Annotated in this window: 42 protein-coding genes, 5 tRNA genes and 2 pseudogenes (1 of these 49 cut by a window edge); 16 read left to right on the top strand and 33 right to left on the bottom strand. The window is 71.4% G+C overall.

Annotated features, from left to right (window positions below):
- Nucleotides 1-41 precede the first annotated feature (41 nt).
- From ACY8FT_RS06000 to ileS, 11 genes are all read right to left on the bottom strand, one after another.
- The gene (locus ACY8FT_RS06000; RefSeq protein WP_462417997.1) at nucleotides 42-2,552 is read right to left on the bottom strand and encodes a polyribonucleotide nucleotidyltransferase; all 2,511 of its coding nucleotides are present in this window, start codon (nucleotides 2,550-2,552) and stop codon (nucleotides 42-44) included.
- A 158-nt stretch (nucleotides 2,553-2,710) separates the two neighbouring features.
- On the bottom strand, nucleotides 2,711-2,974 hold the full coding sequence (gene rpsO / locus ACY8FT_RS06005) for a 30S ribosomal protein S15 (RefSeq protein ID WP_462418407.1): 264 nt from the start codon (nucleotides 2,972-2,974) through the stop codon (nucleotides 2,711-2,713).
- Nucleotides 2,975-3,078: 104 nt separating this feature from the next.
- Nucleotides 3,079-5,385, bottom strand: a complete 2,307-nt coding sequence (locus tag ACY8FT_RS06010) for a peptidoglycan D,D-transpeptidase FtsI family protein (protein ID WP_462417998.1) — start codon at nucleotides 5,383-5,385, stop codon at nucleotides 3,079-3,081.
- Nucleotides 5,382-5,870: a rod shape-determining protein MreD gene (mreD, locus tag ACY8FT_RS06015; RefSeq protein WP_462417999.1), complete on the bottom strand. Its 489-nt coding sequence runs from the start codon at nucleotides 5,868-5,870 to the stop codon at nucleotides 5,382-5,384. The genes ACY8FT_RS06010 and mreD overlap by 4 nt, the downstream gene beginning before the upstream one ends.
- A complete protein-coding gene (gene mreC, locus ACY8FT_RS06020; protein WP_462418000.1) occupies nucleotides 5,870-7,117 on the bottom strand; it encodes a rod shape-determining protein MreC in 1,248 nt (415 codons plus the stop codon). The genes mreD and mreC overlap by 1 nt, the downstream gene beginning before the upstream one ends.
- The gene (gene mreB, locus ACY8FT_RS06025; RefSeq protein ID WP_462418001.1) at nucleotides 7,117-8,148 is read right to left on the bottom strand and encodes a rod shape-determining protein MreB; all 1,032 of its coding nucleotides are present in this window, start codon (nucleotides 8,146-8,148) and stop codon (nucleotides 7,117-7,119) included. The genes mreC and mreB overlap by 1 nt, the downstream gene beginning before the upstream one ends.
- 76 nt (nucleotides 8,149-8,224) lie before the next feature.
- A complete protein-coding gene (gene ndk / locus ACY8FT_RS06030; protein WP_462418002.1) occupies nucleotides 8,225-8,677 on the bottom strand; it encodes a nucleoside-diphosphate kinase in 453 nt (150 codons plus the stop codon).
- Nucleotides 8,678-8,754: 77 nt separating this feature from the next.
- Entirely contained in the window at nucleotides 8,755-9,597 is an 843-nt protein-coding gene (locus tag ACY8FT_RS06035; protein ID WP_462418003.1) for an undecaprenyl-diphosphate phosphatase, read from the bottom strand.
- The gene (locus ACY8FT_RS06040; protein WP_462418004.1) at nucleotides 9,597-10,037 is read right to left on the bottom strand and encodes a DUF4233 domain-containing protein; all 441 of its coding nucleotides are present in this window, start codon (nucleotides 10,035-10,037) and stop codon (nucleotides 9,597-9,599) included. The genes ACY8FT_RS06035 and ACY8FT_RS06040 overlap by 1 nt, the downstream gene beginning before the upstream one ends.
- 22 nt (nucleotides 10,038-10,059) lie before the next feature.
- A complete protein-coding gene (locus tag ACY8FT_RS06045; protein ID WP_462418005.1) occupies nucleotides 10,060-11,442 on the bottom strand; it encodes a bifunctional folylpolyglutamate synthase/dihydrofolate synthase in 1,383 nt (460 codons plus the stop codon).
- Nucleotides 11,439-14,855 (bottom strand): isoleucine--tRNA ligase, encoded by a 3,417-nt coding sequence (gene ileS / locus ACY8FT_RS06050; RefSeq protein WP_462418006.1) that lies wholly within the window; start codon nucleotides 14,853-14,855, stop codon nucleotides 11,439-11,441. The genes ACY8FT_RS06045 and ileS overlap by 4 nt, the downstream gene beginning before the upstream one ends.
- Nucleotides 14,856-15,179: 324 nt before the next feature.
- On the opposite strand from ileS, the gene valS reads away from it, so the two are divergent.
- Nucleotides 15,180-17,846, top strand: coding sequence for a valine--tRNA ligase (gene valS / locus ACY8FT_RS06055; protein ID WP_462418007.1), 2,667 nt, complete (start codon nucleotides 15,180-15,182; stop codon nucleotides 17,844-17,846).
- 75 nt (nucleotides 17,847-17,921) lie between these two features.
- Here valS and ACY8FT_RS06060 read toward each other — a convergent pair whose 3' ends face one another.
- From ACY8FT_RS06060 to ACY8FT_RS06085, 6 genes are all read right to left on the bottom strand, one after another.
- Nucleotides 17,922-18,509: a hypothetical protein gene (locus ACY8FT_RS06060; protein WP_462418008.1), complete on the bottom strand. Its 588-nt coding sequence runs from the start codon at nucleotides 18,507-18,509 to the stop codon at nucleotides 17,922-17,924.
- A gap of 35 nt (nucleotides 18,510-18,544) precedes the next feature.
- Nucleotides 18,545-19,816, bottom strand: coding sequence for an ATP-dependent Clp protease ATP-binding subunit ClpX (gene clpX / locus ACY8FT_RS06065; protein WP_462418009.1), 1,272 nt, complete (start codon nucleotides 19,814-19,816; stop codon nucleotides 18,545-18,547).
- A 159-nt stretch (nucleotides 19,817-19,975) separates the two neighbouring features.
- Nucleotides 19,976-20,647 carry an ATP-dependent Clp protease proteolytic subunit gene (locus ACY8FT_RS06070; protein WP_462418408.1) on the bottom strand — a complete coding sequence of 224 codons (672 nt, stop codon included), beginning with the start codon at nucleotides 20,645-20,647 and terminating at the stop codon, nucleotides 19,976-19,978.
- A gap of 35 nt (nucleotides 20,648-20,682) precedes the next feature.
- Nucleotides 20,683-21,360, bottom strand: coding sequence for an ATP-dependent Clp protease proteolytic subunit (locus ACY8FT_RS06075; RefSeq protein ID WP_462418010.1), 678 nt, complete (start codon nucleotides 21,358-21,360; stop codon nucleotides 20,683-20,685).
- A gap of 165 nt (nucleotides 21,361-21,525) precedes the next feature.
- The gene (gene tig, locus ACY8FT_RS06080) at nucleotides 21,526-23,115 is read right to left on the bottom strand and encodes a trigger factor (protein ID WP_462418011.1); all 1,590 of its coding nucleotides are present in this window, start codon (nucleotides 23,113-23,115) and stop codon (nucleotides 21,526-21,528) included.
- Nucleotides 23,116-23,215: 100 nt separating this feature from the next.
- Nucleotides 23,216-23,289: transfer RNA gene (locus tag ACY8FT_RS06085), tRNA-Pro, on the bottom strand.
- Between the two features lie 77 nt (nucleotides 23,290-23,366).
- Here ACY8FT_RS06085 and ACY8FT_RS06090 point away from each other — a divergent pair.
- Together ACY8FT_RS06090 and ACY8FT_RS06095 are read left to right on the top strand one after the other, a co-directional pair.
- A tRNA-Gly gene (locus ACY8FT_RS06090) sits at nucleotides 23,367-23,440 on the top strand.
- Between the two features lie 174 nt (nucleotides 23,441-23,614).
- Nucleotides 23,615-23,827, top strand: a complete 213-nt coding sequence (locus ACY8FT_RS06095; protein ID WP_462418012.1) for an antitoxin — start codon at nucleotides 23,615-23,617, stop codon at nucleotides 23,825-23,827.
- 71 nt (nucleotides 23,828-23,898) lie between these two features.
- Here ACY8FT_RS06095 and ACY8FT_RS06100 read toward each other — a convergent pair whose 3' ends face one another.
- Together ACY8FT_RS06100 and ACY8FT_RS06105 are read right to left on the bottom strand one after the other, a co-directional pair.
- Nucleotides 23,899-24,360: a ribose-5-phosphate isomerase gene (locus ACY8FT_RS06100; RefSeq protein ID WP_462418013.1), complete on the bottom strand. Its 462-nt coding sequence runs from the start codon at nucleotides 24,358-24,360 to the stop codon at nucleotides 23,899-23,901.
- A 44-nt stretch (nucleotides 24,361-24,404) separates the two neighbouring features.
- Nucleotides 24,405-25,061 (bottom strand): mycothiol-dependent nitroreductase Rv2466c family protein, encoded by a 657-nt coding sequence (locus tag ACY8FT_RS06105; protein ID WP_462418014.1) that lies wholly within the window; start codon nucleotides 25,059-25,061, stop codon nucleotides 24,405-24,407.
- Between the two features lie 130 nt (nucleotides 25,062-25,191).
- Here ACY8FT_RS06105 and pepN point away from each other — a divergent pair, with 130 nt between their 5' ends.
- From pepN to ACY8FT_RS06125, 4 genes are read left to right on the top strand one after another with little or no spacing between them, the layout of a single operon-like run.
- Entirely contained in the window at nucleotides 25,192-27,765 is a 2,574-nt protein-coding gene (pepN, locus tag ACY8FT_RS06110; protein WP_462418015.1) for an aminopeptidase N, read from the top strand.
- Entirely contained in the window at nucleotides 27,762-28,643 is an 882-nt protein-coding gene (locus ACY8FT_RS06115) for a mechanosensitive ion channel family protein (protein ID WP_462418016.1), read from the top strand. Before pepN ends, ACY8FT_RS06115 begins: the two co-directional genes overlap by 4 nt.
- On the top strand, nucleotides 28,627-29,139 hold the full coding sequence (locus tag ACY8FT_RS06120; protein WP_462418017.1) for a globin: 513 nt from the start codon (nucleotides 28,627-28,629) through the stop codon (nucleotides 29,137-29,139). Before ACY8FT_RS06115 ends, ACY8FT_RS06120 begins: the two co-directional genes overlap by 17 nt.
- A gap of 37 nt (nucleotides 29,140-29,176) precedes the next feature.
- Nucleotides 29,177-30,880, top strand: a complete 1,704-nt coding sequence (locus tag ACY8FT_RS06125) for a glycoside hydrolase family 13 protein (protein WP_462418018.1) — start codon at nucleotides 29,177-29,179, stop codon at nucleotides 30,878-30,880.
- A gap of 57 nt (nucleotides 30,881-30,937) precedes the next feature.
- On the opposite strand, the gene ACY8FT_RS06130 is transcribed toward ACY8FT_RS06125, so the two are convergent.
- The 4 genes from ACY8FT_RS06130 to ACY8FT_RS06145 are packed head-to-tail and all read right to left on the bottom strand — an operon-like array spanning nucleotide 30,938 to nucleotide 34,467.
- Nucleotides 30,938-31,963 (bottom strand): ATP-dependent 6-phosphofructokinase, encoded by a 1,026-nt coding sequence (locus tag ACY8FT_RS06130; RefSeq protein WP_462418019.1) that lies wholly within the window; start codon nucleotides 31,961-31,963, stop codon nucleotides 30,938-30,940.
- Between the two features lie 23 nt (nucleotides 31,964-31,986).
- The gene (locus ACY8FT_RS06135) at nucleotides 31,987-33,237 is read right to left on the bottom strand and encodes a NupC/NupG family nucleoside CNT transporter (protein WP_462418020.1); all 1,251 of its coding nucleotides are present in this window, start codon (nucleotides 33,235-33,237) and stop codon (nucleotides 31,987-31,989) included.
- A gap of 31 nt (nucleotides 33,238-33,268) precedes the next feature.
- Nucleotides 33,269-33,916: a hypothetical protein gene (locus ACY8FT_RS06140; protein WP_462418021.1), complete on the bottom strand. Its 648-nt coding sequence runs from the start codon at nucleotides 33,914-33,916 to the stop codon at nucleotides 33,269-33,271.
- Nucleotides 33,913-34,467, bottom strand: a complete 555-nt coding sequence (locus tag ACY8FT_RS06145) for an acyl-CoA thioesterase (protein ID WP_462418022.1) — start codon at nucleotides 34,465-34,467, stop codon at nucleotides 33,913-33,915. Before ACY8FT_RS06145 ends, ACY8FT_RS06140 begins: the two co-directional genes overlap by 4 nt.
- 205 nt (nucleotides 34,468-34,672) lie before the next feature.
- Here ACY8FT_RS06145 and ACY8FT_RS06150 point away from each other — a divergent pair, with 205 nt between their 5' ends.
- On the top strand, nucleotides 34,673-35,644 hold the full coding sequence (locus tag ACY8FT_RS06150; RefSeq protein WP_462418023.1) for an acyl-CoA thioesterase: 972 nt from the start codon (nucleotides 34,673-34,675) through the stop codon (nucleotides 35,642-35,644).
- Between the two features lie 234 nt (nucleotides 35,645-35,878).
- Nucleotides 35,879-37,068, top strand: a pseudogene (locus ACY8FT_RS06155) (IS3 family transposase); the annotation flags it as partial.
- Between the two features lie 53 nt (nucleotides 37,069-37,121).
- Here ACY8FT_RS06155 and ACY8FT_RS06160 read toward each other — a convergent pair.
- The 8 genes and pseudogenes from ACY8FT_RS06160 to ACY8FT_RS06195 form a co-directional block, all read right to left on the bottom strand.
- Nucleotides 37,122-38,198, bottom strand: a pseudogene (locus ACY8FT_RS06160) (ISL3 family transposase); the annotation flags it as partial.
- A gap of 824 nt (nucleotides 38,199-39,022) precedes the next feature.
- Nucleotides 39,023-40,093, bottom strand: coding sequence for a pseudouridine synthase (locus ACY8FT_RS06165; protein ID WP_462418024.1), 1,071 nt, complete (start codon nucleotides 40,091-40,093; stop codon nucleotides 39,023-39,025).
- Nucleotides 40,094-40,156: 63 nt separating this feature from the next.
- The gene (ettA, locus tag ACY8FT_RS06170) at nucleotides 40,157-41,839 is read right to left on the bottom strand and encodes an energy-dependent translational throttle protein EttA (RefSeq protein WP_462418025.1); all 1,683 of its coding nucleotides are present in this window, start codon (nucleotides 41,837-41,839) and stop codon (nucleotides 40,157-40,159) included.
- Between the two features lie 111 nt (nucleotides 41,840-41,950).
- A complete protein-coding gene (locus ACY8FT_RS06175) occupies nucleotides 41,951-42,499 on the bottom strand; it encodes a single-stranded DNA-binding protein (protein WP_462418026.1) in 549 nt (182 codons plus the stop codon).
- Nucleotides 42,500-42,606: 107 nt separating this feature from the next.
- Nucleotides 42,607-44,289: a GTPase gene (locus ACY8FT_RS06180; protein WP_462418027.1), complete on the bottom strand. Its 1,683-nt coding sequence runs from the start codon at nucleotides 44,287-44,289 to the stop codon at nucleotides 42,607-42,609.
- The gene (locus ACY8FT_RS06185) at nucleotides 44,286-45,998 is read right to left on the bottom strand and encodes a P-loop NTPase family protein (protein WP_462418028.1); all 1,713 of its coding nucleotides are present in this window, start codon (nucleotides 45,996-45,998) and stop codon (nucleotides 44,286-44,288) included. Before ACY8FT_RS06185 ends, ACY8FT_RS06180 begins: the two co-directional genes overlap by 4 nt.
- Before the next feature lie 46 nt (nucleotides 45,999-46,044).
- Nucleotides 46,045-46,117: transfer RNA gene (locus tag ACY8FT_RS06190), tRNA-Arg, on the bottom strand.
- A gap of 51 nt (nucleotides 46,118-46,168) precedes the next feature.
- Nucleotides 46,169-47,341, bottom strand: a complete 1,173-nt coding sequence (locus ACY8FT_RS06195) for a PrsW family intramembrane metalloprotease (RefSeq protein ID WP_462418029.1) — start codon at nucleotides 47,339-47,341, stop codon at nucleotides 46,169-46,171.
- A 169-nt stretch (nucleotides 47,342-47,510) separates the two neighbouring features.
- Here ACY8FT_RS06195 and orn point away from each other — a divergent pair, with 169 nt between their 5' ends.
- From orn to ACY8FT_RS06215, 4 genes are all read left to right on the top strand, one after another.
- Nucleotides 47,511-48,098 carry an oligoribonuclease gene (gene orn, locus ACY8FT_RS06200; protein WP_462418409.1) on the top strand — a complete coding sequence of 196 codons (588 nt, stop codon included), beginning with the start codon at nucleotides 47,511-47,513 and terminating at the stop codon, nucleotides 48,096-48,098.
- Between the two features lie 79 nt (nucleotides 48,099-48,177).
- Nucleotides 48,178-48,253 (top strand) — tRNA-His (locus ACY8FT_RS06205).
- Nucleotides 48,254-48,416: 163 nt separating this feature from the next.
- Complete coding sequence (locus ACY8FT_RS06210) at nucleotides 48,417-49,250, top strand: DsbA family protein (protein WP_462418030.1); 834 nt, start codon at nucleotides 48,417-48,419, stop codon at nucleotides 49,248-49,250.
- A gap of 7 nt (nucleotides 49,251-49,257) precedes the next feature.
- Entirely contained in the window at nucleotides 49,258-50,103 is an 846-nt protein-coding gene (locus tag ACY8FT_RS06215; protein WP_462418031.1) for a cytochrome c biogenesis CcdA family protein, read from the top strand.
- A 75-nt stretch (nucleotides 50,104-50,178) separates the two neighbouring features.
- On the opposite strand, the gene ACY8FT_RS06220 is transcribed toward ACY8FT_RS06215, so the two are convergent.
- On the bottom strand, nucleotides 50,179-51,495 hold the full coding sequence (locus ACY8FT_RS06220; protein ID WP_462418032.1) for a YihY/virulence factor BrkB family protein: 1,317 nt from the start codon (nucleotides 51,493-51,495) through the stop codon (nucleotides 50,179-50,181).
- 144 nt (nucleotides 51,496-51,639) lie between these two features.
- On the opposite strand from ACY8FT_RS06220, the gene ACY8FT_RS06225 reads away from it, so the two are divergent.
- Together ACY8FT_RS06225 and ACY8FT_RS06230 are read left to right on the top strand one after the other, a co-directional pair.
- Nucleotides 51,640-51,715 (top strand) — tRNA-Lys (locus tag ACY8FT_RS06225).
- A gap of 276 nt (nucleotides 51,716-51,991) precedes the next feature.
- Entirely contained in the window at nucleotides 51,992-52,240 is a 249-nt protein-coding gene (locus ACY8FT_RS06230; protein ID WP_462418033.1) for a WhiB family transcriptional regulator, read from the top strand.
- A gap of 97 nt (nucleotides 52,241-52,337) precedes the next feature.
- Here ACY8FT_RS06230 and ACY8FT_RS06235 read toward each other — a convergent pair whose 3' ends face one another.
- A complete protein-coding gene (locus ACY8FT_RS06235) occupies nucleotides 52,338-57,227 on the bottom strand; it encodes an NAD-glutamate dehydrogenase (protein WP_462418034.1) in 4,890 nt (1,629 codons plus the stop codon).
- A gap of 132 nt (nucleotides 57,228-57,359) precedes the next feature.
- On the opposite strand from ACY8FT_RS06235, the gene ACY8FT_RS06240 reads away from it, so the two are divergent.
- Nucleotides 57,360-57,671 carry the 5' portion of a hypothetical protein gene (locus ACY8FT_RS06240; protein ID WP_462418035.1) on the top strand. 237 nt of this gene lie beyond the right edge of the window, so only the first 312 of its 549 coding nucleotides appear in the window; it begins with the start codon at nucleotides 57,360-57,362; its stop codon lies off the right edge, out of view.

Genomic DNA, 57,671 nt, shown 5'->3' on the forward strand with positions numbered 1-57,671 from the left:
CTTCGTGCACCGTGCCGACCCCGCGGGGTCGGCACGGTGGATCAGTCCTCGGAGCCCTCGGAGGAGCCGCGCTCGCCCCGGGTGCGGCCACCACGGCCGCCACGGCGACGACGCGGGCGGCGACGCTCGCCGTCCTCGGAGTCCTCACCGGCGGACTCGACCGCCTCGGAGGCCTCCTTGCGGTCGGCGTCGGTCACCGAGCCGTCGACGTCCACCGGCTCCGGGCGCGCGGCCTCGGAGTCCACGGAGGTCGCGTCCGCGTCGCCCATGTCGGCCGAGCGACCGCCACCGATGCGACCGGACTGCGGGGCGGCCTCCTGGCCACCCTCCTCCTCGGCCACCACGGCGCCCAGCGAGAGCTTGCCGCGCTGGTCGATCTCCTTGAGCTCCACCTGCACCTTGTCGCCGACGTTCAGCACGTCCTCGACGGCGTCGATGCGCTTGCCACCGACGAGCTTGCGGATCTCGGAGATGTGCAGCAGACCGTCCTTGCCCGGCAGCAGGGAGATGAACGCACCGAAGGTGGTGGTCTTCACGACCGTGCCCAGGAAGCGCTCGCCGACCTCCGGCATCTGCGGGTTGGCGATCGCGTTGATCGCCGAGCGGGCCGCCTCGGCCGAGGGGCCGTCGGTGGCGCCGATGTAGACGGTGCCGTCGTCCTCGATGGAGATGTCGGCGCCGGTGTCCTCCTGGATCTGGTTGATCATCTTGCCCTTCGGGCCGATGACCTCACCGATCTTGTCCACCGGGACCTTCACCGCGATGACGCGCGGGGCGTTCGGGCTCATCTCGTCCGGGGCGTCGATCGCCTGCGACATGACGTCCAGGATGTGCAGCCGGGCCTCGCGGGCCTGCGTCAGCGCCTTGGCCAGCTCCTCGGCGGGAATGCCGTCGAGCTTGGTGTCCAGCTGGATCGCGGTGACGAACTCCTTGGTGCCGGCGACCTTGAAGTCCATGTCACCGAAGGCGTCCTCGGCACCGAGGATGTCGGTGAGTGCCTGGTAACGCGTGCCACCGTCGACCTCGGCCGAGACCAGACCCATCGCGATGCCGGCGACCGGGGCCTTCAGCGGCACACCGGCGTTCAGCAGCGACATCGTCGAGGCGCAGACCGAGCCCATCGAGGTGGAGCCGTTGGAGCCCAGCGCCTCGGAGACCTGGCGGATCGCGTAGGGGAACTCCTCACGGCTGGGCAGCACCGGCACGAGCGCGCGCTCAGCGAGCATGCCGTGGCCGATCTCGCGCCGCTTGGGCGAGCCCACGCGACCGGTCTCACCGGTGGAGAACGGCGGGAAGTTGTAGTGGTGCAGGTAGCGCTTGCGCGTCACCGGGCTCAGGCCGTCGAGCTGCTGCTCCATGCGGAGCATGTTCAGCGTGGTGACACCCATGATCTGGGTCTCGCCGCGCTCGAAGATCGCCGAGCCGTGCACGCGCGGCAGCGCCTGCACCTCCGCGGACAGCGCACGGATGTCCTTCGGACCACGCCCGTCGATGCGGACGCCGTCGCGCAGGATGCGCTGGCGGATGAGCTTCTTCTGCAGCGCCTTGAAGGCACCGGAGATCTCCTTGGCACGACCGGCGAAGGGCTTGCCCTCCTCCTCGTCGGCACCGGCGAGCTCGGCCTTCAAGGAGGCCTTGATCTCGTCCAGGCGCGCCTCGCGCTCCTGCTTGCCGGCGATGGTGAGGGCCTCGGCCGCGTCCTTCTCGGCGGCCTTCTCGACGGCCTCGTAGGCGTCGTCCTGGTAGTCGAGGAACAGCGGGAACTCCTGCACCTCCTTGCCGGCGGACTCGTGCAGGCGGGACTGCGCCTCGCACAGCGCGCGGATGAAGACCTTGGAAGCCTCGAGGCCCTGGGCCACGACCTCCTCGGTGGGGGCGGTGCGGCCCTCGTCGTTCACCAGGGCCCAGGTGGCCTCGGTGGACTCGGCCTCGACCATCATGATCGCGACGTCGTCGTCCTCGGTGATCCGACCGGCGACCACCATGTCGAAGGTGGAGCGCGGGATGTCCGAGAAGTTCGGGAACGCGACCCACTGGCCGTCGATGAGCGAGATGCGCACGCCACCGATGGGGCCGGAGAAGGGCAGCCCGGAGATCTGGGTGGAGGCGCTGGCCGCGTTGATCGCCAGCACGTCGTACTGGTGGTCCGGGTGGTGCGCCAGCACGGTCACGACGACCTGCACCTCGTTGCGCAGACCCTTCGTGAAGGTCGGACGCAGCGGGCGGTCGATGAGCCGGCAGGTCAGGATGGCGTCGGTGCCCGGGCGGGCCTCGCGACGGAAGAACGAGCCGGGGATGCGGCCCGCGGCGTACATGCGCTCCTCGACGTCCACCGTCAGCGGGAAGAAGTCGAAGTGGTCCTTGGGCTCGCGCCCGGCCGTGGTGGCCGACAGGACCATGGTGGCGTCGTCGATGTCGTCGTCGACGAGGTAGGCGGCCACAGAGCCTGCGGCCTGCTGCGCCAGACGTCCGGTCTCGAACCGGATGGTGCGGGTGCCGTAAGCGCCGTTGTCGATGACGGCCTCGGCGAACGTGATCTCAGGACCCTCCACGGGGCCCTCCCTTCTGTTGGGTCAGCACACGGGCATCGTCGTTGTGCCGTGTGTCTGTCGGTCCGTACTGCGATCGTGCCGGGTCGACCGGACCGTGTCGACCCCTTCTCACACCAAGAGCGGCCCCTGGTGAGGGGCCGCTCCGGGCGAAGAGCTTCTCAGCGGCGCAGGCCGAGCTTCTTGATGAGTGCTCGGTAGCGCTCGATGTCGGTGGACTCGAGGTAGCGCAGGAGGCGCTTGCGGCGACCCACCAGCAGCAGCAGGCCACGACGGGTGTGGTGGTCGTGCTTGTGCTGACGGGAGTGCTCGGTCAGGTCCTTGATGCGCTGGGTCAGCAGCGCGACCTGCACCTCGGGCGACCCGGTGTCACCCTCGGCCGTGGCGTACTCCTCGATGATGGCCTTCTTCTTGGCGGCATCCAAAGTGGTCAAGCGTGACTCCTCAAAGGTCGTTGCGCGGCGCGCCCGGGCCTGTTCTCCGGGGCATTCGGCGTCCGCGGCCGATCTAACGGCGAAGGTGCACTCTATCAGCCCCGGTCATCCCGCGGGTTGCGGCCGGCGGCGCTCTCCCCGGGGCCACCGGCTCCCGACGGGTCCGCGGCCGGCGACGGCTCGCCCGGGGGCGCACCACCCGAGCCGCCCTCGTCACCCTGCTGGAACTCGGTGTCCACCGGGCCCACCAGCGACTCCTCGGTGACGTCGTTCACCTTGATCGTCTTGGCGCCCGCCTTCTTGGCCCGCTTCGCGGCGGCCTTGATGTCGGCGTCGGCGTCCTCCGACGAGATCGGGTCATTGGCGCCCTGGGCCTCGAGCATGCCCTCGGACTCCATCTTGTCCCAGATGGAGCGGGCGACCGGCACGGCGTACTCGCTACCGGTGCCGGCGTCGCCCATGACCACGAGCACGACGTAGCGGGAGTCCTTGCCCGCGTCGTAGCTGACGAACCAGGAGGTCGGCATCTCGTTGGGCACCTCGGCCGTGCCGGTCTTGCCGGCCAGCGGGTACCGCTGGTGGTCCCAGTCCTTGAAGGCCCAGGCAGCCGTCCCGTCGGTCACCACGCCCTCGAGGCCCTCGCGCAGGATCTTCAGCGAGTCCTTCGGGAAGCCGACCCGCTGGCGGACCTTGGTCCGGTAGTCCTTCGCGGCCTTCCCGTCGACGTCCAGCGCCTTGTCGGCCACCCGCGGCTCGAGGACGTTGCCGCCGTTCGCGATCGCGGCGTAGGCCACGGCCATCTGCAGCGGCGTGGTGGAGACGTCACCCTGGCCGATCGAGAAGTTGACCGCGTCACCACCGCGGTACTGATAACCACGCAGGCAGAACTCCTGCGCGCTCTCCTTGAGCTCCTTGCGCTTCTGCTCGTCCGGCTCCTCCTTCTTGCTGTAACCGGACTCCGCACGCTCGCAGTAGCCGTCCTTGAGGGACTCCCAGTTCGCCAGCTTCCACTCCCGGTCCGGGATGCGGCCGGCCGTCTCGTGCGGCAGGTCGATGCCCGTGCGGGAGCCCAGACCGAAACCGCGCGCCAGGTCCACGTAGGGGTCCACGACGTCCTTGTCGTTCAGGCCGCCGAGGGCTCGCCAGGTGCGGAAGGACCAGCGGTAGAAGGCCGTGTCGCAGGAGACCTCGATGATCTCCTGCAGCGACAGGTCACCGTGCGCCTTGGACTCGAAGTTGCGGAAGTACCGGTCACCGACCTTCACCCGCGCCGGGCAGGAGTACTGCTCGTCCGGGTCCAGCCCCTGGCTGAAGGCGGAGGTCAGCGAGATGGCCTTGAAGGTGGAGGCCGGCGGGTAGACCGACGAGACCAGCTTGTTGGTCAGCGGCACGCCCTCGTCCTTGGAGACGAGGGTCTCCAGCTGCCGAGCGTCCACGCCGCCCTTCCAGACCTCCGGGTTGTACCCGGGCTGGCTCGCCGAGGCGACCACTCCCCCGGTCTCCGTGTCCATCACCAGGGCAGCTCCCTGCCTGGCGCTGCCCTTGTCACCGGGCTCCTTCGCCCCGTTGTCCTCGGCCGCGATGTCGCTGGCCTGCGCCAGGGCATCCTCGGCGACCTTCTGCACGGAGGGGTTCAGGTGGGTCTTGATGTCGAGCCCCGCCTTCGGCTCGGTGTGCTCGAGCTCCTTGATGAATTCACCCGACGGGGAGACCGCGACCTTGGTCGTGCCGGAGCTGCCGCGCAGCTCCTTGTCGTAGGTGGACTCCAGCCCGTCACGGCCGACCATGCCGTCGGACTGCAGGTCGTCCCGCTTCTTCATGTCCTCGGCGCTCACCCGGGTGAGGTAGCCGAGGGTCTGCGACGCCAATGCCCCCTCGGGCTTGGGCCAGCCGCGCTCACCGGTGCTGTCGACGCTGACCCCGGGGTAGTCCTCCGGGCGCTCGAGCAGCGGCAGCAGCTTGGCAGGGTCGACCCCCTCGGCCAGCACGATCGGCTGGTAGGCGCCACCGCTGTTGCAGCGCGGCGGCCGCGGCGCGCCGTCGGCACCGCAGGTCTTGGTCCGACCCCACAGGGTCTCGGGGTCCTGCCCGAGCTCCTTGGCGACGGCCTCCACGATCGAGCGGCCCTTGTCGTCCTCCTCCCGCATCACCTGCGGGTCGATGACGACGGTCGCGTGAGCGATGTTCCGCACGAAGGGCTTGCCGTCGGCCGCGAGGATCCGCCCACGCGTCGCCTGGTGGGTGATCTCCCGCGTGTTCGTGGTCTGTGAGGCGCTCGAGTAGCGGTCGTGGTCCAGCACCTGCATCTGCGCGAGGCGTCCGCCCAGCACCAGTGCGGCGACGAGGACGATCACCCCCATCAGCACGGTGCGGCGGCGTGCGGTGGCCAGGATCTGCTTCACGTGGCGTTCCTCGTCAGGGCAGCGTTCTCCAGGTGCATCAGGGTGGGCACGACCACCACGCCGAGCAGCGTGGTGAGCAGCCAGGCCCACGGGTCGACGGTGTCACCGGTCGGGTTCTGCGTGGCCAGCGCCATCACCCAGCGCACGGCCTGCACCGCGAGGGCGGCCACGGCGACGGTCAGCGAGGTCAGCAGCCAGGAGCGGCGCACGGTGGCGGCCAGCGCCCCGGCGGCCCAGGCCACCAGCCCGTAGGTCAGTGCGGTGGCACCGGCCATGCCGGCGCCGGGCGGCACCAGGTCGACCAGCCAGCCCGCGACCAGACCCCAGACCAGGCCGGAGCGGGCGCCCCGCAGCAGTGCGACCGCGAGGACGACGAGCAGCAGCAGGTCCGGCGCGGGGAAACCCGCCCGGGGCAGCAGACCGGTGGTGACCACGGCCAGCAGGACCATGGCCACCAGCCGGATGAGGCCCATCAAGAAACGCATCACTGGCCTCCCTGGTCGGTGGTGGGCTCGGGGGCCGGGGCGTCCCCGGAGCCCCCTGAGCCGCCGGAGTCGGGCTGGGCCGCGTCGGAGGGCGCGTCCGAAGCGACCGATCCGCCGTCGGAGGGCTCCACCAGCACGGACTCGTCGTCGTCGGGGTTCCCGTCCAGCGGGGCGGACTCCTCCCCCCCGGAGCCGCTCGGGCTCGAGCTCGAGTCGTCTCCGGAACCGCTGGGGCTCGGGTTGGACGAGGAGTCGCCCGAGGAGTCACCGGAGGAACCGCTCTCGGGCACCTTCGTGCTCTTGCGGGACTCGTCGCGTTCGGCGACAGTCAGCACACCCACCACCTCGAGCGTGGACACCCGCACGGCGGGCTGCACGACGGCGGTCTCCTGCAGCTGCCCCTTGTCTGGGTCGATGGAGGCGATCTTGCCCACCCGGATGCCGGACACGAACGGGCTGTTCGGCCCGCCGAGCGTGGTGAGCTGGTCGCCCTTCTTGAAGCTCCCGGCCTCGAAGGCCTGCAGCGTCAGCTCGTTGCCGTCGCGCTTCGGCGTCCCGGGCGGGGCGGAGGAGGACAGCATGCCCATCGCGCCGGAGGAGGTCCGCACCCCGGCGGACAGCTCCGGGTCGCCCAGCACGATGACCTCGCTGGTCCAGTCGGTGACGGACACGACGCGGCCGACGAGTCCCTTCTCGGACACGACGGTCAGGTCCTTCTCGATGCCGTCGCGGGAGCCCACGTCGATGGTGATGCGACGGTCCGGGGAGCTGGCGGTGGCGGCGGTGAAGCCGATCACCCGGGCGGGGGTCAGCTCGCGCCCGGCCGTCACGTCGGAGTCGAACAGGCCCGCGCCGGCGGCATCGAGCTCGTCCTGCTCCCGCTCCACGCGCAGCTCGTCGGCCAGCCGGTCGCGCTCGGCCTCGGCCTGCTGGAGCTCGTCGCTCGGCGAGACGACCATCGCGCGCTGCAGCGGGGCGAAGGCCACCTCCGCCGCGTCGCGCACGGGGTTGAGGACGGACTGGTTCACGGAGTCGACGCCGAGCGCGGCGACCGTCAGCGCGAGGGCGGCGATCGGACCCACCCAGGCGCGGCGTTCGGCCGAGCGGTCGCGCTGCTGCATGCCCAGCCGGCGGCCGGTCAGGCCCTCCCGGCGGACGACGCCGACGGGCACGCGCCGCTGCGAGTCGCCGCGACGGCGCCCCCGGACGGGACGGTCCCCTGCGTGGGATCGGATGCGGTCGGCCATCAGTACCGCTGCTCCCCGACCACGATGCGGCGCAGGCGCCGGAGGTCGTCGATGCAGCGTCCGGCACCGCGGATCACCGCGAGCTCCGGCTCCTTGGCGACGCCGACCGGCACCGACAGGTCCCGCGAGAGCCGGTGGGCGAGACCACGCAGCCGGGCCACGCCACCGGTGAGCACGACGCCGTCGGAGACGACGTCCCCGGTGAGGTCCGGCGGGCACTGGTCGATGAGGCTGCGCGCGAAGGCGGACACCGCGGCCAGCGGCTCGTCCATGGCCTCGCGCAGGGCCTGGCTGGTCACCCGGACGGTCTCGGGCAGGCCGGTGCGCAGGTTGCGTCCGTGCACCTCGGCCGCCATCTCCCGCTCCAGCGGGGCGGCCGAACCCACCTGCGCGACGAGGTCCTCGGCGGTGCGCTCGCCCAGCAGCAGGTGGTGCTCGGTGCGCAGCCAGTCGCGGACGGCCTCGGCGAGGTCGTCCCCACCGACGCGGGCCGAGCCGGAGCGGACGATGCCGCCCAGGGCGGTGATCGCACCGTCGGCGGTCCCGCCGCCGATGTCCAGCACCATCGAGGCCCGCTCGTCGTTCACCGGGAGCCCGGCCCCGATGGCCGCGACCATGGCCTCCTCGACGATGAAGACCTCGCGGGCGCCGGAGCGCAGCACGGTCTCCTCCACCGCGCGGCGCTCGACGGCCGTGATCTGGGAGGGCGTCGCGACGACCACGCGGGGGCGGTTCAACCAGCCGGAGTGCACGCGGTCCATGAAGGTGCGGACCATGGACTCGGCCACGTCGGCGTCGACGATCACGCCGTCGCGCACCGGCCGCATGATGTGCACGTGGGCCGGCGTGCGTCCGATGAGCCCACGAGCGCGCTCACCGGCGGCCAGCACCTTGCCGGTGCCACCCTCGACCGCCAGGAGCGAGGGCTCGTCCAGGGCGATCCCCTGTCCCTTGCGCCAGATCTTGGTCCGAGAGGAGCCGAGATCGATCGCCAGGTCACCGCCGCGCAGACGCTGCCACCGTGAAGTCATGAGCGGCATCGTATGTCCCCCGGCTGGACGGATGCTGGAGTCCCACGCGGATGCGGCCGGGTGCGGAGACGTGGCGTCAGGCACCCTGCGGGAACCAGATGGCGATCTCCCGCTCCGCGGACTCCGACGAGTCCGAGCCGTGGACGATGTTCTGCTGGACCTTCAGCCCCCAGTCGCGGCCGAGGTCGCCGCGGATCGAGCCGGGCGCGGCCTCGGTGGGGTTCGTCGCACCGGCGATGGTGCGGAAGCCGGTGATGCAGCCGTGGCCCTCGACGACGGCCGCCACCAGGGGGCCGGAGGACATGAACTCCAGGAGCGGCTCGTAGAAGGGCTTGCCCTCGTGCTCGGCGTAGTGGGCCGCGAGCTGCTCCCGGGTGGCCTCCGCCACGCGCAGCGCGGCCAGGCGGTAGCCCTTGGCCTCGATGCGGGCCAGCACCTGCCCGGTGAGGCCACGGCGGTAGCCGTCGGGCTTCACCAGCACCAGGGAACGTTCGATGGTCTCGGTCTCGTGCGCTGCAGTCGTGGTCACGCACCCACCCTAACCACCGCACAGCGGCCGGGCCCCGCCGACGGGGCCCGGCCGCTGTGCGGTGGTCAGGGCTCGGATCAGGCCGTGGGCGGCAGCACCCCGAAGCCGAGCAGACCGAAGATCACCAGCGCCAGCAGGATGCGGTAGACCACGAAGACCGTGAAGTCGTGGTGCGAGATGTAGCGCAGCAGCCAGGCGATGACGGCGTAGCCCACCGCGAAGCTGATGAGCGTGGCCACGACGATCGGGCCCCAGGCCGGCTCCACCGGGTCGTCGGCGATCTTCAGCACCTGCATGCCACCGGAGGCCAGCACGGCCGGGATGGCCAGCAGGAACGAGTAGCGGGCCGCGGCCACGCGCGAGTAGCCCATGAACAGACCACCGGCGATGGTGCCGCCGGAGCGCGAGACGCCGGGGATCAGGGCGAGGGACTGCCAGAGCCCGTACTTCAGGCCGTCACCCCAGGTGAGGTGCTCCAGCTCCTTGACCTCCGTCGCGGGGCGTCGGCTGGCGATGCGGTCGGCCAACCCGATCACCAGGGCGAAGAAGAGCAGCATCGAGGCGGTCAGCCACAGGTTGCGCAGCGGCCCCTCGATGAAGTCCTGGAGGAGCAGGCCGAGGACGCCGATCGGGATGGAGCCGACGATGACGAGCCAGCCCATGCGCACGTCGGGGTCGCTGTGCGGCAGCTGGCCGACCAGCGCCTTGCACCACTTGCCGATGATGGTGGCGATGTCCTTGCGGAAGTAGATGAGCACCGCGGCCTCGGTGCCGAGCTGCGTGATCGCCGTGAACGCGGCGCCCGGGTCGTCCCCTCCGAAGAGGCGGCCGACGATGGACAGGTGCGCGCTGGAGGAGATGGGCAGGAACTCCGTGAGCCCCTGCACCAGTCCCAGCACGATGGCCTCGAGCCATCCCATCAGCGATCACCTCCGTGGTCCGTGGCGACCGGGGCGTTCCCGGCCGCGTCGTCCGACTGTCCTGCGGCGAACTGACGGGTCAGCTCGTCCATCTTGTGCCCCCAGTAGAGGGCGCCCAGCCAGATGCCCAGGAAGATCGCGCCCACCACGAACATGGCCGGCAGCACGAAGCCGCTCGCGACGACGATCAGCTGGAGCAGCCACCCCAGGGTGACGCCCCAGGTGCGCTTGAGCACCACCATCGTCACCAGGCAGGCGACCGCGAGCGCGGACCCGCCCACCAGGTAGGTGGTGGCCCGGTCGTCACCGTGCGCGTGCGCCAGCCCGCGCGCCGCGAGCGCACCGAAGAAGACCGCGAACGACTCGAAGAAGAGCGTCACGCCGGCGAACCGACGGGACATCTTGCCCAGGGGGCCGACGACGGGAATGGGTGAACTCACGAGCGGCATCCTCCCACGCGGATCAGCCGACCTCGGTGGTGCCCAGCAGCATCCGCACGTCGGCGGCCGTCTGGACGGACCCGGTGGCGATGACACCGCCGCTGACCCCGCCCTCGTCGGCGAGCGACCCGGCGAGGTCGACCGCGTCGGGCAGGTCCTCGACGACGGTGACCATGTCGTCACCGAGCAGCTCGCGCGCCAGCCGCCCCAGTGCCTCCGGGGCCATGGAGCGGTGGCTGGAGTTGCGGGAGACGACCAGGTGGTCGACGGCACCGGAGAGCGCCGTCAGCATGCCCTCGGCGTCCTTCTCCTCGAAGATCGCCACCAGGCCCACCAGGCGGGCGAAGCTGAACGACTCCCCCAGCGCCCGCGCCAGCGTCTCCATGCCGTGCGGGTTGTGCGCGGAGTCGACGACGACGGTGGGCGAGCGCCGCACCACCTCGAGCCGCCCGGGGGTCGTGACGCCCGCGACGGCGGCGCGCAGCAGCTCGGCGTCGAGCGGCTGCTCGCCCCCGCCGAGGAAGGACTCCACCGCCGCGACGGCGAGTGCGAGGTTCTGTGCCTGGTGCTGTCCGAAGAGGGGCAGGAGCAGCTCGGGATACTCCGCCGCCAGGCCCTGCACGGTGACCAGCTGGCCACCGACGGCGACGTCGTGCTCGGGGACCCCGAAGTCCACGCCGGCGGTGACCGCCGTGGCACCGGCCTCGGCGACGGCGTCGGCGATGACCACGCGGGCCTCCTCCTGCTGCTCGGCCACCACGACCCGCGCACCCGGCTTGATGATGCCGGCCTTCTCGGTGGCGATCGCCTCGACGTCACTGCCCAGGAAACGCTCGTGGTCGACGCCGATCGGGGTGATCACGGCCACGTCGCCGTCGGCCACGTTCGTCGCGTCCCACCGGCCTCCCAGGCCGACCTCGACGACGGCGACGTCGACCGGCGCGTCGGCGAAGGCCGCGAACGCGAGCACCACAAGGCACTCGAAGTAGCTCAGCGGCGGACCGCCGGCGGAATCGCTCTCGGCGTCCACGATCGCCAGGAAGGGCGCGACGTCGTCCCACACCTCGAGGAAGTGGCGCGGGTCGATGCGCGCGCCGTCGATGGTGATGCGCTCCAGCGGGTCGTGCAGGTGCGGGGAGGTGAAGCGGCCGGTGCGCAGCCCGGTCTCCCGCAGGATCCGCTCGACGATGCGGGTGGTGGAGGTCTTGCCGTTGGTCCCCGTCAGGTGGATCACCGGGTAGGTGCGCTGCGGGTCACCCAGCAGCTCCATCACCCGGGCGACGCGGTCCAGGGTCGGCACGACGTGGCTCTCCGGCATGCGTGCCATGAGCGCCTCGGTGACCTCCCGGACGCGGCGCCGGACCTCCAGCTCCTCGGCGGCGTCGCGCCGCTGGTCCCCGGTCATCGGCGGGCCTCCCGGCGACGCAGCTGAACGGTCACGGTCCGCCCCTCGCCGAGGTCCACCTCGGCCCGGTGCGCCGACGGGTCGTCCGGCAGGGGCGTCTCCGGCCCCCCGGCCCCGAACTGCACGGCCAGCGTCTCGTCCATGATGAGCTGCTGGTGGGTCACCGCGGCGCCCCAGACCTCGGGGCCGCCGACCAGGGCCAGCGAGATGCGGTCGCTCACGGACAGGCCGGCGACGCGCCGCTCGCCCTGGACAGCGCGGATGACGTCGCGGGCCGTGCCCTCCGCCGCCAGCTCGTCGGTGACCGTGGTGTCCAGCACCACGAAGCCACCGCCGGGCAGGACGCCGGTCGCGGTGCCCTCATCGTCGCCGCTGGTGACGGTCTCGAGCGTGTACTCGCCCTCCACCAGCTCGATGCCGCCGGAGATGACGGTGCCCTCCGCGTCGACCGACCAGTCGCCGGACTTGGAGCCCTTGATGACGGTCTGCACGTCCTTGCCCAGGCGCGGGCCGGCCGCGCGGGCGTTGACCACCAGCCGCTGCTCGACGCCGTACTGCTGCGCCTCCTGCGAGTCCAGCGCCACCAGGCGCACCTCGCGCACGTTGAGCTCGTCGGCCAGCAGGGCGCCCTGGTCGGCCAGCGAGCGCGGGTCCTCGACCACCACGGTGAGGCTCTGCAGCGGCAGGCGGGTGCGCAGCTGGTTGGTCTTGCGCAGACCGGAACCCACCGAGGCCACGGCCCGGGCCGTCTCCATCGCGGCGGCGAGCCCGGCGTCGGTGGGGAACTCCGCCGCGTCGGGCCAGTCGGTCAGGTGCACCGACTCCCCGCCGGTCAGGCCGCGCCAGATCTCCTCGGTGGCGAAGGGCAGCAGCGGGGCGGCCACGCGGCAGACGGACTCCAGCACCGTGTACAGGGTGTCGAAGGCCGCGGTGTCCGTGCCCTCCCAGAAGCGGTCGCGGGAGCGGCGGATGTACCAGTTGGTCAGCGAGTCCAGGAAGTCGCGCACGAGCTCGCAGGCGCGGGCCACGTCGTTGGCGTCCAGGGCCTCGGTGGTCTCGCGGACCAGGGTGCCGGTGGCGTCCAGCACGTAGCGGTCCAGCGGGTGCTCCGAGGCGGTGGACCACCGGGCACGGTGGCCGCCCTCGCCGGCGGCGTTCGCGTACATGGCGAAGAACGACCAGGCGTTCCACAGCGGGATCATCACCTGGCGGACGCCGTCGCGGATGCCCTGCTCGGTGACCACCAGGTTGCCGCCGCGCAGGATCGAGCTGCTCATGAGGAACCAGCGCATCGCGTCGGCACCGTCGCGGTCGAAGACCTCGTTGACGTCCGGGTAGTTGCGCAGCGACTTGCTCATCTTCTGGCCGTCGCTGCCCAGCACGATGCCGTGGCAGATGACGTTGCCGAAGGCCGGGCGGTCGAACAGCGCGGTGGCCAGCACGTGCATCGTGTAGAACCAGCCACGCGTCTGGCCGATGTACTCCACGATGAAGTCGGCAGGGAAGTGGTGCTCGAACCAGTCCGCGTTCTCGAAGGGCACGTGGTTCTGGGCGTAGGACATCGAGCCCGAGTCGAACCAGACGTCCAGCACGTCCTCCACGCGGCGCATGGTCGAGCCCGTGTGCTCCCCGGGGGCGGCGCCGGCGTTGCGGGGGTCGTCCGGGTTGGGCCGGGTCAGGTGGTCCACCCACGGGCGGTGCAGGTCCACCTCGCCGTCGGCGTTGCGCGGCAGCTCCCCGAAGTCGGCCTCGATCTGCTCGAGCGAGCCGTAGACGTCCATCCGCGGGTGCTCGGGGTCGTCGCTGACCCACACCGGCACCGGGCTGCCCCAGTAGCGGTTGCGGGTGATCGACCAGTCGCGGGCGCCCTCGAGCCACTTGCCGAACTGCCCGTGCTTCACGTTGCCCGGCACCCAGGTGATCTGCTCGTTGTTCTCGAGCATCCGGCCCTTGAAGTCCGTGACCTTCACGAACCAGGACTCCACCCCCTTGTAGATGAGCGGGGTGCGGCAGCGCCAGCAGTGCGGGTAGGAGTGGTCGTAGGTCTCGTGGCGCAGGAGCAGCGTGCCCTCACTGACGCTCCCGGCCTCCTCGACGGCCCCGTCCACGGCACCGCCGGCCCGCCCCAGGTTGCGCGTGGCGGCCTTGAGGTGCGCCACGATCGGGGCATTGGCGTCGAACACCTGCTGACCGGCGTACTCGTTGACCGGCGCGGTGAAGGCACCGTCGGGCCCCACCGGCATCACCGGCTCGATGCCCTCCCGGTCGGTCACGACCTTGTCGTCCTCACCGAAGGCACCGGCGCTGTGCACCAGGCCCGTACCGTCGGTGGTGGTGACGAAGTCGGCCTCGACCACCCGGTGGGCGTTCTCCTGGCCGGCGAAGTAGGAGAAGGGCGGGGTGTACGAACGGCCCAGCAGGTCCGCACCCTTCAGGCGCTCGACGACGCGCGATGCCGGGTCCTCCCCCAGCTCCCGGGCGTACGCCTCGAGCCGCGCCTCGGCGACGACATAGCGCTGCGAGAGCCCGCTCGGGTCGGCGGCCGGGTCGGACTCCACCACGACGTAGTCGATGTCCGGGCCCACCATGACCGCGAGGTTGCTGGGCAGGGTCCACGGCGTGGTCGTCCAGACCAGGGCCAGCTCACCGGTCTCCAGGCGCAGGCCGACGGTGACGGCCGGGTCCTGCCGCATCTGGTAGACGTCGTCGTCCATGCGCAGCTCGTGGCTGCTCAGCGGCGTCTGGTCGCGCCAGCAGTAGGGCAGCACGCGGAAGTCCTGGTAGGCCAGGCCCTTGTCGTAGAGCTCCTTGAACGCCCAGATGACGCTCTCCATGAACTCGACGTTGAGGGTCTTGTAGTCGTTCTCGAAGTCGACCCACCGGCCCATCCGGTGCACGTACTCCTGCCACTCGTCGGTGTACTTCAGCACCGAGGCCCGGCAGGCGTCGTTGAACGCGTCGATCCCGGTCTCCAGGATCTCGTCCTTGGTGGTGATGCCGAGCTGGCGCATGGCCTCGAGCTCGGCCGGCAGTCCGTGGGTGTCCCAGCCGAAGCGGCGCTCCACGCGCCGCCCCCGCATCGTGCGGTAGCGCGGGACGAGGTCCTTGACGTACCCGGTGAGCAGGTGGCCGTAGTGCGGCAGCCCGTTGGCGAAGGGCGGGCCGTCGTAGAAGACGTACTCGTTCTCGCCGTTCTCACCGGCAGGGCGGTTCTCCACGGACTTGCGGAAGGTGTCCCCCGCCTCCCAGTGGCGCAGCACGCCCTGCTCGATCTCGGGGAAGCTCGGGGAGGAGACCCCGGTACCGGCGTCACCGGCGGTGCCGGTGCGCACGATGGGGTACACGCCCGGCGTGCCCTGGGTGGTGGGCTCGGGCTGCTGGCCGTCGGGGGTGGCGTCGGGTGCGGTGCTCATCGCGGCTCCTGGAGTCGGGCAGCGCCTGCTGCGCGGTCTGCTCGAGGACGACGCCGGACCTGACGACCCGTGCCGCGGTACCACCTCGGTTGCCCGGTCCACCGCTGCGAGGCGGCGGGTCGGACCCCTTCGTGACGGCTGTGTCGGGCCTACCCGTCCGGTTCTAGTGAGCCCTCCCCGCCTGCTCCCCCACCCGGGTGCGTTCCCGCGGGAGGGCGACGGTTCGTGCCGTTCTTCCGGAAGGCTCCCCGGTGATGGCCGGATCGCTGCCTGTGGCGGACATGCTACCGCCCGGCGCCGACGGAGGGTGCGAAGATGTCCCGCATGACTGTCTCCGCCTCCGGACACCGCCCCGCCCAGCAGCTTCCCGACAAGCCGAGCGTCGACGGACTCGAGGACCGCTGGACCGCGGTATGGCAGGACGAGGACACCTACGCCTTCGACCGTGCCCGCGCCGCGGAGCTGCCCCGCGAGCAGCTGTTCACCATCGACACCCCGCCCCCCACCGCGTCGGGCTCGCTGCACGTGGGACACGTCTTCGGGTACACGCAGGCCGACTGCATGGCCCGCTACAAGCGGATGACCGGCCACGAGGTCTTCTACCCGATCGGCTGGGACGACAACGGCCTGCCGACCGAGCGCCGGGTGCAGAACTACTACGGCGTGCGCGGCGACCTCTCGCAGCCCTACGTCGAGGCCTACGAGCCGCCGCAGCGCGGCGGGGACGGCAAGTCCGTGAAGGCCGCCGACCAGCAGCCGATCAGCCGTCCGAACTTCATCGAGCTGTGTCACGAGCTGACCGTCGAGGACGAGAAGGCCTTCGAGGAGCTCTTCCGCCGCCTCGGCCTCTCGCTGGACTGGAACTTCCAGTACCGCACGATCGACGACAACGCCCGCGCCACCAGCCAGCAGGCGTTCCTGCACAACCTGGAGCGCGGCGAGGCCTACTCCGCCGAGGCACCTGGCCTGTGGGACGTGACCTTCCAGACCGCCGTGGCCCAGGCCGAGCTCGAGGCCCGCGACTACCCGGGTGCCTTCCACCGCATCGCCTTCCACGGCGAGGCCGGCGACGTCGAGATCGAGACCACGCGCCCGGAGCTGCTGCCGGCCTGCGTCGCCCTCATCGCCCACCCCGACGACGAGCGCTACCAGGACCTGTTCGGCGCCACCGTGAAGACGCCGCTGTTCGGGGTCGAGGTGCCCGTCATCTCCCACCCGGCCGCCGAGATGGACAAGGGCGCCGGCATCGCCATGTGCTGCACCTTCGGTGACCTCACCGACGTCACCTGGTGGCGCGAGCTGCAGCTGCCGATGCGCTCGGTCATCACCCGCAACGGCCGACTGGTGGGTGAGACGCCCGAGTGGATCGCCGGCGGCCCCGGCGCGGGGCTCTACGCCGAGCAGCTGGCCACCAAGACCGTGCACACCGCCCGCGAGAACACCGTGACCGCCCTGCGCGAGTCCGGCGAGCTCATCGGCGAACCGCAGAAGACCCAGCGCAAGGCCAACTTCTTCGAGAAGGGCGACAAGCCGCTGGAGATCGTCACCTCGCGCCAGTGGTACATCCGCAACGGCGGCCGCGACGCGGACCTGAACGCCGCCCTGGTGGCGCGCGGGCAGGAGGTCGACTTCCACCCGGCCTACATGGAGCGCCGCCACGCGAACTGGATCGAGGGCCTGAACGGCGACTGGCTGGTGAGCCGCCAGCGCTTCTTCGGCGTCCCCTTCCCGATCTGGTACCCGCTGGACGCCGACGGCGAGCCGGACCACGAGCACCCGATCACCCCGGCCGAGGCCGACCTGCCGGTGGACCCGCAGACCGACACCGCGCCCGGTTTCGAGGAGTCGCAGCGCGACCAGCCGGGCGGCTTCACCGCCGACCCCGACGTGCTGGACACCTGGGCGACGAGCTCGCTGACCCCGCAGATCATCGGCGGGTGGCGCGAGGACCCGGAGCTGTTCGACATGGTCTTCCCGATGGACGTGCGCCCGCAGGGCCACGACATCATCCGCACCTGGCTGTTCTCCACGATCGTGCGCGCCCACCACGAGCACGGCACCGTGCCGTGGCGCAACGCCACCCTGAACGGCTGGATCCTGGACCCGGACCGCAAGAAGATGTCCAAGTCCAAGGGCAACGTCGTCACGCCGGTGGACCTGCTCGAGCAGCACGGGTCCGATGCCGTGCGCTACTGGGCTGCCTCGGCCCGTCAGGGCGTGGACACCGCCTTCGACACCCAGCAGATGAAGGTGGGGCGTCGCCTGGCCATCAAGCTGCTCAACGCGTCGAAGTTCGCCCTCGGATTCGGTGAGGTGTCCGGCGCGTCCTCCCGCGACGAGCTGCTGTCCCTGGTCACCGAGCCGGTGGACCGCTCGCTGCTGCTGGAGCTCGCCGAGGTCGTGGAGCAGGCCACCCAGGGCTTCGAGGCGTGGGACTACACGAAGGGCTTGGAGGTCGCCGAGACCTTCTTTTGGTCCTTCTGCGACGACTACCTGGAGCTCGTGAAGTCGCGTGCCTACGGCGGCCACGACGACACCGGCGAGGTGTCCGCGGCCACCACCTCGGCCCGCGCCGCCCTGCGCGTCGCCCTGGAGGTGCAGCTGCGCCTGCTGGCCCCGTTCATCCCGTTCGCCACCGAGGAGGTCTGGAGCTGGTGGCAGGTCGGCAGCGTGCACCGCGCCGCGTGGCCGACCCCTGCCGAACTCGCCCTCCCCGGCGGCGCCGAGGACGGCCTGGCCGCCGTGAAGCCCGCCGCGGCCGAGGTGCTCGCGGGCATCCGCAAGGCCAAGTCCGAGGCCAAGCTGGGCATGCGTGCCCAGGTGACCGCGATGACCCTGGCCGGTCCCGCCGACCAGCGTGCGGCCGCCCGCCGCGCGTGGGACGACGTGGTCGCCTCCGGCCACGTGGTCTGCGAGGTGCCCGAGGTGGACGCCGAGGCGATCGAGGTCCGCGACACCGAGCTGGTCAAGGTGGAGAAGCCCAAGGCCTGAGCGCACTCTCCCCAGAACGCCGCGGGCGGGGGGTCCGTCCGGACCCCCCCGCCCGCGGCGTTCTCTCGTCCCCGGTCAGCCGCGAGGGGCCACCACCGCCCACGGCACGGACCACCCGGCCACCCGCTGCTCCCCGGCGGCCAGTGCGTCCACGTCCGCCTCGACCACGGTCCCGCCGGCCGGGTCGTAGAGCGCCAGCCGGCCCGTGGGGTCCTCGGCCAGCAGGCACACGTGCCGCGGCAGCCAGCGCGAGCCGACGTAGAGCAGCGCCGGTTCGTGCTGCCCCACGCCCTGCAGGGCCTCCCCCAGCCCGCCTGCCCCGGCACGACGCACCAGGCCCATGCCGTAGCGCGGGTCGCCGTCCCGCTCGGCGCGCACGATGCGCCGCAGCTCAGCCAGCGCACCCCACGGCGGGGTGCCCAGCGACATGGGCCACGGCATGCGCAGCACGCCGGCCTCCCAGGGGTTGTTCGTCCGGCCGAAGCGCGCGAACTCCGCCCCCTGGAAGTCCTCGACCTCCACCGGGTCGTCGGCCGCCGGCAGCGGCATCCGCTCCAGCAGGCGCTGTGCCGCCACCAGGCTGGCGGCACCACAGGTCACCTCGCTGGCCTGCTGCGGCAGGCGCGTGCCCACCTGCAAGGTGCTCCCGGGGCGGTCGGTCATCTCGGCTCCTCGCTCGGGCAGGGGCTCGGGCCCGGTCAGGCGCTCTTGCGCTTGGGCCGCTTCGTCGGCTTCTCGTCACGCCGCACGATGGTGGGGTTCACGTTGTCCGCAACCACCTCGGCGGTCACCACGACGCGCTCGATGCCGTCGTCGCTCGGCACGTCGAACATCACCGGCTGCAGCACCTCCTCCATGATGGCGCGCAGTCCACGGGCACCGGTCTGCCGCAGCATCGCCTGGTCGGCCACCGCGCGCACCGCGTCGTCGGTGAACTCGAGCTCCACCCCGTCGAGCGAGAACAGGTGCTGGTACTGCTTCACCAGCGCGTTGCGGGGTCCGGTGAGGATGTCCACCAGTGCGTCGGCGTCCAGCGGGCTGACGGTGGTCACGACCGGGACGCGGCCGATGAACTCCGGGATCAGACCGAACTTCACGAGGTCCTCGGGACGCACCCGCTGCAGCATCTCCCCCTCGCTGCGCCGCACCGCCAGCTCCGCCCCGAAGCCCAGGCCGCCGCGGCCCTCCCGCTCCCCGACGATCGCGTCCAGACCGGCGAAGGCACCGCCGACGATGAACAGGACGTTGCGGGTGTCGATCTGCACGAACTCCTGGTGCGGGTGCTTGCGCCCGCCCTGCGGGGGCACCGACGCGACCGTGCCCTCCAGGATCTTCAGCAGCGCCTGCTGCACGCCCTCCCCCGAGACGTCCCGCGTGATGGACGGGTTCTCGCTCTTGCGGGTGATCTTGTCGATCTCGTCGATGTAGATGATGCCGGTCTCGGCCTTCGCGATGTCCCCGTCGGCCGCCTGGATGAGCTTCACGAGGATGTTCTCGACGTCCTCGCCGACGTACCCCGCCTCGGTGAGCGCCGTCGCGTCGGCGATCGCGAAGGGTACCTGCAGCATCCGCGCCAGGGTCTGGGCGAGGTAGGTCTTGCCGGTGCCCGTCGGGCCGATCATGAGGATGTTGCTCTTGGCGACCTCGGGGGTCTCCTCGTCGTCGGCGGCGGGCTGGGCGTCGATGCGCTTGTAGTGGTTGTAGACCGCCACCGCCAGCGCGCGCTTGGCCTCGTCCTGCCCCACCACGTAGGACTCGAGGAAGGCGTGGATCTCCCGCGGGGTGGGCACCTTCTCCAGCCGCTCCACGGAGGCCGCGGGGAACTCCTCGTCGATGATCTCGTTGCAGAGCTCGATGCACTCGTCGCAGATGTAGACGTTCGGACCGGCGATGAGCTTCCGCACCTGCTTCTGGCCCTTGCCGCAGAAGGAGCAGGTCAGGAAGTCGCTGCTGCCCGCCGTGCGCGCCATGTGCCTCTCCCGTTCGTGCGCCGGAACACCGCATCCGTGCGGTGACGGGTTCAACGCTACCCCTGCCCACCGACAACCCCTCCGCAGGGGCCGACCGACGCGAGAGGGGGCCGTCACCGGTGCGGTGACGGCCCCCTCGGGCGCGTGCGGCGGGGAACCTCAGCCCTCCAGCGCCGCCTTCCGGCTGGGCAGGACGGCGTCCACCAGGCCGTACTCCTTGGCCTCGTCGGCCGAGAGGATCTTGTCGCGCTCGATGTCGTTGCGGACCTTCTCCGCGGTCTGGCCGGAGTGCTTGGCCCAGGTCTCCTCGAGCCAGGTGCGCATGCGCAGCACCTCGTTGGCGGTGATCTCCAGGTCGGAGGCCATGCCGCCGGTCCCCTCCATCGCGGGCTGGTGGATGAGGATGCGCGAGTTCGGCAGGGCGAAGCGCTTGCCCTGCGCGCCGGCGGCCAGCAGCACGGCACCGGCCGAAGCGGCCTGGCCGAGCACGAAGGTCTGCACGTCCGGGCGGATGAACTGCATCGTGTCGTAGATGGCCGTCATCGCGGTGAACGAGCCGCCCGGGGAGTTGATGTACATCAGCACGTCGCGGTCCGGGTCCTGCGACTCCAGCACCAGCAGCTGCGCGATGATGTCGTCCGCCGAGGCGTCGTCGATCTGCACGCCGCAGAAGATGATGCGGTCCTCGAACAGCTTGGTGTACGGGTCCTGCCGCTTGCTGCCGTAGGCGGTGCGCTCCTCGAACTGCGGCAGCACGTAGCGGGACGAGGGACCGGGCACGTTCAGTCGGCCCTGGGCGCTGGGGTGGTTCATGTTTCCTCCGTGCATCATCGGCTGGTGGACGCGGGCGGCCTCGTCGGACCAGCTCACTGCTGCTCCCCCTCGGTCTCACCGGCGTGGGCCCGGTCCTCGTCGGCCACGTCGCCCTTCTTCACGTCCTGGGTGTCGGTGGAGGTCTGGAAGACGTGGTCCACGAACCCGTACTCCTTGGCCTCCTGCGCGGTGAACCAGCGGTCGCGGTCGGAGTCCTTGGTGATCTGCTCCGAGCTCTGGCCGGTGTGCTCGGCGATGAGCTCGGCCATCTGGCGCTTGATGTGGAGCAGCTGCTCGGCCTGGATCTTGATGTCCGAGGCCGTACCGCCGACGCCGCCGGAGGGCTGGTGCATCATGACGCGGCTGTGCGGGGTGGCGTAGCGCTTGCCCGGGGTGCCTGCCGAGAGCAGGAACTGGCCCATGGACGCGGCCAGGCCCATGGCCACGGTCGCGACGTCGTTGGGGATCCAGTTCATGGTGTCGAAGATCGCCATGCCGGCGGTCACCGAGCCACCCGGGGAGTTGATGTACAGCCAGATGTCGGCGTTCGGGTCCTCGGCGGACAGCAGCAGCAGCTGCGCGCAGATGGCGTTCGCGTTGTCGTCGCGCACGTCGGAGCCGAGGAAGACGATGCGCTCCTTCAGCAGCCTGTTGTAGATCTGGTCGTCCAGGCCCGCCAGCCGCGCGCCCTCACTGGCCACGGCGGGGGTCGATGCGGTGTGCTCGCTCACGCGGTCTCTCCTTCGTCGGACGGTTCCTTCGGTCGACGCTAACGTCGGCGGGTGCCGGTTTCGTCCCGGTGATCGGCCTGTTCGCCCTCAGCGCACCCGCGCCGGGACGACGACGGGGCCAGCACGCCGCAGCGCACCGGCCCCGTCAGGGGATCTCCCACCCGATCACTCGGACGCGGGGGTCTCCTCGGCCTTCTCCTCACCCTCGGCATCGGCCTTCTCGTCAGCCTTGGCCGTGGTGGTCTTCTTCGCCGCCGGCTTGCGCGTCGTCGTCGACTTCTTGGCCGGAGCCTTCTTCGCCGGGGCCTTCTTGGCAGCCGGCTTCTCCTCACCCTCGGCGTCAGCCTTCTCATCGGCCTTGGCCGTGGTGGTCTTCTTCGCCGCCGGCTTGCGCGTCGTCGTCGACTTCTTCGCCGGGGCCTTCTTGGCAGCCGGCTTCTCCTCGGCCTTCTCGCCAGCCTTCTCGGAGGCCTCGGTGTCACCCTCGGCGTCGTCCTCCAGAGCACCCAGGTCGACCTCGTTGCCGTCGGTGTCCACGATGCTGGCGGTCTCCAGCACGTTGGCCAGGGCCTTGCGGCGGCGGACCTCCTCGACGACCTGCCCGATCTGGCCCTGCTGGTCCAGCATGCCGATGAACTGGTTCGGGTCCATGCCGGAGGACTGGGCGGACATCATCAGGTACTCGAGCAGCTCGTTCTGCTCGATCTCGACGTCGTCACGCTGCACCAGGGCATCCATGAGGAACTGTGCGCGCATGGCATCCTCGGTGGACTTGGCGATCTCGGCACGGTGCTCGGCGTCGTCCAGCCGGCCCTCCTGCTCCAGGTGGGCGTTGACCTCGGCCTCGAGGAGGTTCTCCGGGACCGGCACCTCCACCTTCTCCAACAGGCTGTCCAGGATCTTGTCGCGGGCCTCGATGCCCTGCTGGAAGGTGGCGTTGCGCTCGGCCTGCTTGCGCAGGTCGTCCTTGAGCTCCTCGACGGTGTCGAAGGAGGAGGCCAGCTGGGCGAACTCGTCGTCGACCTCGGGCAGCTCACGCTCCTTGACCGACTGCACGGTCACGGTCACCTCGGAGTCCTCGCCCTCGCGGTCGCCACCGGCGAGCGGGGCGGTGAAGGTCTTGGACTCACCGGCGGACATGCCGACCAGGGCCTCGTCCAGCCCCTCGATCATGGTGCCCTGACCGACCTGGTAGCTGATGCCCTCGACGGAGTCGATCTCCTCGCCGTCGATCTCGGCGGTCAGGTCCATGGACACGTGGTCGTCGGTGGCCACCGCACGGTCGACGCCCTTCAGGGTGCCGAAGCGCTCGCGCAGGTCGTCCAGACGGGTCTGCACGTCCTCGTCGGACACCTCGACCTTGGCCACCTCGACCTTCATGCCCTCGGTGTCGGGCAGCTCGATGTGCGGGCGCACGTCCACCTGCACGCTGAACTTCAGCGGGTCGCCCTCCTCGGCCGGCACGCCGGTGAGCTCGAGCTCCGGCTCGCCGATCGGCTGCAGCTCGTTCTCGCTGATGGCTCGGGCGTAGAGCTCGGGCAGCTGGGCGTTGACGGCCTCCTGCACGACGGCACCGCGACCGAAGCGCTGGTCGATGATGCGCGCGGGCACCTTGCCCTTGCGGAAGCCGGGGACCTGGACCTGGCTGCCGATGGTCTTGTAGGCCTCGTCGAGGGCAGGCTTCAGCTCCTCGTGCGGAACCTCCACGTCCACCTTCACGCGCGTGGGGTTCAGGTTCTCGACAGCACTCTTCACGTCTTCGTCTCCGTCTGGATCTGGGGTGGGGGTCGGCGGACGACCCCGATTCCTGCAGCCGCGCCGCCTGGGCGCGCGCAATGGGGGTCAATGCTAACGGTCGGGGTAGCCGGATTCGAACCGACGGCCTTCCGCTCCCAAAGCGGACGCGCTACCAAGCTGCGCCATACCCCGCGGACGCTCACGTGCGCGGCGCCGACAGGTTAGGGTATCCCGGTGCCGCGAGCCGCCAGCCGGCTGCGGTGATCCATGCGGGCGTAGCTCAATGGTAGAGCCCCAGTCTTCCAAACTGGTTGTGCGGGTTCGATTCCCGTCGCCCGCTCCACGCCCTGAGGGCCCCGTGCCGCTCCCCCGGAGCAATGGCACGGGGCCCTCGGTCATCTCCGGCCGGCCAACCGCGAGCGCCCCGCCCTCGCGGTTGCGCCTCCCCGACCAGCGTGTCAGGGTGGCGGTGGAAGGAGTCCTGCGGGACTCACGCCGAGTGGATCGGAGGAATGCCATGGGCATGATGGACGGCATGAACGCGGACAAGGCCAAGGACCTGGCGGGCAAGGGCTACGACGCCCAGTCCGAGAAGGTTGACAGCGCCATCGACGCCGCCGGCAACAAGGCGGACGATGCCACCGGCAACAAGCACGGCGACAAGATCGACGCCGCCGGCGACAAGCTCGGCGAGAAGCTCGACGGCCTCAACGGGGACCAGCAGAACTGATCGTCCCCACATCGAGAGAGGGCCCCGACCACGTGGTCGGGGCCCTCTCTCGATCTCAGGTGGTCGGGGCGTCAGCCCGGCAGGGTCCCGTCCTCCTCGTAGGCCTCCACCATCGCCACCCGGCGCGCGTGGCGCTCCTCGCCGGTGAACTCGGTGGTCACGAAGGCCTCGACGATCGCCTCGGCAGTGGCCCGGTCGGTGAAGCGGGCGCCTAGGCTCACCACCTGCGCGTCGTTGTGCTCACGGGCCAGCACGGCGAGCTCCGGCGACCAGCAGAGGGCCGCCCGGATGCCGGCCACCTTGTTGGCCGCCATCTGCTCGCCGTTGCCCGAGCCGCCCAGCACGACGCCGAGGGATCCCGGGTCGGCCGCGACGCCGCGGGCGGCGGGGATGACGTGCACGGGGTAGTCGTCGACCGCGTCATACTCGACCGGGCCGTGGTCGACCACGTCGTACCCGCGCTCGGTCAGCCACTGCACCAGGTGGCGCTGCAGCTCGTGGGCGGCGTGGTCGCCACCGATGTGGATCCTCATGGGTGCTCCTGTCCTGGTGAGGTGGGGTGGGGTGCTCAGCGGCCTCAGTCGAACTGAGGACCGACGTCGCGGGAGCGTTTGATCTCGAAGAAGCCCGGGGTCGAGGCGACGAGGACCGCGCCGTCCCAGAGCCGGACCGCGTCCTCGCCCTTCGGGGCCGGCGAGACGACGGGGCCGAAGAAGGCTGTGCCCTCCACCGCGACCACGGGAGTGCCCACCTCGTCCCCGACGAGGTCGACGACGCGCTGCTGACGAGCGCGCAGGTCGGCGGTGATCTCGTCGTCGGGGTTGTTCCCGACGCCCTGCGGGAAGGCGACCTCGGCCAGCTCGGCCGGCAGCCCGACCCCCTCCAGCGCCTCGCGGATGACGGCCTCGCCCTCCTCGACGTGGCTGCGCCCACCCGGGTGGAAGCGGGTGCCCAGCGCGTCGTAGAGCGCCTTCGCGTGGTCCTGGCCATGCTGCGACAACGCGGCGGCCACGACGCGGGCCGGCCCCCAGGCGTGCTGCATGCTCGTGGCGTAGTCATCGGGCAGGTCGCGCCCCTCGTTGAGGGCGGCCAGGGACATCAGGGACCAGGTCACCTCGATGTCGCGCTGCTCCTGCACCTCCATGAGCCACCGGCTGGTCATCCACGCCCAGGGGCAGATCGGGTCGAAGAACATCTCCACCGGGGTGGCCTTGCGGGTGTTCGCGTCAGTCATGGTGACGAGTCTGCCACCGGCACCGACACGCGCCCACCGCCGGTCGAGGGCTCCCTCCGCGCCCGTGTGACGCCCGCCACCCGCGTGACACACTGCGGTCGTCCCAGCCCACGACCCATGGAGATACCCCGTGCCCGGCAAGAACCTCACCCGTGACGAGGCGATGGAGCGCTCGAGCAGGCTCACGACGCACAGCTACGAGGTGTCGACGGACGTCACGACCGGGCCGACGACCTTCACGACCAGCAGCCGGGTGCGCTTCACGGTGCTGGAGGCCGGCGACTCGTTCATCGACTTCATCGGCGAGCGGGTGACACGGGCCGAGCTCGACGGCCGGGCGCTGGACGTCACCTCGTTCGACGGGGCGCGCCTGCCGCTGCCGGGGCTCACCGAGGGCGAGCACGAGCTGTACGTCGAGGGTGTCGGCCAGTACATGAACACCGGCGAGGGCCTCCACCGCTTCGTCGACCCGGCCGACGGCGAGGTCTACCTGTACACCCAGTTCGAGGTCGCGGACTGCCGCCGGATGTTCCCGGTCTTCGAGCAGCCGGACCTCAAGGCGACCTTCCGGTTCACCATCACGGCACCGGCGCACTGGGTGGTGCTGAGCAACGAGGCCACCCCCGAGCCGGCCCCGACCGGGCAGGGGACCCTCGACGGCGAGACGACCGTGGACACCGCCACCTTCGCCTTCGAGCCGACCCCCACGATCTCCTGCTACATCACCGCCGTGGTCGCCGGCCCGTACGTCCGGTACGAGGACTCGGTGGAGACGCGGAACGGCACCGTGCCGCTGGGCGTCCTGGCGCGCCGGAGCCTGGAGCCGCACCTGGACGCGGACAACATCTTCGAGATCACCAAGGCGGGCTTCGCGTTCTTCGAGGAGTACTTCGACCAGCCGTACCCCTTCCGCACGTACGACCAAGTCTTCACGCCGGAGTACAACATGGGCGCGATGGAGAACGCGGGCTGCGTGACCTTCGCCGAGGTCTACGTGTTCCGCTCCGCGGTGCCCGAGAGCCTGGTCGAGCGCCGGGCCCTGACGATCCTCCACGAGCTGGCCCACATGTGGTTCGGCAACCTGGTGACCATGAAGTGGTGGAACGACCTGTGGCTCAACGAGTCCTTCGCCGAGTGGGCCTCCACCACCTGCCAGACCCAGGCCACGCGATGGAACACCGCCTGGACCACCTTCGCGATCAGCGAGAAGACCTGGGCCTACCACCAGGACCAGCTCTCCTCGACCCACCCGATCGTCGCCGAGATCCGCGACCTCGCGGACGTCGAGGTGAACTTCGACGGCATCACCTACGCCAAGGGCGCCAGCGTGCTCAAGCAGCTGGTGGCCTACGTCGGCGAGGAGGCCTTCCGCGACGGGCTGCGCACGTACTTCGCCGAGCACAAGTGGGGCAACACCACCCTGTCCGACCTCACCCGCCACCTGGAGAGCACGTCCGGCCGCGACCTCTCGCCGTGGGTGGCCGCGTGGCTGGAGACCGCAGGGGTCAACACCCTCTCCCCCGTCGTGGAGACCGGTGCCGACGGCACGGTCACCTCCGCCCACATCGAGCAGACCGCGGACCCCGCCTGGCCCACCCTGCGTCCCCACCGCATCGCCGTGGGCGCCTACGACCTGCAGGACGGCGCGCTGGTGCGCACCGACCGCTGGGAGCTCGACGTGACGGGCGAGCGCACGGCGCTCGACCAGCTCGTGGGACGGCCCCGCCCGGACCTGCTGCTGCTCAATGACGACGACCTGGGCTACTGCAAGGTGCGCCTGGACGAGGTGAGCCTGGCCACCGCCACCGAGCACGTCGCCGCGTTCGAGAGCTCGCTGCCGCGTGCCGTCGTGCTCGGCGCCGCGTGGGACATGACCCGGGACGCCCAGATGTCCGCCCGCGCCTTCATCGACCTCGGTCTGCGCGCCCTGCCGGGCGAGTCCGACTCGACGCTGGTGCGCATCCTGCTCTCCCAGCTGGAGGCCGCGGCGGACCGCTACGCCGCGCCGGAGCACCGTCGGGCCGTGGGTCAGCACCTGGCCGACGAGCTGGGCCGGCTGGTCACCGCGGCCCAGCCGGGCTCGGACCTGCAGCTGCAGCTGGCGACGGCGTGGGCGGCGGCTGCCCGGGGCGAGGACGGCGTCGCCCGGCTGCGTGCCCTGGTGGACGGCACCGAGCAGCTGCCCGGGCTCGCGGTGGACACCGACATGCGCTGGGCGCTGGTGACCGGACTGGCCAAGAACGGTGCGCTCAGCGAGGAGGAGCTCTCCGCGGAGGCCGCCCGTGACCGCACCGCCTCGGGCGCCGAGCGCGTGGCCCGCGCCCGGGCGGCCCGCCCCGACGCTCAGGCCAAGCAGGCGGCCTGGGACAGCGTCTGGGGCAGCACCGAGCTGCCGAACGCCGAGCTGGTCGCGACCGCCGCCGGGTGGCAGCGCGTCGCCGACCCGGAGGACCTCCGCCCCTTCGTGCAGCCCTACTTCGACCACGTGGGCTCGATGTGGGGCGAGCGCACCCACGCCATCGCCGAGGCGGTGGCCGGGGGCTTCTACCCCCACGCCCTGGTCCACCAGGACCTGGTGGACGCGGCGCAGGCGTGGCTCGACTCGCACCCGGACGCCTCGCAGGCGCTGCGTCGCGTCGTCGCGGAGAACCGTGACGGCACGATCCGAGCGCTCGCGGCCCAGACCTTCGACGCCGGGGCGTGAACCCCTCACCCCCCACCCGGGAGGAGGTCGGGCAGTCCGTCCTCGGCTGGTTGGGCGACAACGGCCTGTCGATCGTCCTGATCGTCCTGACGGCGCTGGTGCTGCGCTGGGTGGCGCGCCACCTCATCCGCCGTCTGACGACCTGGATGGAGGAGCAGGCCCGCACCGCACCCCGGGGACGCGCGTCCGACCTGCGCCGGCGCCAGCGGGCCCTCACCCTGACGAGCCTGCTGCGCAGTGCGTCCTCGGTCGTCATCTGGACGGTCGCGGCCCTGATGGTCGCCGACCAGCTCGGCCTGCCGCTGGGCCCGCTGCTGGCCAGCGCCGGCATCGGCGGGCTGGCGATCGGCTTCGGGGCGCAGTCGCTGGTGAAGGACGTCATCAGCGGCGTGATGCTGATGGTCGAGGACCAGTTCGGGGTCGGCGACTGGGTCGACCTCGGTGAGGCCAGCGGCGAGGTCGAGGAGGTCCGGCTGCGGGTCACCCGCATCCGCTCGGCCGACGGCGTCATCTGGTACATCCGCAACGGCGAGATCCTGCGCGTCGGCAACACCAGCCAGGGCAGCCCCGTGGCCACCGTCGACGTCCATGTCGGCGCCCGGGCGGACTCGCGCCGGGTGTGCGAGCTTCTCGAGGCGGCGCTGGAGGAGCTCACGGCCTCGGAGGTCGGCCAGCGGGAGCTGCTGCGCACCCCGACCGTCGCCGGGGTGCAGGAGGTCAGCAACGGCACCATGACCGTCCGGGTCTTCGCCGACTGCGTGCCCGGGCAGCAGTACGCGGCCGCCCGGGACATCCGCGCGGCCGCCAAGCAGGCGCTGGACGCCGCGGGGGTGCCCGGCCCACCGGTGCGAGACTGGAGCCATGAGCAGTCCCTCTGAGCAGACGAGCCCCGGCGCACCGGACGACGACGGCCTGCCCACGATCTACGAGCAGGTGGGCGGTCACGAGGCGTTCGTCCGCCTGACCGCTCTGTTCTACGAGGGCGTGGCCGCGGACCCGCCGCTGCGCGAGATGTACCCCGAGGAGGACCTGGGCCCCGCCGAGGAGCGGCTGCGCCTGTTCCTGGAGCAGTTCTTCGGCGGCCCCAAGACCTATTCGGAGACGCGCGGCCACCCCCGGCTGCGGATGCGCCACGCGCCGTTCGCCGTCACCCCCGCCCAGCGCGACCGGTGGCTGCGGCACATGCACCACGCGATGGACCAGATGGACTTCCCCCGCGAGGCCGACGAGATGATGCGCGCCTACTTCGACCGCGCCGCGCACTTCATGGTGAACGCGGAGGAGGAGGGGGCGGCACCGCTCAGCGAGAGCGCCCCGCCCGTGCACCCGGCCCCGCGACGGCAGCGACTGTCCGTGCGCCGTGTCGAGGAGTGAGGACCGGCTCCCGCCACCTCTCCCCCACAATGGATGTGTGACCGAGAACGTCCTGACCTCCGGCCCGACCATCCACCGGCCCGCCACCGCCAGCGAGTGGTGGCGCAGCGCGGTGATCTACCAGATCTACCCCCGTTCCTGGTCCGACGCCGACGGCGACGGACTGGGGGACCTGCCCGGCATCACCCGACGCCTGGAGCACCTGGTGGCCCTCGGCGTCGACGCGGTGTGGGTGAGCCCGTTCTACGTCTCCCCCATGAAGGACGCCGGCTACGACGTCGCCGACTACCGCGACATCGACCCGATCTTCGGCACGCTCGAGGACGCCGACGCCTTCATCGCACGGGCCCACGAGCTGGGGTTGCGCGTCATCGTGGACCTGGTGCCCAACCACTCCTCCGACCAGCACGAGTGGTTCCAGCAGGCACTGGCCGCCGGGCCCGGTTCGCCCGAGCGGGCGCGCTACCTCTTCCGCGACGGCAAGGGGCCGGACGGCAACGAGCCCCCGAACGACTGGGGCAGCGTGTTCGGCGGCCGCGCCTGGACGCAGGTGGAGGACGGGCAGTGGTACCTGCACCTGTTCGACTCCAGCCAGCCGGACTTCGACTGGCGCAACCCGGAGGTGCGCGCATACTTCGAGGACGTGCTGCGCTTCTGGCTCGACCGCGGTGTCGACGGGTTCCGGGTGGACGTCGCGCACAGCCTGGTCAAGGCCGAGGGGCTTCCGGACTTCTCCGAGGTGGCCACCATGGCCGGTGCGAGCACCGCCTCGAACCAGGGCCCGATGTGGGACCAGGACGAGGTGCACGAGGTCTACCGGCACTGGCACCGGGTGCTGGCCGAGTACGAGGGCGACCGCGTGCTGTGCGCCGAGGCCTGGGTGTCGGACACCGAGCGCCTGGCCCGCTACGTGCGCTCCGACGAGATGCACCAGGCGTTCAACTTCGACTTCCTGGAGACGCCCTGGCGGGCGGACGAGCTGCGGGCGTGCATCCAGCGCTCCTACGCGACGAACGACGCCGTGGGCGCCCCGACCACGTGGGTGCTGAGCAACCACGACGTGATCCGCCACGCCTCCCGGCTGGCGCTGCCGGTCGGCCAGAAGCGCCCCAACGGCATCGGTGCGCAGGACCCGCAGCCGGATGCGCAGCTGGGCCTGCGTCGTGCCCGCGCCGCGACCGCGCTGATGCTGGCCCTGCCCGGCTCGTCGTACCTCTACTACGGCGAGGAGCTCGGCCTTCCCGAGCACACGACGATGGACCCGGCGGCCCGCGAGGACCCGACCTGGCTGCGCACCCGGGGCACCTCCGAGGAGCAGGTCGGCCGCGACGGCTGCCGCGTGCCGATGGCCTGGGAGGGACAGGAGCCCGCCTGCGGGTTCAACCACAGCGGTGCGACCTGGCTGCCCCAGCCGGAGGTCTACCGCGAGCTGGCCGTCGACCGGCAGACCGGCGTCGAGGGCTCCACGCTGGAGCTGTACCGCACCATGTTGGCGACCCGACGCACGCTGGACCTGGGTCACGGCGGGGTGCGCCTGCTGGAGGCACCCGCCGACGACGTCCTGGCCCTGGAGGTGTCCGCGGAGCAGGGCACGATCACCGTGCTGACCAACACCGGTGACCACGCGATGCCGCTGCCGAGCGGCTGCCCGGTGCTCCTGGACAGCATCACCGGTGGGCCGTCGGGGGCCACCGAGCTGGCGGGCAACCAGACCGTCTGGATCGACGGCTCGCTGGTCTGACCCGGACGGGGGTGCCCCCGGGCCTGCCCGCGCTGACCCGGCCCGCCCCGGGCCTGGTCAGCCGAACAGGACCGCGGCCTCCTCCCAGCGTTCCCGCGGCACCAGGCGCACCGACGAGGTCGCCTCGGCCAGCGGCACCCGCACGATCTCGGTGCCGCGCAGCGCCACCATCTCGCCCCACGCGCCGTCCTGCACGGCGTCCAGCGCGGCGGTGCCGAAACGGGTGGCCAGCACCCGGTCGTAGGCGGTGGGCGATCCACCGCGCTGCATGTGCCCCAGCGCCATGGAGCGCGACTCGATGCCGGTGCGCGCCTCGATCTCGACGGCCATGTGCGCGCCCACCCCGCCGAGGATCGGCCGGCCCAGGGTGTCCACCTGTCCCCCGCTGACGACGGCGCTGCCCTCCGGGGTGAAGCCCTCGGCGACGACCACCATCGGCGCCCGTCCGCGCTCCGCCGTCCCGGTCACCCAGCGGGCCACCTCGTCGTGGTCCACCGGCACCTCCGGAACGAGGATGGCGTGCGCGCCGCCGGCAATGCCCGCGTGCAGCGCGATCCACCCGGCGTTGCGCCCCATCACCTCGAGCACCATGCAGCGGTGGTGGCTGTCACCGGTGGTGCGCAGCCGGTCGATCGCCTCGGTGGCCACGTGGACAGCCGTGTCGAAGCCGAAGGTGTAGTCCGTGGCGCCCAGGTCGTTGTCGATGGTCTTGGGGACCCCCACCACCGGGACGCCCTCGTCGTGGAGCATCCGCGCCACGGTGAGGGTGCCGTCACCGCCGACGGCGACCAGCCCGTCCATGCCGTGCCGGGCCATCACCTCGGAGACCCGCGCGGCACCGCCGGCCCCCTCGGCGAAGGGACCCACCCGGGAGGTGCCCAGGATGGTGCCGCCCTGCTTGCTGAGCCCCCGGATCTGGTGGCGGGTGAGCGGGTGGACGTCGTCCTCCACCAGTCCCCGCCACCCGTCGCGGACGCCCAGGAACTCGTGGTCGTGGAGCCGTACCCCCTTGAGGATGATCCCCCGGATGACGGCGTTGAGTCCCGGGCAGTCGCCCCCGGCGGTCAGGATGCCGATGCGCATGAGCACATCGTGCCAGCACCCCGTCAGCCGATGAGGATGCCCGCGATGGCGGCGCTCATGAGGTTGGCGAGCGTCGCCGCGAGGATGGCGCGCAGCCCCAGGCGGCCGATGTTCGACCGCTGGTTCGGGGCCAGACCACCCAGACCACCGAGCAGGATGCCCAGCGAGCTGAGGTTGGCGAAGCCGGTGAGCGCGAAGGTGGTGATGGCCTGCGTCCGCTCGCTGAGACCGTCGGCCACGGGGGTGAAGTTCGCGAAGGCCACGAACTCGTTGAGCACGATCTTCTGCCCGAGGAAGGAGCCGGAGGTGGTGGCCTCGCCCCACGGCACACCGATGAGCGTCATGAGCGGGGCGAAGACCCAGCCGAGGACCTGCTCGAAGGACAGCTCGCCGTACCCGAACCAGCCGCCGACGGTACCCAGCATCAGGTTGAGCAGCTCGATGAGCGCGATGAAGGCCAGCAGCATGGCGCCGATCGTCAGCGCCAGGCGCAGGCCGTCCTGGGCGCCCAGGGCCGCGGCCTCGATGACGTTGCCGGCCTCGTCCTCGGCGGTCTCGTCCTCCGGCAGCCGGCCCGGGTCGTCGGCGTCCACGGCGGCACCGGCTCCGCCGGCGGTGGCCGTGGAGATCTCCGGCACCATCATCTTGGCCATGAGGAGGGCACCCGGGGCGGCCATGAAGGAGGCAGCCAGCAGGTACTCCATCCGCGCGCCCATGAGCGCGTAGCCCGCGAGGACCGACCCGGCGACGGTGCTCAGGCCACCGACCATCACCGCGAAGAGGGCGGACTCGTCGAGGCGCTTCAGGTAGGGCTTGATGACCAGCGGAGCCTCGGTCTGGCCCAGGAAGATGTTGGCCGCGGTGTTGACCGACTCGTAGCGCCCGGTGCCCAGCACCTTGCCCAGGGCACGGCCCAGGACGTTGACGATGAACTGCAGGATGCCCAGGTGGAAGAGCACCGCGGTCAGCGAGGCGAAGAAGATGATGACCGGGAGGACCTGGAAGGCGAAGACCGAGCCCTCCTTGGGCAGGACCGGGCCAAAGAGGAACTCGATGCCCGCGTTGGCGGAACCGATGATCTTCGAGACCACGTCGGCCAGCGCGGAGAGCGCCTTCTGCCCCGGAGTCCAGTACAGGGTGAGGACGCCGAAGCCGACCTGGAGGGCCAGGGCGGTGAGGATCGTCCGCCAGTTGATGCGTCGCCGGTCGGTCGAGCACAGCCAGGCGATCAGCATCAGGACCAGCATGCCGCCGAGGCCCCAGAGGATGGTCATACCGCGAAGGTCCTTCCGTGAGTGATGGGGGTCAGCGTGCCACAACGTGGCCGGTCGACGTGCTCAGTCGCCACCACGCGCCGCTGCGCCGCACGACGGCCTCACCGGGCGTCCCGAGGAAGCCCAGCGCGTCGGCCCCGAGGGCCAGTCCCTGCGGCCAGCCGCTGCCCACCGGGCGCGACCAGACGCGGCGGCGCAGGTCCGCCACCGCGGCGGCTCCCGAACCCGCCGGGGCACCGGCGGCGACCTCCTCGACCCCGGCGCGGGTGATGGCCAGCAGGTCCTCGCGGTCGACGCGCGCCACCGGCTCCCAGCCCGACATGGGCGGGCTGGTGGCGGCCCAGGGGGCGGCCACCTCCGTGGGTGGCAGGGAGAGGGTGCGCGAGCTCGCCGAGCGGGCCGCGAGGCGGTCGGTCAGCGCCGCCAGGGGGACCACGCGGTCGACCTCGTCGGTGGACTCCGCCGCGACGACCCGCAGGCCCAGCACCGTCCCCTCGTGCACCAGGCCCGCGCCGGGCACGACGCACACCCAGCACGCGAGACGTCCGGCGGCGAGCTGCAGGCGCATGGCGCCGGTGGCGTCGAGGTGCTTGGCCCGGCCGGTGAACAGGGCGAGGTCCTCCAGGTCCGCAGAGCTCGCGAGGGTGATCTCAGGCTGCGGCGTGGGGGCGGTCGTCACCGGCGGAACACCACCGGGTCGTCGACGTGACGCTTCAGCACGTCCCGCTCCTCCGAGGTCAGGCGACGCGGGCGCTCGGACTCGAAGTCGTAGGTCACGATCGCCGTGCTCGCCTGCAGGACCAGCGGGAGGTCCGCGTCCGTCGGGACGCGCTCGGCGTCGGTGCGGGACAGGTCGGCGTCGACCGCGGGATGCTCGCGCAGCTCGTACTCGATGGTGAAGCTGCCGCCGGAGAGGTGACCGACCCACATGTCGACGACCACCGGTGCGTAGCGGAAGACCAGCGGGCGCAGGTACTCCACCTTGTGCGAGGCCACCAGCAGACCGGTCGAGAGGGGGCTGCTGGTCTCGAACCACTCGTGCATACCCTGCACGCGAGCGTCCTCCAGCAGCTGCAGGAAGGTCACGTTGTTCACGTGCCCGTAGGCGTCCTGGTCCGACCAGCGCAGCGGGACGTTCATCCGGTAGGGACGAGGGCCCCGGTCCGTGGAGGCGTGCGTGAGGACGTTGCCCGGCGTCCGGCGGCCGGTGGCGGAGGTGTGCTCGGTCATGGGCGCCATGGTCTCAGGCGGGTCCGGGGTGGCGTGCCGTAGAGCCGACCGTGACTGTGTTTTGCAAGAGCTCCGGCGCCCACCGAACAAATATGTACAAGAGACAGCCCTGGGCCAGTGCACAACACGCGGCGCCGTGCTCGAGCAGAGGATGACACCGGGCCGGCACACCGAGGTGCGCCGCCTCCCGTGGTTGAGTGGCCCCGTGAGTTCGCAGACGCCGCACGACAACGACGCACACATCCCCTCGACTGGCCGGGAGTCGGCTTCAGAGAGCTCCGACCTCGCCGCCCGCGGCCGGTTCGAGCTGCCGGATGACCCCTTCGCACAGCTGATGGAGGTGCTCGACATCGAGGCCCGCGGGGAGAACACCTTCGTGGGCAAGAGCCAGCCCCAACCCCAGGGACGGGCGTTCGGTGGTCAGGTGCTGGCGCAGTGCGTGATGGCGGCCGGGCGCACCGTCGGGGCCGTCGACGAGGACGGCGAGCGGTTCATCCACTCGCTGCACGGGTATTTCCTGCGCCCGGCCGACTCCCGGCGGGAGATCCGGTTCGAGGTGGAGCGGATGCGCGACGGGCGGTCCTTCTCGGCCCGACGCGTGCACGCCTTCCAGGATGACCGGGGGCTGCTGTCGATGATCACCTCCTTCCAGGAGCCCGCCGACGGCATGGACCACCAGGAGCAGATGCCCGACGTTCCCGGACCGGAGGAGCTGCCGTCCGTCGCCGAGCTGCTGGCCGGGGAGACCGACCCGCGGGCCGCATTCCTCACTCGGGGGCGACCGGTGGACATGCGCTGGGTCGACGGGGCGCTCTACGGCAAGGACTTCGAGCGCAAGGACCGCCAGAGCGTGTGGGTGCGCTACACCGGCGAGGTGCCGGACGACCCACTGCTGGGCGCCGCCTGCTCGGCCTACCTCTCGGACTACACGCTGCTGGAGCCGGTCCTGCGCAGCCACGGCATCTCGTGGACCGACACCCGCCTTCGCCCCGCCAGCCTGGACCACGCGATGTGGTTCCACCGCCGTCCGCGCGTCGGCGACTGGATGCTCTACACGCAGTACTCCCCCTCCGCGCAATCCGGACGTGGGCTCGGCGTGGGCCGGCTGTTCCACCAGGACGGCACCCTGCTGGCTTCCGTGGCGCAGGAGGGCATGGTCCGCCTCAAGGAGGCCTGACCCCAGGCGCCCGGGCGGACCGGTACCTGTCACGAGGCCGTCCGGATCGGGCTGGCCGTCACACGCCCGGTAGGCGTGGACCGGAGCCGGGAGGGGCAACCGAGAGCCGCGGCCCCTCCCCCGTGGTGGTTCACAGGTCGCGGTAGTCGAGGGGTTCGGTGGTGTAGGTCGCCCCGAGCAGGGAGGTGAAGCGCCCTGGGTTTGGTTCCGATCCAACTGAAGGAGAATCGGAGCATGCCCAAGAAGTTCAGTCCTGAGCTGCGTGAGCGCGCGGTCCGGATGGTGCTGGAGCGTCGGGCCGCGGAGGGTGGCCCTCGGTCGCACTCGATTCGTGCCGTGGCTCCGCAGGTCGGCGTGGCCGAGGAGACGCTGCGGATGTGGTGCAGCCGGCACGGGCACAGCATCGCCGCTGCGCCGGCCGGGGAGACGCCTGAGCAGGAGATCAAACGCCTCAGGCGCGAGCTTGCCGAGGCCCGCCGGGCGAACGAGATCCTCAAGGCTGCCTCGGCTTTTTTCGCCGCGGAGCCAGGCCGGCCCACGACGAGATGATCCGTTTCGTCGACGAGCACCGCGACCAGTACGGGGTCGAGGCGATCTGCCGCACCCTGCGCGCCACGGAGTGCGGCTTCATCACCTCCCGTGGCCATCGGGCGGCGAAGACCCGACCGCCCTCGGCGCGGGCGGTGCGCGAGGAGTTCCTGATCGAGGAACTCCGACGGGTCCACGCGCAGAATTACAACGTCTACGGGGTGCGCAAGATGCACCAGGCGATGCGGCGTGCCGGGTGGGAGGTCGGACGCGACCAGGTCGCCCGACTCATGAGAGCCGCTGGCCTGCAGGGGGTGCGGCGGGGCCGCAAGCCCCTGACCACACGCCCGACCGGTCAGCCGGATCACCGTCCGGACCTGGTGGAACGCCGCTTCACCGCCGACCGGCCGCACCAGCTGTGGGTCGCGGACATCACCTACGTGCGGACCCTGACCGGGTTCTGCTACGTCGCGTTCATCACCGACGTCTACACCCGCAAGATCGTCGGGTGGGCAGTGTCCTCGACCCTGCACACCACCGGGTTGCCGCTGCTGGCCCTGGAGCATGCGCTGTTGGTCACCGGAGCCAGCCGCAGCACCCAGGGCCTGGTCCACCACTCCGACCGGGGCTCGCAGTACGTGTCGCTGGCCTACAGCGACGCCCTGATCGCTGCTGGAGTGACCGCATCGGTCGACACCGTCGGGGACTCTTACGACAACGCTCTGGCCGAGACGGTCAACGGTCTCTACAAGGCCGAACTCATCCACACCAAGCGACTCTGGGAGACCACCGAAGCCGTCGAGCTGGCCACCATGGACTGGGTCACCTTGTGGAACACCACCCGCCTGCACGAAGCCCTGGACTACGCCACCCCCACCGAGATCGAAGCGACCTACACTCACCACCAGAACGCAGCACCTGTTGCGCCCTCACCCCGGAACGAAACCCAGGGCGCTTCAGTGGTGAGGGCATCAATGACTGACCTGGCCTCGGCGCGGCCGGCGGTGCGGTCGGGGTGGCGGTAGGCGGCGATGAGCCGTTGGTAGATGCCCCAGGTGCACTCGACCTGGACGTGGTCATCACCGGTGAAGAGCCGCGTCAGTCGGTCCTGCTGGCGTTCGGTGAGCAGGTCGGCGCCGGTGTGCAGGGTCCGCCGTGCGGTGTAGAGGGGGTCCCCTCTGCGCCCGCGGTGGCCGTGCAGCTGCTGCTGGACGCGGCGCCGGCACTCGTTCAGCGCCTCCCCGGCGAGGCGGACGACGTGGAAGGGGTCCATGACGGTGACCGCGTCGGGCAGTTCTTCTGTGGTGGCGGTCTTGAACCCGGAGAATCCGTCCATGGCCACAACCTCGATGCCGTCCCGCCAGGTCTGGTCCTGGTCGGCGAGCCAGTCCTTGAACGCTTTCTTGGACCGGCCCTGGACCATCGCGATCAGCCGGGAGGGTCCGGTGCCGTCGCGGACACCGGTGAGGTCGATGATCACGGTGACGTACTTGTCGCCCTTGCGGGTGTGGCGCCACACGTGCTCGTCGACCCCGACCACGGCCACGCCGTCCAGTCGGGTCGGGTCGTCGATGAGCAGCCGTTGTCCTTCGGCCAGGACGGCGTCGTTAGCGGTGTTCCACGACACCCCGAGTCCTTCGGCGATACGGGCCATGGACAGGTGGCCGATCACGATGCCGACCAGGCCCCACCGCAGCCCGGCGCGGGAGATCTTGGCGCGGGGCTGCGCCGCGGCGGTGGTGTCCTGACGCCACACGTGACCGCAGTCGTCGCACCGGTACCGGCGCACAGTGACCAGCAGCGTGGTGGGGCGCCACCCGAACGGTTCGTGCGCCAGCTCCCTGGTGACGGTGTCGCGAGGGGTGCCCTGGCAGCCGCACCGCCGGCACCAGTCATCCGGCTCGATCACCCGGCACGCGAGCACGGCACGATCAGGTTCCAGGCGCTGGCCCGTGGCTTCCAGGCCAAGGGCGTCCAGGCCCGTGAAAGTGGTCAGGTCAGGGCGCGTGAAGGTAGCGTCAGACAACGTCGAGGTCTTTCGGATGGCTGCGTGTAGGAACCTCCATCTTCGGAAGACCTCGACGCCCACCCCCGCACCGACGCGCCAGCCCGCACTACACCCTCAACTGTGAAGAGCCAGTAGAGCCGTCCCCAGTGGCCCCGCGTTGGTGTAGGCCGTAGGCCTTGCGCCGATGGCATGCCCCAGCACCAGGTCGACGCCGATCAGAGGACGGCCTCGCCACGAAGGACCTCTGATGGCTTCGTCACTTGCATATCAAGGTCATCGCCTACGTGAAGCACTGAAGTCCTGCGCGAGACACCCCATCTCTTCGTGATGGGGCTCAATCCAGCCGCCGAGGGTCTTGGACTTCATCACCCAGATGCAGTCAGACGGTGACGCGGCCGATGTTGGCTTGCCGAGTCCCCAACCGCTGGAGGTAGCTGATGAGCGCGAACAGGCCGGGCTTGGGCGGCAGTGCGGGACATCGCGCATGAGAGACGCCTGTGACTCTCTCCGAGGGGAATGCCCTGTATTGACTCACGGAGCCCCCTGCGAGCCCCTGAGCTCTGTCGAACACTCGCCTGCGTCCACGTCCATAGACCTGATCAACGACTTGCCCCCGTTACGTCCTAACCCCGGAACGAAACCCAGAGCGCTTCACCACGCTCGAACTGATGTACCCACCCTAACCACCCCACCGACAACCACCACCCCCAACAACCCACCTGGGGAACAACACCCGGCCGGCACACCTGATTCACAGCCCGGTGCCGCTCAGCCCTCCCCACCGGGGCGTCAACCGGGCGATTCCCGGGCAGCAGCAAGACGCCCCACACGCCGAGCCCCGTTCAGCCTCCGGCCGATTCACCCGGACCGATCGGCAGCACCCGCCGCGACGCGACCCTTCGCGACTCCCCCGAGAACGGATCCACCCACTCCAACGACCTGGCCAGCAGCTGCAGAGGCGTGGAGAAGTCCCCGGTCACCTGCTCGGTCTCCACCGGGTAGAGCGGATCACCGACGATCGGCAGCCCCATGTGCGCCAGCTGCACCCTCAGCTGGTGCGTGCGACCGGTGGCGGGGTGCAGCCGGAGCACAGCACGACCGGCCGTCTCGTCCACCGTCAGCACCTCGACGCGGGTCTCGGCGTTCGGCGGACCGGGTACCACGACCACCTGGTGGGTACCTCGCCGCTTCAAGAGGTGGTGACGCTGCGCCCCGGCAGCCCGCTCGACCCGTTCGGGCAGCCCCAGGCCCTCCAGCCCGGGAGCAGTGGGCCACGACCGCCCCTCCCCCGCACCGGCGGCCTCCCCCGCACCGGCGACGCCACCCGTCCCAGCCCCGGGCAACTGCACCACGGCCTCGTAGACCTTGGTCACCTCCCGCTGCTCGAAGAGCTGTTGCAGCGGGCGCCGGGCCGCAGGGACCACGGCGCACAGGAGCACCCCGCTGGTGAGACGATCGAGGCGATGGACGGGCACCGCCTCGGGGAACCGCTCCCGCAGTCGTGCCACGGCGGTCTGCTGCACGTGCACCCCGCGCGGCGTTGTGGCCAGGAAGGGCGGCTTGTCCACCACCGCGGTGCGCTCGTCCCTCCACAGCACCGGCAGCCCGCCGGGCACCTCGGGCTCGACCGGGTAGGGCCGGTACAGCCACGCCACCCGGCGCCGGGGCCCGGTCGGCAGGTACTCCGTCCCCCGGTCCACGACCAGCCCCCGGGAGCCCGGCTGCCCGTCGTCGACGACCACCTCGCCGGCCTCGACCCCCTGCTCCACCAGCTCCGGCTGCCCGGTCACCTCCGCGAGCGCCTCGGCCACCGTTGCCCACGCCCCACCGGGCGGGATGCGGACGCGCGCCACCCCCATTCCCTCGCGCGGGGGCAGCGGGGCGGGGCGACGACGGCGACGGGACCTGCTCACGGGGACCTCCAGGACGACGACGGCGCCCCACCGACCGGTCGGTGGGGCGCCGTGGGGCGTGGCTCAGTCGCGGGTCAGGCGACGGTGCGTCACGCGGTGCGGACGGGCGGCCTCCTCGCCGAGGCGCTCGACCTTGTTCTTCTCGTAGGACTCGAAGTTGCCCTCGAACCAGTACCAGTTGGCCGGCTCCTCCTCGGTACCCTCGTAGGCGAGGATGTGGGTGGCCACGCGGTCCAGGAACCAGCGGTCGTGGCTGATGACCACGGCGCAGCCCGGGAAGTCCAGCAGCGCGTTCTCCAGCGAACCGAGGGTCTCGACGTCGAGGTCGTTGGTGGGCTCGTCGAGCAGCAGCAGGTTGCCGCCGGCCTTGAGCGTCAGCGCCAGGTTGAGGCGGTTGCGCTCACCACCGGAGAGCACCCCGGCCTTCTTCTGCTGGTCCGGCCCCTTGAAGCCGAACTGCGAGACGTACGCGCGGCTGGGGATCTCGACCTGGCCGACCTTGATGAAGTCCAGCCCGTCGGAGACGACCTCCCACAGCGACTTCTCCGGGTCGATGTTCTCGCGACCCTGGTCGACGTAGCTGATCTTGACCGTGTCGCCGACCTTCACGGTGCCGGAGTCCGGCTCCTCGTACCCGACGATGGTCTTGAACAGGGTCGTCTTGCCGACGCCGTTCGGGCCGATGATGCCGACGATGCCGTTGCGCGGCAGGTCGAAGGTGAGGTCCTTGATGAGGGTCCGGTCGCCGAAGCCCTTGGTGAGGTCCTTGACCTCGATGACCTGCGCACCCAGGCGCGGGCCCGGCGGGATCTGGATCTCCTCGAAGTCGAGGGTCCGCATCTTCTCGGCCTCGGCCGCCATCTCCTCGTAGCGGGCCAGACGCGACTTGGACTTGCTCTGGCGGCCCTTGGCGTTGGAGCGCACCCACTCGAGCTCGTCGGCGAGGCGCTTCTTGAGCTTGGCGTCCTTCTTGCCCTGGACGGCCAGGCGCTCCTGCTTCTTCTCCAGGTAGGTGGAGTAGTTGCCCTCGTAGGGGTACAGGCGGCCGCGGTCGACCTCGCAGATCCACTGGGCGACGTTGTCGAGGAAGTAGCGGTCGTGGGTGACGGCCAGGACGGCGCCCTCGTACTCGGCCAGGTGCTGCTCGAGCCAGTTCACGCTCTCGGCGTCGAGGTGGTTGGTGGGCTCGTCGAGGAGCAGCAGGTCGGGCTTGCTGAGCAGCAGCTTGCACAGCGCGACACGGCGACGCTCACCACCGGAGAGGTGGGTCACGGGCTCGTCCGCCGGCGGGCAGCGCAGGGCGTCCATCGCCTGCTCGAGCTGCGAGTCGAGGTCCCAGGCGTCCGCGGAGTCGATCTTCTCCTGGAGCTTGCCCATCTCCTCCATGAGCGCGTCGAAGTCCGCGTCCGGGTCGGCCATCTCCGCGGAGATCTCGTTGTACCGGTCGAGGTCGGCCTTGACCTGGCCCATCCCCTCCTCGACGTTCTGCCGCACCGTCTTGGACTCGTCCAGCGGCGGCTCCTGCAGCAGGATGCCGACGCTGTACCCCGGCGACAGGCGCGCCTCGCCGTTGCTGGGCTGGTCCAGCCCGGCCATGATCTTGAGGATGGTCGACTTCCCGGCGCCGTTCGGGCCGACGACGCCGATCTTGGCGCCGGGGAAGAAGGACATGGTCACGTCGTCGAGGATGACCTTGTCACCGACGGCCTTGCGGGCCTTGGACATGGTGTAGATGAACTCCGCCATGACAGCGGAGTCTAGGCCGTGGGCGAGGGTCCGCGGACCCCGGGCGAGGGGACGGCCACCGGTGCGGGCCGGTCCGGCTGGGGAGGACCGGCCGACCCGCACCACCTGCCCTCAGAGGGCGACCGCCTCGGACTCCTCGGCGGTGGCCACGTCGTCCTCGACGGCCTCCTCCCCCTCCACGGGCTGCGGCGCGAGGAACACCGGCAGCGACGCCTCCGGCAGGCTCTTGGTGGCCTCGACCGCCGTCAGACGGAGCCGGCGCCGGTCCTCCGCGGCGTCGTCCGCCTGTGGCACCGGCGGGCTGGCCACCTTGACGAAGCACGACTGGCCGCGCGACAGGTCGTGCCCGACCGAGGTGGCCTCGAGCTCGACGGTGGTGCCGCTGCGCTCGTCGGTGGTCCAGTCCTGGATCCGCAGCCGCCCGTGCACGATGACGGGCTGCCCCTTCGCCAGCGAGCGGTAGAGGTTGACCGCGTGGTGCCGGAAGGCGCACACGGTCATCCAGTTGGTGGCAACGGTGTCGATGACCCCGGTGCTGCGGTCCAGCCGGTTGATGTTCTGCGCCAGCCGGAAGGTCAGGAAGGGCGTCCCGGTGCGCCCGATCCGAAGGATGGGCTGCGTGGCCACGTTGCCGGTGACGGTCAGATAGGTCTCGCTCATGGTCTCTCCCAGGTCGGCCAGCCCCGCTGGCTGGCGGTGTCGACACCGTGACAGGGCCCCGCCCACGCAGCAGGTGCGTGCGGCGGGGCCATGTGGACCAGCAGCGATCAGCTCAGGGCCGACTGCAGGAGCTCCCGGGTGCGCCGGTGCCGCTCGAGCACCTCGTTCACGGGGTCGAGCACGTGCTCCTGCGCCACCTGGCCGACGGCCGACTCCATCTCGCGGCCGACCTGGCGCCTCCGTGACCGGGCCCCGAAGCCGGCGAGGAAGCGCGAGAACATGGCCACGAGCAACCCCAGGGACAGCCCGCCGACGAGCAGGAGCGCGGGCACCGGGATCCCTCGCCAGTCCACCGGGTCGCCCAGCGGCAGACGGAGGAAGCCCTCCCCGAGCGCCAGCAGCACCAGCCACCCGAGACCGACCACGGTGGCGATGAGCAGCAGCCACTGCAGCACGCCGACAACCGGCCACCACCAGCTGGTGCGCTGGCGCACCCCGGTCCGGCGCACGGCGGTGTCGAGCTCGTCACCGAGTCGCTCGGCCGGCGGCACGGCGGCCTCCATGACGGCGTCACCCCACCGGCGCGGCAGTCCCACGGAGGCGGCGTCACCGACCTCCCGGCAGGCGAGGTCGACCGCCGACAGCGCGGTCTGCGAGGCCTGCGGGATGGACGAGCGTCCCTGCGCCGCGGAGAAGTCGCGCCCGCTGGCCGCGGGGTCGTCCAGCCGCAGCCGCTTCAACGGGTCCGGCGTCAGGTGCCGCACCCAGCGCGTCACCGGCCAGCCGGTCGCGGCCGTGGCGCGGCGCAGGTGGTCGGCCTCCACGGCACGCAGCACCGTCGGGACCCCGGCGGCCCGGGCGAGGGCCGGCACGAGCCGGTCATCGCCCGGCAGCGTGACCTCCGGCTCCCGCTCGCCCACGGAGTCCAGCAGAGCCTCGGCGGAGGTCCGCACGTCCCCCAGGAGGCGGGCACGCACGGCCTTCTTGCGGGCCACCACGTCGGCCAGCACCTCCCGGAGCGCGTCGAGCCCCAGGCCGGTGCGGGCCGACACCGGCAGGACGTGGACGTCGGTCACCCCGTCGCGCTCCAGCAGACCGCGCAGGTCCTCCAGCACGACCTCCCGGTCCGCCGGCGGCAGCAGGTCGGCCTGGTTGAGGACGACCACCATCACCGTCTCGTGGTGGCGCCGCGCCCGGATGTAGTCGTCGTGCATGCGGGCGTCGGCGTACTTCTGCGGGTCGGTCACCCACACGAAGAGGTCGGCCATCTCCAGCACCCGGTCGGCCTCGGCGTGGTGTGCCGTCTCCCGCGAGTCGAAGTCCGGCAGGTCCAGCAGCACCAGCCCGTCCAGGGCGCCGGCGGCGGTGCGGGAGGTACCCTGCGCGGTGGGCTCCTCCCCCGCCCGGTGGCGCCGGTGCACGCCGATCCAGTCGAGCACTTCGGTGGCCGGGGCCGCGCCCCACACCACCGCCGAGGTGGTCGAGGTCGTCGGGCGCCGCACCCCGGGGTCGGTCACCTGCGCCCCGGCGAGGGCGTTGGTCAGCGAGCTCTTGCCCGACCCCGTCGCCCCGGCCAGCGCGACGATGGTGTGGTCCCCCGCCAGCGCGGTGCGCTCGTCCACCTTCTGCGAGACCACACCGGCCCGCTCGGCGGCCACGGGCTCGAGCTCCCGGCCACCGGTGGCCACTGCCTCGCGCAGGGCGACCGCCCGCTCGCGCAACTGCGTGCGCTGGAGCTCCCGGTCGTCCTCCGGCGCGTTCCGGGACTCCCGACCGCCCCACCGGCTCATCGCTGGGCCTCCACCTCGGCGGCGGCCGAGCGGAGGTGCTCGGCCACCTCGGGCCCGACGCCGACCTCGGAGAGCACCTCGTCGTAGCGGGCACGCTCCTCGTCCAGCAGCCGCTCGACGCGCTCCAACAGGTTCGCGCGGGCACGGGTGGCCAGGGCACGCACCGCCTGGTCGCCGAAGATCGCCTCGAGCAGGCGCTGGGCGACCACCGCCGAGCCGCCGGCGATCGCGACCTCGCTGCCCAGCAGCGCACCGCCGGTGCTCGCGAAGACCAGCACCATCAGCAGCACGCCGATGCCGTTGACGCCGAGCGCCAGGTAGCGGGCCGTGGTCCGCTTGGTGCCGGCCTGCCGACGCACCAGCTCGAGCAGGTCGCCCTGCCAGTCGTGCACGAGCCGCTCGCTGCGCTCCCGGGCACCGGCACCGGGACGCGCCAGCTCGGGACGGCGCTCCAGGAGCGCGGCACCGGCCGGGTCCGTGCGCCACGAACGGGCGGTGACGGCCGCAGCCGCCTCCAGCTGCGCCTCGACCAGCTGCGCGAGGCCCTCCTCGAGCGCCTCCCCCAGGTCCTCGGTGGCGGCGCTGCGCGGCTTGCCGGTGATGAACGAGGTCACCCGGTCACGCAACCGGCCGACCCCGGCGTCGAGCTGCTTGAAGATCTCCCCGGTGCCCACCAGCTCCTGCCAGCGGGCGAGCACCTCACCGCGCAGGATCGAGCCGTCGTCCATCGCCTCGGCCACGCGGTCACGGGCGTCCTCGTGCCCACGGCGGGCGTCCTCCCGCAGCCCGGAGACGACGGCCACCTGCTCGTCGACCCCGTCGGCCACCTGCAGGGTGCGGTGCTCCAGGGAGGCGAGGGTGCCGGCCAGGGTGCGCCGGATGACGACCTGCCGGGCATCCGCGTCGTCGGCCAGGGAGTGGAGCCACGAGCGCAGCGGCAGCACCTCCTCGGCCGGGAGCAGCCCCTCCTCGGTGAGGTGCGCCTCGGGCACGGAGAAGACCGGCGCGTCGCCGAGACCCTGCTCGCGCAGCATGGCCGAGAAGTCGGTGCGCACCTCCTCCATCGCCGCCTCCGGCACCCGGTCGAGGACCAGGGCCACCGAGGTGCCGCGCTCGGCCGCCTGCAGCAGCAACTGCCACGGCACGGCGTCGGCGTAGCGCGCGGCGGTGGTGACGAACACCCACAGGTCGGCCGCTCCCAGCAGCTGCCGGGCGAGGTCACGGTTGGCCTGGACCACCGAGTCGATGTCGGGCGCGTCGAGCACCGCCAGTCCCGGTCGCAGCGCCCGGGACTCCACGAGGCGGACCGCTCCGGCGTCACCGTCGTCCCCCTCCCCGCCGGTGATGCGGGCGAGCTCCGGGAGCACCCGGTCGGTGGTGAACCAGGGGGTGTCGCTGGGGTGGTGGACGAGCACCGAGGCCCGGGTGGTGGGGCGCAGCACGCCGCTGCGGGTCACCGTGTCGCCCAGCAGCGAGTTGACGAGGGTCGACTTGCCCGCTCCGGTCGATCCACCGACCACGCAGAGCAGGGGCGCGTCGAGTGCCTGCAGGCGGGGCAGCGCGTAGTCGTCGAGCTGGCGCAGCAGCTGCCCGCGCTGGTCACGCGCCGCCTGCGCGCCGGAGGCCTCGACGGGGAACCGGGCCGCAGCGATCGCCGCCCGGAGGTCGGTCACGGCATCGAGGAGTTCGGGGTCCACACGCTCAGTCACGCTCCACAGACTAGGCGTCGCGGCGACCGGGCGCCCGGCACGCACGTGCCCCCGGCGCGATTCGAACGCGCAACCATCGGATTAGAAGGCCGGTGCTCTGTCCATTGAGCTACGGGGGCGGGCGCCGGGAGGTCCGTCACGGTGTTCCCTGCCGCGGCGCGGCCCCGATTCTAGGCCGTGCGGCGCGGCGCCCCCGTGAAGCGGGCGCGCAGGTCGGCCAGCCGGGCCAGGAGCTGCTGCTGCTGGTGCACCTCGCGGGCCTCCCAGAGCTCGGCCGCGCGCGTCCCGACGGGGCCCCGCTGCTGGTGACGACGGTCGAGCCGTGCCCGGATGTGCGCCAGCCGCGTGGCCGTGCGCTGGAACTCCCGCATCGCGTCCCGGCCCACTGGCCCGGTGCGCTCGGCCGCCCAGGAGAGCGCCTTGCGGCGCTGCGAGGGGTCCCCGACCATGCGGGCCTCGAAGTCGGTCATCTGGTTCGCCCGGACGTAGGGCGTCAGGTGGGTGGCGACGGTCCGCAGCTCCCGACGCCGCACCAGGAAGACGAACACCAGGAAGGCGATGAAGACCGGCACCTCGAACAGGACGTAGACCAGGAGCCAGCCCGCCCCCAGCACGGCCGAGAGGTTCCAGATCCCGTGCATCAGGACGGCACCGCACCACCCGAAGACGGGCCAGGCGAAACGCCAGCCGGCGCTGTGCGACAGGGCGGCCCACCCCACCGCCGCACCGAGGCAGGCAGTGAACAGCGGATGGGCGAAGGGACTGACCAGGCCCCGGATCACGAAGGTGGCGGTCAGTCCCCCCGCGCCGAAGTCACCGGCGGCCGTGGCGAAGTACAGGATGTTCTCGACGAACGCGAAGCCCGCGGCCACCACCCCCGCGTAGACGATGCCGTCCACCACCCCGTCCACCTGGCGGGGGCGCAGCCACAGCAGACCGACGAGGAAGGCGCCCTTGAGGGACTCCTCGACGAAAGGGGCCACGACGACCGCGGCCACCTGGTCGGCCGGCAGCCCGAGCGACGAGGCCGCGGCGAAGCCGAGCTCGTTGGCCAGCAGCGCGAAGCCGGTGGACACGACCGCACCCCACCCGAGCGCGAGCACGAGCATGCCGCTGGGCTCCCGCTCGAACGAGTCGAGCCACAGGAACACCGGGAGCACGATGCACAGCGGGATGGCGGCCAGCAGCGCCATGAGCGGCAGCTGCACGTCGCCGAAACCGAGCCCCAGTGACAGCCCCATGACCAGCCCCCCGATGCCGAACAGGACCACCAGGAGGCCGATCACGGCGATGGTGGCGGGCCAGTCCCGCGCCGGGGGTGCTGAGTGGGGGGTGTACGGCATGGGCACAGGGTATGGCGCCCCGAGTGCCCGGCCGGGCGTGCCACGCTCTCGTTACCCTGCGGGGGTGACCACCTCAGAACCTCCCCAGCCCCCCGCACCCGGCACCACGAGCAGCACCCGGGCCGAGCGTCCGAACCCGAGCGGGAACCGCAAGGCGCTCGAGGACCGCATCGTGTGGATCGACTGCGAGATGACCGGCCTGGAGCGCACCGACGTGCTGGTCGAGATCGCGGCCCTCGTGACCGACTTCGAGCTGAACGTGCTCGGCGAGGGCGTGCAGGTGGTGATCCGCCCCGAGGACCTGGGTGTACTGGACGGGCTCAACCCGGTCGTACGGTCGATGCACACCGAGAGCGGGCTGCTGGAGGAGATCGAGCACGGCGTCTCCGCCGCCGAGGCCGAGCGACTCGTGCTCGAGTACGTCCGGGCCTGGGTGCCGGAGGCCGGACGCGCCCCGCTGGCGGGCAACTCCATCGCCACCGACCGCCGCTTCCTCGCCGCGGAGATGCCGGAGCTCGACGCCTACCTGCACTACCGCCTCATCGACGTCTCCTCGGTGAAGGAGCTGTCGCGCCGCTGGTTCCCGCGCTCCTGGTACAACTCCCCGGAGAAGGCCGGCGGCCACCGTGCCCTGGCCGACATCCGGGAGTCGATCGAGGAGCTGGCGTACTACCGCGAAACCGTGTTCGTCGACGCGCCCGGCCCGTCGACCGACGAGGCGCGGGAGGCCGCCGCCCGACACACCCTCGCCGACTGACCCCGCGTGCACGAGCATCCCGACCGAGGGGTTAAGATGTTCTCCGCTGTCCGGGCCGAGGCGCCCGGACACGAGCTTGGTGGGCGTAGCTCAGCTGGTAGAGCACCGCGTTGTGGTCGCGGTGGTCGCGGGTTCAAGTCCCGTCGCTCACCCCACGAACGGCCCCGAGGATTCCCCGGAATCCTCGGGGCCGTCTCCGTGTCCCGGTTTCCGGTGCCCGGCCCCGGGCCGGTGCACCACCGCGGGTGGAGGGCACCGCACCACCGCCTCTGAGAAGGTCGGGCCCTGACTGTCCGGCGACCGCGGAGGAGATGCCCCATGCCCACCCCTGCCCCGAAGGGATCGCAGCGCTCCTGGGTGGTGCCCGCGGTCGTGCTGGCCGTCGCGGCGACCCTGATCGCCTACATCCTCCTCTCCGGACGGGACGCCGGAGACGACGCGCAGCAGCCCCGGCCGGCCGCGTCGGGGGCGGCGAGCCCCTCCCCCGCCGGCTCCGCGACCCCGTCCGACGAGGCGGGTCCGTCGGCAGACGCTGACGAAGACGCCTCGGAGGACGGCGCGGGCGACGACGGCGCGTCCGGGGACGACGGGGACCAGCAGGACCTCTCGGCGGTCGAGGTCCGCGACGAGGGCGACCTGCTGGCGGCCGGCCCGGTCGACGCCCCGGTGGGCCTGGTCGTGTTCTCCGACTACCAGTGCCCCTACTGCGCCCGCTGGAACGCCGAGACCCTGCCCGCCATGATGGAGCACGCCGAGGCCGGCGACCTGCGCATCGAGTGGCGCGACGTGAACGTTTTCGGCGCCGGCTCCGAGCGCGCCTCGCGGGCCGCCTACGCCGCCGCCCGGCAGGACGCCTTCTGGGAGTACCACGACGCGCTGTTCGCCGATGGGAGGACCCGCTCCGAGGCCGAGCTGCGCGAGGAGGCCCTGGTCGACCTCGCCGGCGAGCTCGAGCTGGACACCGACCGGTTCCGGGAGGACCTCTCCTCCGAGCGCACGCAGCAGGCCGTCGCCGCCCACCAGCAGCTGGGGACCGACCTCGGCGCCACGGCCACCCCCGTCTTCGTCCTGGACGGCGAGGCGATCGTCGGCGCCCAGCCCACCGAGGTGTTCGAGAAGGCGTTCGACGAGGCGCTGGCCGAGGCCCGGTGAGCAGGACGTGGACGTCGGACTCCTCGCCGCTCTCGCGGGCGGCACGCTGACCCTCCTGAGCCCCTGCGCAGCCCTCCTGCTGCCCGCCTTCTTCGCCTCCACCGTGGGCGCCGGTCCGCGTCTGCTGCTCCACGGCGCGGTCTTCCTGCTGGGCCTGCTGGCGGTCCTGCTCCCGCTCGGCGTGGGGATCGGGGCGCTGGGCACCGTGCTGGCGACGCACCGCTCGACCGTCGTGCTCGTCGCGTCGGTCGTCCTGGTCGTCCTCGGCGCCCTCCAGGTGCTCGGCCTGGGGCCGGCACCGGAGCGGCTGCTGCCCGCCGGCGCCGACCTGCGGACCCGTGCGGCGTCCCGGACCGGACTGGCCAAGACGGCCCTCCTCGGCGCGGCGAGCGGCCTGGCGGGCACCTGCGCCGGTCCCGTGCTCGGTGCCGTCCTCACCCTGGCGGCCACGCGCGGGGACGCGGTCGGGGCCTGCCTGCTGCTCGTCGCCTACGGCACCGGCATGGTCGTCCCCCTCGTGCTCGTCGCGGCCCTCTGGCAGCGCCTCGGGCCGCGTGGACGCGGTCTCCTGCGAGGGCGCTCCTTCACCGTCCTGGGCTGGGAGCTCCACACCACCTCGGTGGTCACCGGCCTGCTCATCATGGCCGTCGGCGTGCTGTTCCGGACGACGAACGGACTCGTCGACGCCCCGGAGCTCGTCCCGCTGGAGGTGCAGGCGCGCCTGCAGGAGCGGGCCACGGGCCTGTCCGGCACCGCGGTCGACGTGGCCGCCGTCGTGCTGGTGGCGGCCGTCGTCCTGGGGCTGTGGGCGCTGCAGGGGCGCTCCCGCACCGGCGAGGCCGACGACGCATGAGGAAGGGCGCCGGGGCCCGATCCGGTCCCGGCGCCCTCCCGGCGCTCACACCCCGGTCAGCCGGGGATTCACGAGTCAGACGCGGTGCGTCATCCGGTACTCGCGGGAGTCCGCGATGAGCCCGTCGTACTTCTCCTCGGCCTTGGCGATGTTCTTCTCCGAGCGCACGGGCAGGTCGAACTCGTCCTCGACCGGCGCGCCGTCACCCAGGTTCCGCACCCGGGCCACGGCCGCGTCGAGCTCCGCGCCCAGCAGGATGACCGTGTTGGTCAGCCACAGCCAGAGCAGGAAGATGATGACGCCCGCCATGGCCCCGTAGGTGGCCGAGTAGTTGCCGGCGAAGGCGATGTAGAGACCGAACGCGGCGGTCGCGAGCACCCAGACGACGAACGCCAGGACGGCGCCGGGGGTCAGGATGCGGCGCGGGAGCTTCACGTTGGGGGTGGCCCAGTAGAGCAGGCGGATGATCAGGATCACCACCAGCGCGGCGACCGGCCACTTGGCCCAGTTCCACACGGTGATCGCCGTGCCGCCCAGACCGACCTTGCCGAGCACCGCCTCGGCCACGGGACCCGTCAGGACGAAGGAGAGCCCGATCGCCACGACGGCGATCAGCACGATCGCGGTGACGAGCACCATGACCGGGCGCAGGACGTAGAAGGGGCGCCCCTCCTTGACCTCGTAGATGGTGTTCATGGTGCGGCTGAACGCGTTCACGTAGTTCGAGGCCGACCAGAGCGCACCAAGGATACCGACGACCAGGCCGAGGCCGGCGCCACCGGACTCCTGCTGCTTCTTGATGAAGTCCTCGACGAACGTGAAGCCCTGCGAGTCCGGGTCCGCCCCGAGGTCCTTGGCGATGTCGAGGAAGGCCTGCGTGGTCTGCTCACCCTGCCCGAAGACGCCCAGCAGGGAGACCAGGGCGATCAGGGCGGGGAAGATCGACAGCACGGCGTAGTAGGTCAGACCGGCGGCGAGGTCCGTGCACTTGTCCTCGGTGAAGGAGTGCAGGGTGCGCTTGGCGACGAGCTTCCAGCCCGAGCCGCCCAGGTCCCTCAGGCGCGTGCGCGGGTTGCGCGTGGCCAGCGGGGCGTTGAGCTCGCGGCCACCTCGACGGTCGGCCGCGTTGCCGTCACCGCGGGTGTCGGCCCGTCCCTCACGCTCGGCGTGACGGACACGATCGGTGGCGCCGGCGGAGTCGACGTGGGCGCCAGCGTCGGCGCGACGGTCAGCCCGCCCACGTGCCTTCCGCTCCCAGTCGGCCACCTGCTGGTCCCGGCGCTCGGCGCGGTCCCGGGCCACCTGGTCCTCCATCTCCTCGCGGGACTGCCTGGCGGTCCAGCGTTCGTCGTCGCTCGGTGTCATCGCATCCTCGTTCAGCGTGGGGGTCACGGATCGGTCCCCATACTGAACCACCGGACCTCTCCCCCGGCATCCGCACCGCCGAGTGGTGTCGGATCACATGGCTCACCCATCCACCGCGGAATTCCAACGATTTCACACCCGGGCCGAGCTCTGGTACAGTTCTCGCTCGTTGCGCCAATAGCTCAATTGGCAGAGCAGCTGACTCTTAATCAGCGGGTTCGGGGTTCGAGTCCCTGTTGGCGCACCACGTAGTTCCACGAGAGCCCCGGTCCAGGCCGGGGCTCTCGTGCGACCGGTCCGCGCTCGCCCGGGTGCCTTCCCCGCGCGGTCCGCACGGTGCACCGCTGCGAATGTGACGCAGAATTCCTTGATTCTGGGCGGAGCGGCTGTGAGGATGGGCGAAAAGCGTCTGACGCTGACCGCGTCCGTGGGCGGACACCCCCGGGCACCCACACGACGGTCCGCCCCGCTGCCCGGAGCGACCGCGACATTCACCTCACACGGTGTTCTCGAAAGGTAGGACATGGACTGGCGAAGCAAGGCGGCCTGTCTCGACGAGGACCCGGAACTGTTCTTCCCCATCGGGAACACGGGCCCGGCCATCGAGCAGATCGAGAAGGCCAAGAAGGTGTGCGCACGCTGCGAGGTGACCGAGACCTGCCTGCAGTGGGCCCTCGAGTCCGGACAGGACGCCGGGGTCTGGGGCGGTCTCTCCGAGGACGAGCGTCGCGCCCTGAAGCGCCGCAACGCACGCGCACGCCGCGCCAGCTGAGAGCGCCCCTTCCGGGAGGTCCTCCCCTCCCCCCTGGACGACAGCGGAGTGCCCGCCACCCGAAGATGGCGGGCACTCCGCTGTCTGCGCGTCCCGGTCAGGAGCTGGCGCCCAGGTGCACCACAGAACGCAGCGTGCGCGCGGCGACGCTCAGCGGCGCCACCCCCGGCGACTCCAGGGCCAGGATGTCGGCCAGCATCGCCTCGGTGCGGGCGATGGTGTGCGCGTTGTCCTCCGCCCAGGCGTCCACCCGCTCCTGCGGGCTGCCCTCGACCTCGCTGGTGACGATGGCACGGGTGAGCTCGCGGTGGACCCCGTAGAGGTCGTCCCGGAGCGCGCCGCGCGCCAGTGCGCCCCAGCGGTCGTCCTCGGGCAGCCGGCTGACCTCGTTGAGCAGCCGGTCGAAGCCGAAGTGCTCGCTGGCGCCGAAGTACAGACGGGTCAGGTCCTCGACGTCGTGGTCGACCTCCCCGGCCAGCGACACCAGGTCGAGCAGAGAGTAGACGTCCAGCAGGGCGGCCGTGCGGCTAGCCAGCTCCTCCGGCACGCCCTGCTCCACGAGCTCGTCGCGGTAGCGGGCGTAGCGGGCGGCCTCCTCACCCTGCAGCATGTCCGCGACCTTCGGGCCAACGGCCGCCACCGACTCGCGGAAGCGCTCGATCTCCTCCCCGATGTCCATGGACGCCGGGCGGGTGTTCACGAACCAGCGCATGGCGCGGTCCAGCAGGCGGCGGAACTCCAGGTACATCGAGGTCTGCGCCTCGGTCGACACCTGGTTGTCCAGCACCTCGACCTGCTCCACGAAGCCCCGCAGGTCGAAGACCTCGCGGGAGACGACGTAGGCGCGGGCGACCTGGTCCGGCTGTGCACCGGTCTCCTCCAGCGCGCGGAAGGCGAAGGTGATGCCACCGCGGTTGACCATGGAGTTGACCACCGAGTTCACGATGATCTCGCGACGCAGCGGGTGCTCCAGCAGCTGGTCTGCGTGGTGCTCGCGCATCGGCGTGGGCAGGTAGTCCAGCAGCGTGGAGGTGAACCACTCCTCGTCCGGCAGCGAGCTGTCGAGCAGCACGTCCTTGAGGTGCATCTTGGCGTAGGCCACCAGCACCGAGAACTCCGGCGAGGTCAGACCGTGCCCGTTCTCCATGCGTCGCGAGAGCTCCCGGTTGGACGGCAGGAACTCGAGCTCGCGGTCGAGCCCGGCGTTCTGCTCCAGGAACTTCATGAGCCGCTGGTGGACCGGCGCCATGCTCGCCTCGCGGGCACGGGCGTTGCCCAGCAGCACGTTCTGCTCGTAGTTGTCGCGCAGCACGCGCTCGGCGACCTCGTCGGTCATCGAAGCCAGGAACTCGTCACGCTCCCCACGGTCGAGCTCGCCCCTGCGGACCAGCTCGTTGAGCGGGATCTTGATGTTCACCTCCTGGTCGGAGGAGGCGACACCGGCCGAGTTGTCGATGGCGTCGGTGTTGATGCGGACCCCGTGCTGCGCGGCCTCGATGCGGCCCAGCTGCGTGGCGCCGAGGTTGCCACCCTCGCCCACCACCTTGGTGCGCAGGTCCGCACCGTTGACGCGCACGGCGTCGTTGGCGCGGTCACCGACCTGGTCGGCGGTCTCGTCGGTGGCCTTCACGTAGGTCCCGACGCCACCGTTCCACAGCAGGTCCACCGGCGCCTTGAGCAGCGCGCTGATGAGCTCGTTCGGCGTCATCGTCTCGACGCCGTCCTCGATCCCCAGCGCCTCGCGCATCTGCGGGCTCACCGGGACGCTCTTGGCGGAGCGCTCGAACACGCCACCTCCCTCGCTGATGAGCTGGGGGTCGAAGTCCGCCCAGGTGGTCCGGGGCGTCTCGAACAGGCGCTTGCGCTCCGTGAAGGTCGCCGCGGCGTCCGGGTTCGGGTCGACGAAGACGTGCAGGTGGTTGAACGCACCCACCAGGCGGATGTGCTCCGAGCGGAGCATGCCGTTGCCGAACACGTCACCACCCATGTCACCGATGCCGACGACCGTGAAGTCCTCGGTCTGGGTGTCGTGGCCCATCTCGCGGAAGTGACGCTTGACCGACTCCCACGCACCGCGGGCCGTGATGCCCATGGCCTTGTGGTCGTAGCCCGCCGAGCCACCGGAGGCGAAGGCGTCGCCCAGCCAGAAGCCGTAGTCCTCGGAGATGGAGTTCGCGAGGTCCGAGAAGGACGCGGTGCCCTTGTCGGCCGCGACCACCAGGTAGGTGTCGTCGGCGTCGTGGCGGACCACGTCGCGGGCCGGGACGACCTCGCCCTCGACCAGGTTGTCGGTGACGTCGAGCATGCCGCAGAGGAAGCGGGTGTAGGCCCGCTTGCCCTCGTCCATCCAGGCACCGCGGTCGACGGCCGGGTCCGGCAGCTGCTTGGCGAAGAACCCGCCCTTGGAGCCGGTCGGCACGATGACGGCGTTCTTGACCATCTGCGCCTTCACCAGGCCGAGCACCTCGGTGCGGAAGTCCTCCCGCCGGTCCGACCAGCGCAGGCCACCGCGGGCGACCGAGCCGAAGCGCAGGTGCACGCCCTCGACCGACGGGCCGTACACCCAGATCTCGAACATCGGGCGCGGCTGCGGGAGCAGGTCGATGTCGCGCGGGCTGAGCTTCAGGCTCACGTACGGCTTCGGCGAGCCGTCCAGGTCGTGGACGTAGAAGTTCGTCCGCAGGGTGCCGCGCAGGACCGCCACGAGGCCGCGGATGATGCGGTCGTGGTCCAGCGAGGCCACCTCGTCCAGCAGGCCGAGCAGCTCCTCGACGATCTCCTCGGAGGCCTCGGCGCGCTCTGCCGGGGTGCCCTCGCGCTGCGGGTCGAAACGCACCTCGAAGGCGTCGATGAAGGCGCGGGCCAGCCGCGGGTTGGCCGTCAGCGCCCCCTCGATGTAGGTCAGCGAGAAGGTCGAGCCCGCCTGCCGCAGGTACCGCGCGTAGGTGCGCAGGATGACGACCTGGCGCCAGGACAGGCCCGCGGTCAGGCTCAGCGCGTTGAGCGTGTCCGACTCGGCGGCACCGCTCCAGGTGGAGGTGAAGGTGTCCTCGAAACGGTGGGCGACGTCCTCGGCATTGCCGTACTCACCGCCCTCCCACAGCTCCGCCGAGGCGGCCCGCAGACCGAAGTCGTAGATGCGGGTCGCGCCGGAGTCGTCGCTCAGGTGGTACGGGCGCTCGTCGATGACCTCGAGGCCGAAGTCGGTGAAGACCGGCAGCAGGTCGGACAGGGTGGCCGGACCGCTGCGGTAGACCTTCAGGCGGCGGTCGGTGTCTGCCTCCTCGGCGGGGTCCCGGTACAGGTGGACCGTGACGTCGTCCTCGCCCAGGCGCTCCAGCCGACCGAGGTCCTCCAGGACGACCTCGGGGCCGAAGTCCTCCTTGTAGGACTGGGGCAGGGCGTCCAGGCGGTGCAGCAGACCGCCGTCGTCGACGCCGTTGGTCTCGCTGATGCGGACGACCTTCTCGTCCCAGGTCTGGGTCGCGTCCAGCATGTCGCGCTCCAGCGCCTCGGTGTCGATGGGGCCGAAGTCGCGCCCGGAGGGCAGCCGCACCACGAAGCGCAGGCGGGCCATCGCCTCGTTCGTCACGTTGGCGGTGAACTCCACCAGGTCGGTGTCGAAGGCCGTGCGCAGGGCGTCGGTCATGGTCGTGCGCACATGGGTGTTGTAGCGGTCGCGCGGCACGTAGGCCAGCAGGGTGATGTAGCGGCCGAACTCGTCGCGACGCAGGATCACCGACGGGCGGCGGCTCGAGTGGATCCAGAGCACCTCGTGGGCGATCGCCTCGAGCTCCCCGGCGGTGGCCTGGAAGAGGTCGTCGCGGGGCAGGGTCTCGAGGACCGCGAGCAGGTCCTTACCGGAGTGGCTGGTGGCCCCGAAGCCGGAGGACTCCAGCACCTTCTTCACCTTGTCGCGGACGACCGGGATGTCGCGCACGGAGGCCGAGTAGACCGGGGAGGTGAACAGCCCCAGGACACGGATCTCACCGGTGACCTGGCCGGCGTCGTCGAAGGTGCGCACGCCGATGTAGTCCAAGTGCGCGTTGCGGTGGACGGTCGCCCGGCTGTTCGCCTTGGTGATGGTGACCGGGCGCGGCTCCCGGGCGGTCTCCCGCGCCTCGGGGCGCATGCGCGTCACGTCGTGGGACAGCGCCCGGTCGCCGCGCAGGATGCCCACGCCGGAGCCCTCCTCGGCCCGCAGCCCGAGCTCGCCGTCGACCTCCGCCAGCTCGTACTCGCGGATGCCCAGGAGGGTGAAGTGGTCGTCGGCCAGCCAGGCCAGGAGCTCGGCCGCGTGCTGCGCGTCGGTCGGGTCCACCGTCGAGGGCGGGTTGGTCGCGAAGCGCTCCCCCAGGCCCTTCAGCTCGTCACGCATCTCGCGCCAGTCGGCCACCGCCACCCGGACGTCCTCGAGCACCCGCTGGAGGTTCTCGGGGACCACGGTCCGGTCGGCCTTCCCGCTGGCGGGACGCAGCGTGAAGTTCATCCACGACTCGACCGACTCGCCCTCGCGGGGCTCGTCACCGGGCGCCCACACGCGCACGTCCTCCAGCACGCCCTCGGCGGAGCGGCGCACCACCAGCTGCGGGTGGACGACCCCCAGGACGTCCCAGCCGAGGCGGTGCAGCTCGTTGGTGACGGAGTCCACCAGGAAGGGGCGGTCACCGGTGACCACCTGAACCCCCAGGTTCTCCGGCAGCTCGCGAACCAGCACGACGTCCTCCCCCGGCGCACGGTGGCGGGCGGCCTCCAGGTGCTGGGTCGGGATGCCCACGAGCTCCTCGACCGACCGGTGTGCGACCTCGGCGTCGTGCACGCGGCGCCAGTAGTGGTCCAGAACCTCCCCCGTGAGCAGACCCTCCGCGCGATCGGCCTCGGCCCGCGCCTCCGCGATGCGTTCCGCCCGGGCCCGGGCGGACTGCTTCGACTGCTGCTCGGCGGCCGATGCCTCGCCGTCGGGCACCATCTCGGACTGGGTGGTCATCTGCGAATCATCCTCTTTCGTGACTGACGCCGCGGGCCACCTGACCGTGGCCTCAGGATGACTCTAACCGCGCGCTGCGGGCCTGTGTACGGGCCCCGACGCGGGCGTGCTCCCCTCCCCTAGGGTCGCCGCATGGACCTCACGAACCGGCCGTCGACGAGCCGCTGCGGGGCCCCCTCGCGGGCGGCCGTCACCGGTCCCCCGGACACGACCGCGGCCCCCACGTCGGCCCTCGCACGGGTCTCCTCCGATCTCCTCGAGCTGCACCCCTGGGTCGGCAGCCCGACGGCGCAGGCGGCGCTCGACGACGCGACCCTCGCGGTGCTGTCCGAGCTCCTCGGCCCGCCGGTGGAGGCGCCGGAGCCGGCCCCCTGGACGGTCGGTGAGCACGGCCGGGCCGACCTGGCGTCGGTCCGGGCATCCAGGGCGCGGCTGCGGCGCGCC

The organism is Kytococcus sp. Marseille-QA3725 (assembly GCF_054950055.1).

What these genes read in the sequence shown, in the direction of transcription:
- mreB (WP_462418001.1), bottom strand. Translation starts at nt 8,148, where the DNA reads ATGACTTCACGGTGGCAGCGTCTGCGCGGCGGTGACCTGGCGATCGAT.
- ACY8FT_RS06105 (WP_462418014.1), bottom strand. Translation starts at nt 25,061, where the DNA reads ATGACTGACGCGAACACCCGCAAGGCCACCCCGGTGGAGATGTTCTTC.
- ACY8FT_RS06175 (WP_462418026.1), bottom strand. Translation starts at nt 42,499, where the DNA reads ATGAGCGAGACCTATCTGACCGTCACCGGCAACGTGGCCACGCAGCCC.
- ACY8FT_RS06045 (WP_462418005.1), bottom strand. Translation starts at nt 11,442, where the DNA reads ATGACCGGGGACCAGCGGCGCGACGCCGCCGAGGAGCTGGAGGTCCGG.
- ACY8FT_RS06120 (WP_462418017.1), top strand. Translation starts at nt 28,627, where the DNA reads ATGAGCAGTCCCTCTGAGCAGACGAGCCCCGGCGCACCGGACGACGAC.
- ACY8FT_RS06230 (WP_462418033.1), top strand. Translation starts at nt 51,992, where the DNA reads ATGGACTGGCGAAGCAAGGCGGCCTGTCTCGACGAGGACCCGGAACTG.
- ACY8FT_RS06100 (WP_462418013.1), bottom strand. Translation starts at nt 24,360, where the DNA reads ATGAGGATCCACATCGGTGGCGACCACGCCGCCCACGAGCTGCAGCGC.
- ACY8FT_RS06060 (WP_462418008.1), bottom strand. Translation starts at nt 18,509, where the DNA reads ATGACCGACCGCCCCGGGAGCACCTTGCAGGTGGGCACGCGCCTGCCG.
- clpX (WP_462418009.1), bottom strand. Translation starts at nt 19,816, where the DNA reads ATGGCGCGCACGGCGGGCAGCAGCGACTTCCTGACCTGCTCCTTCTGC.
- ACY8FT_RS06135 (WP_462418020.1), bottom strand. Translation starts at nt 33,237, where the DNA reads ATGACCATCCTCTGGGGCCTCGGCGGCATGCTGGTCCTGATGCTGATC.
- ACY8FT_RS06180 (WP_462418027.1), bottom strand. Translation starts at nt 44,289, where the DNA reads ATGAGCCGGTGGGGCGGTCGGGAGTCCCGGAACGCGCCGGAGGACGAC.
- ACY8FT_RS06195 (WP_462418029.1), bottom strand. Translation starts at nt 47,341, where the DNA reads ATGCCGTACACCCCCCACTCAGCACCCCCGGCGCGGGACTGGCCCGCC.
- ACY8FT_RS06235 (WP_462418034.1), bottom strand. Translation starts at nt 57,227, where the DNA reads ATGACCACCCAGTCCGAGATGGTGCCCGACGGCGAGGCATCGGCCGCC.
- mreD (WP_462417999.1), bottom strand. Translation starts at nt 5,870, where the DNA reads ATGCGTTTCTTGATGGGCCTCATCCGGCTGGTGGCCATGGTCCTGCTG.
- ileS (WP_462418006.1), bottom strand. Translation starts at nt 14,855, where the DNA reads ATGAGCACCGCACCCGACGCCACCCCCGACGGCCAGCAGCCCGAGCCC.
- ACY8FT_RS06210 (WP_462418030.1), top strand. Translation starts at nt 48,417, where the DNA reads ATGCCCACCCCTGCCCCGAAGGGATCGCAGCGCTCCTGGGTGGTGCCC.
- ACY8FT_RS06095 (WP_462418012.1), top strand. Translation starts at nt 23,615, where the DNA reads ATGGGCATGATGGACGGCATGAACGCGGACAAGGCCAAGGACCTGGCG.
- valS (WP_462418007.1), top strand. Translation starts at nt 15,180, where the DNA reads ATGACTGTCTCCGCCTCCGGACACCGCCCCGCCCAGCAGCTTCCCGAC.
- ACY8FT_RS06130 (WP_462418019.1), bottom strand. Translation starts at nt 31,963, where the DNA reads ATGCGCATCGGCATCCTGACCGCCGGGGGCGACTGCCCGGGACTCAAC.
- mreC (WP_462418000.1), bottom strand. Translation starts at nt 7,117, where the DNA reads ATGGCCGACCGCATCCGATCCCACGCAGGGGACCGTCCCGTCCGGGGG.
- ettA (WP_462418025.1), bottom strand. Translation starts at nt 41,839, where the DNA reads ATGGCGGAGTTCATCTACACCATGTCCAAGGCCCGCAAGGCCGTCGGT.
- ACY8FT_RS06145 (WP_462418022.1), bottom strand. Translation starts at nt 34,467, where the DNA reads ATGACCGAGCACACCTCCGCCACCGGCCGCCGGACGCCGGGCAACGTC.
- ACY8FT_RS06070 (WP_462418408.1), bottom strand. Translation starts at nt 20,647, where the DNA reads ATGATGCACGGAGGAAACATGAACCACCCCAGCGCCCAGGGCCGACTG.
- ACY8FT_RS06035 (WP_462418003.1), bottom strand. Translation starts at nt 9,597, where the DNA reads ATGGGATGGCTCGAGGCCATCGTGCTGGGACTGGTGCAGGGGCTCACG.